Source organism: Salmonella sp. NW177 (assembly GCF_051811585.1).
Taxonomy (GTDB): Bacteria; Pseudomonadota; Gammaproteobacteria; order Enterobacterales; family Enterobacteriaceae; genus Salmonella; species Salmonella enterica.
The window spans coordinates 976,532-1,034,202 of sequence record NZ_JAMMZV010000001.1 but is presented as its reverse complement, the minus strand read 5'-3'; the positions used below and the strand labels follow the sequence as shown (position 1 = coordinate 1,034,202).

Genomic DNA, 57,671 nt, shown 5'->3' with positions numbered 1-57,671 from the left:
AGGCAAACTTAGCTGATAGCAACGCCAGTTCACGCGCCGCTAATGATGCGGAGTTACTTGGTTATGGTCAAGGCACCCGTTTCCGAGAGCGAATGCGGGAACAGTTCAATATCCGCAAAGAGTTTGAAGAGAAGAATACAGCCCTGTTACGCCAACGCCAGGCTGGTGAAATTGACGAAACGTTTTATCAGGAGGGGCTGGCTCTGAATAAACGTTATCTCGATGAAAGGTTACGAGATCAGGAAGCTTACTACTCAGCCTCTGATGCCCAGCGCAGTGACTGGACAACGGGTATGCGTGAAGGTTTTGCGAACTGGGCTGACACTGCTTCTGATTACGCATCTCAGTCTGCTGACCTGGTGAATAACGCAATGTCCGGGCTGGTGGGTAACATTTCTGATGCACTGGCCGGTAATAAGGTCGACTGGGAGGACTGGGCCAGTTCTGTGCTTCAGTCTATGCAGAAAATTATCCTCAATGCGATGCTGGTGGATTCTTTACGCTCAACCAGTAACAGCGGTTTTTTCAGTTCAATCGGCGGTATGTTTGGGGCGGGCGCAGGCGCTGTATCTGGCAGTACTCCGTCCGGCGCTTACAACTCAGCAGCGTCAGGACTTCAACTTAACGCAAAAGGTGGCGCCTATGCTTCTGCAAGCCTCAGCGCATACAGTAACAGCATCGTCAGTTCGCCTACCTATTTTGCCTTCGCCAAAGGCGCAGGCTTGATGGGGGAAGCTGGGCCGGAAGCTATTATGCCGTTAACCCGCTCCGCTGACGGATCGTTAGGAGTTCGTGTGGTTGGTTCACAGTCTCCGGCAGCCGGAAATGGCATCACTCAGCACATCACCCAGCATTTCACCATATCCGGTAATGGTGATGCAGCACTGAAACAGGCAATGCTGGAAGCAGCCCGGCTGGGGGCGAACGATGGCGCTAAACAGGCGCGTCAGGATTTGCTTCAGGATTTTTCTAATCGAGGGCAGGCGCGTCGTTTGTTAGGCGTGTGATGGACTGCATCATTAATTTAATTAGCCGAAAGGAGGGAGATAATTATGACTTTAGAACAACGAGTTGAGCCACTTGAATTTACAGTAGGGTTTCCGAAAGAGAATGGAGTAAGAATTTCCTTCGGAGAAAATTTACGCATGTCATCGACACAACGCATTGGCAGTAATGTGTCGGTGAAAATTGGCAAAGAAACCTTAGCTACTATCCAGTACAGCGAAGACTTAACGCCAGAACTTACGCTTGAAGGGTACAATCAGCGGGCGAAAGAGCATGCTGAAAAAATGGTCTCGAAGATTTTTGAAGCGGCCCAAAATCAGGCCGCATTTGATTCAAATGTTAATGCTGCATTAGATAACGCAAAGCAAAATTTAATTTCCAATACCAGACAATTTCAGAGCTAAAGCTTTAGTTCTGGATATTGTATCAGCGAGTTCAGACGGAGCATTTTTTTCAGCTAACTCCCATCTCTTTTTTGTGTTGCTTTGAAAAGCAGATAGTTGTTCAGGCGTGAGCACACTTATTAGTTCTCTAACGACCGACTCAAGAGCATCAGTTCGGTCAAGGCTTCTTTTTAATACTTCAATATCCATTTTAATCCTTTCTTAGAGGTAATCAGCCATCCCTCCTTTTTTGAGTGCGCCAGTGTCCCACCACTGACGGGCTGAACCACACACTTTAACCAGGGATATTTATTAGTAACATCCTGACAAATGATCAGTACCGACGTTGCACGTATTTATCCAGGAGCATTTATGGCTGCACTTGAATGGCCGGAAGATGTCTGTCCCGCGTCGCTGACATGGCGACCAGAAAGTAATACCAAAACTTTTCGCTCACCATTCAATGGCTCATCGCAGACAGCTCGCTTCCCCGGTACCCGCTGGGTATGTTCCCTGACCTTCAATAACCTGACGGATGAAAAATCCAGGCGCATTGATGCTCTGGTGGCTTCACTCGATGGCGAGTATGGCAGGGTAAAAGTTCGCGACTGGGGGAGAAGTGGCAGAACACCAGCGGGCGTGCCTGTTGTTGATGGCGCTAACCAGACCGGAACCCAGATCCAGAGTAAGGGCTGGACGCCGGGAGCAGTGGTGCTCAGACAGGGCGATTATTTCACTGTTAATGACGAGCTGAAGATGGTTACGGCCGACGTGACGAGCGCAGCGAACGGTACCGCAATGATTGTATTTGCCCCGATGTTGCGTAGTTCGCCGCCTGCTAATGCAGCCATTGAAGTCGCGAAACCCTACGGCATTTTCAAACTGAAGGATAACCAGCAGGGTGCCGGTAACCGAGTGCCGGGTGTTTTTACCAGTTACACGCTGGAGCTTGAGGAGGCATTCTAATGCTGTATTCCCCCTTTTCTGATTCGATGGTGGACTGGTTATCCCGCGACAGGGTGACGGCCGCGATCGCCGCCAATATTCAGTTTGAATCCGGTACCGTCTATGTGCATTCCGGTACCGGGACACTGATTCTTGGTGGTTATGTCTATTACGGCATGGGCCGTATGGGTTCTGTTGATGATGCCAGTGAAACCAGCACGACCAGCCCCACGCAGGTCAAAATGACCCTCTCAGGGCTGGATATGGCTCTCTTTGCCACCATGCTGAATGAGCGATGTGTGGGCAGAAATGCCGAAATCTATCTGGTGGCCATGGATGATAACGGTGTTGTCCAGGTGGCCGATCTCCTGTTCAAAGGGCGCGTATCCAGCACAGGAGCGACCGCTGGCGGTAAGAACGCCCTGCAGTACACCATCAGTAATATTTTTGAAGACTGGCAGCGTCCTTTCCCTGATCGCTATACCGATGAATCGCAGCAGGCCGCTTATCCCGGCGACCGTATATTCCGGTATGTGGCGCAGATGGCTGAACGATCGATTTATTGGGGCAGTAAAAAAGATGCACCAGGATTTATCTATAAGTGAGGAAGCATGAAGCATCCGGACTGGCATAACAGATTAATCACCGTAATAAGGGCCGCTGAGAAGCGGCCATTTTTATGGGGCAGTCATGACTGCTGCCTGTTCGCTGCGGACTGCGTTCAGGCCATGTGCGGCGAAGATTTTGCGGAAGGCTGGCGCGGAACGTATGACAGCGAAATGGGAGCAAAAAAGGCGATTCTTCGCGGTGGCGGCTCACTTGAAAAAGTGTTTGCTCGATATCTCGATGAAGTACCGGTGAAGCTGGCGCAGCGAGGGGATATTGCCATTGTTGAAAATTCCGGGGCGCGGTGTGCCGGAGTGGTGTATTCCGGCGTTGTATGGGTTCCGGGAGAAAATGGTCTTGTCCGACTGCGGGTTAAACCGCTGAGTGTCTGGAGGGTACGTTAATGCCTGCTGCTGTTCCTATTGTTGCCACCATTGCCGCAGGTGTGGCAGCGGCAAATGAAATGTATGCCATTGCGATGGTTATCACCGTCGCCGCACAGATTGCCACTCAGGCGCTGACCAAGACCCCGTCGCTGAATTCCTACCGTGATACGTCTGAACGCAAACAGGTTCTGCGCGCTGCGGCCAGTGCCAAAACCGTTGTTTACGGTCGCTCAACGTCGGCGGGCACTTTGTTCTTTTCCGAAGAGCAGGCTGGCGAACAGGATGATGGCGAAATGCTGCATCTGGCCATTGCCCTGGCGGGACACCCGTTATCAGGTGTACAGACTGTCTGGTTGGGTGACGAACCGATCAGTAGCTATCCTGAGCATGCCTTTTTCGAGGTGCACACCAACCGACAGACGGCGGATCCTTACATGCTGGAAAACTGCCCGTCATGGAAAGAAGATATGATCGGGAAAGGGATCACCTGGCTGCGCGTATCCCTGAAATTCAATGCCGAAAAATTCCCGGCAGGTATCCCTAACATCAAGGTAGAAAAGCAGGGGCGGGCTATTTATGACCCGCGTACCGGGTTAACGGGTTACAGCAATAATGCGGCGCTGGTTATCCTGGACTATTACCGCAATTACCTGAAAGTTCCTGACACCGATATTCTCTGGGACCAGTTTAAGGAAGCGGCGAATATCTGTGATGAGGATGTGATTACTGGCGGCAATACTGTTGAGAAGCGCTATACCATCAACGGTGAGTTCGATCTCAGTGAAAACAAAGTCAGTATTCTGGAAGGGATGCTGGCAGCGTGCGCCGGGGATGTAACGTATACAGCTGGCAAACATGGCCTTCTGGTCGGGGCGTATTACGGACCAGCTACCGAAGTGATCACTGAAAGCCAGTTGGCCGGTGATATCGAAATCATGCCGGAAGTCTCTCAGGCGGAACGCGTTAACACCATCAAGGGGACGTTTGTTGATCCGCAACAGGGGTATACCGAAGCTGATTTCCCCTCTGTGTCTGTCGGTGAATGGGTGACGGAAGACGGAGTAGAAATATCGCAGGATATGAAGCTGCGATTTGTGACCTCTGAATTTCAGGCCCAGCGTCTGGCAGACGTGAAGTTAAAGCGCACTCGCATCGCCAGGACGATGAACGTAACGTTAAATCTGAGTGGGTACCGTTATCGCCCTGGAATGTATGTGAAGGTGAATTTCCCGTCTATCGGTATCGTGAATGTTGAGATGCGGGTAACTGACTGGAAGTTCGGCGTTCAGAATGGCGTCCAACTGACACTGAAGCAGGAAACAGCAGATGTCTGGGGCGATGTCATCGGTAAACCGATCGAGCGACCACCGTTTACTCAGTTGCCATCAGGCGGCGTGGCGCAGCCGCAGAACCTGAAATACACCGTGGAGGAAATTGGTCAGGTCGTACAGGGGATTTTGTCATGGCAGAACATCGGACAGGTGGTCTACAACAAAGTGATCATTCGTCGCAATGGCCAGATGGTCATGTCCGTCCAGGTCCCCGGGACGTTCACGCGTCTTAACGGATTACCAAAAGATACCTATACCGCTCATGTTATTGCTGTTAACCAGATGGGGGCAGAATCGCCGGAAGGTTATCTGGAGTTCAGCATTGAAGCGCCTCCGCCGCCATCGCACGTCGATATTGAGCAGGGGTTCTTTGCAGTCACGATGATCCCCAGACTTGCGGCCATAACCAACGTTTCCACGCAGTTTGATTTCTGGACGTCAGGGGAGGCAAAACTCCCCGATACATCCACTTCAACTGTTGAGGGAAATGCCAGCAGAGAGGGAGTTGGTACCACATGGACCAGCAATCAGTTACAGGCAGGTCACACCTATTACTGGTACATCAGGACGATTAACGCTTTCGGTGCATCAGCATTCGTTGAAGTGCCGGCATTATGCTCGATGGATACCGGTGAATTGATGGACCTTATTGATGACGGCATCCAAAAATCAGATGCATTCCAGAATGTTAAAGATGGGGTCGATACCAACCTCGAAGGAATTATGGAAAATTCGCTGGCGAACCACGGTACTGTTGAGCACCAGTATCAGCAGTACGGTGAGGTACGTGCCGATATCCTGGTCGTGAAAACCACGGTAGCGACTGCTGAGCAGGGACTTGCTGACCTGTCCACATATGTTCAGGCGCAGATTGGCCCTGAAGGTAGCCTTACATCAGCCGTTAACCAGAAGATGACAGCTGAGGTAAATAGTGATGGGACTGCAAAAGCCTCTTACACACTCAATATGGGGATTGTCAGGAACGGTGTGAAATATAACACCGGATTCGGCATGTCTATCGAGCCATCGGGGAATAGCTATAAATCTACCGTTGTATTTGCCGCGGAACAGTTCGGCATTTATTCCGGTAATAACCCCGGCAACTGGCAGGCTGCATTCTTCGTCTATAACGGACAGGTATTTATTCGTAGCGCATTAATTCAGGAAGCATCCATCGATTTTGCGAAAATTACCGATTCACTTCAGTCTGCAAACTTTATCCCCGGTGGTGGTGGACGCGGATGGAATTTACCAAAATCTGGTAGCCCAGAATTCCATGGGAAACTCTATGCCGACAGCGGTGAATTTGCATTTAACGGAGTGAATAACGTTACTCGCATTGACGGCAATGGGATCACAGTAAATCTCTCAGGAGGTGGTCGTGTTGTTGTTGGACGATGGACATAAGGTGAAATATGCCGGAAGGAATACTGATAGATTATAACGATGGCCGTCCTGCGATGGCGATTACAGCGGGGCTCCGTGCCCCGTCATTCTGCACAAGTTTTGCTGGTTACGGTACGGGGGCAAACCAGTTTCAGGTTAATACTCCATTAACGTCAGGCTCCACAGTTTTTGTTTTACCGACACGTCCGGTTGACGTTCAGGAGTTCGCAGACAATCAGACATGGATAGTTTTACCGATATATATGACATCCGTTACAAGAAACGGAGACAACGGTGTGACTGTTAACGGTACAAACAGGGGAAACTACCAGCGAATACCAAACTGGGCAGGAACTGTATTTGAAATTCTCCCTGCTGCTACTTACAACGAAGGACTTCTCGTTTCCAACTCTACTGATTTCACTGCAATTTCGAATCAGGCAAGATTAATGACATGTGCTTATGTTGGCACGGTGACAGTCAACGGCTCGATGGCGCTTCCCGTATCAGGAATACCATTCGGGAAGTGGGATAACAATAATGTGTCTGTAGGATTTGACGGAGCAAATATTATTGTAAGAGACATCAATTACTCAGGACGGGATGATGTTTCCGCATCTGTAACAATGGAACTGGTAATTTTCAATAATACCGCGCCTGTAGCCGGTGATGGCATTACCATGACTAATTCGGCTGGGCAGGTGACATTTTCAACAGTGAAGCGCCCATTTGTATATGACCAGCAGCTAACGGTAACAGACAATAATCAATACATAGGTGATAAATATTGCCAGATAGTATTTACAGGTGCGCAGTCAAGACGAGTGGATGGATATTTTAATATAAGGAAAAAGGGCGTGGTAATGTCAGGTGGAAGCATCCGGTCAGCGTATAATCAGGTTGTTGGTAATTACAATGACAACAGATTTGATATGACATTTAATCAAAATATCAATATGCCAATTCTTGTCCTTCCGGATATGTATTGAGGAAATATTCATGTCAGCAGGAACCTTAACTCTTACCAATGACACAGATGCTGTTACTGGCAGCGGCACAGCGTTTACAGCAGAACTTGCTGCTGGCGATTTTATTGTCGTAACTGTCGGCGGCATCCCTTATACACTTCCGGTTAAAGCAGTAAATAACAATACATCACTGACGCTGGTTAGTGTTTACACAGGCCCGACACAATCCGGCGCTGCGTGGTCTGCCGTGCCTCGTGTTGCTTTGAACATGGTCACGGCTGCCTTGGTGGCTCAAAGCGCTGAGGCATTGCGAGGACTGAATTACGATAAGCAGAACTGGCAGCAATTTTTCACTGCGGACGGTGATGTAACCATTACGCTTCCTGATACCAGCCAGACAACGGGGCCGTCAGCGAAAAAGTTAATCAACAGCGTCAGTGACAAGGCTAAAAAAGGGAACAACTCAGATATTACCAGCCTTACAGGACTGACAACGCCGTTAAGTGTTGCTCAAGGTGGGACGGGAGGAGCAACCCCTGCGGATGCGGCAAATAATATTGGCCTTGGTCAAAACAGCAGCCCTTTTTTTTCACAGGTAAACATTTCTACAACAGGGTACGCAATTCTTGGAGTACAGAATACTTCTCGAGGCGCAGCAGATGTTGGTGCTCGTGTCTCTCTTGAAGCTTCAGTTGCTGCCAATTCGAGAGGCTCAATAATACAAAAAAATAACCAGAATACCCCCGAAAACCAGATAGAGTCACTTCTGCCGTCATCGCCGGGAGTTCTTGCCGTACAGGGGACGTCCGGAAGGGAATACAAAAAGGATATAGAGGATGCAGACACCTGCGAAGCAATGCGGCGCATTATGGGGCTGCGTATGGTTAATTTCGTGTATAAGGACGATGAACTGGCGCGTGTCCGTTTCGGGATTATTGCAGAAGAAGCTGAAGATGTGGCACCACAATATGTCAAGCACAACCAATTTCCGGTACCTGGCAGTCAGGTTTACAATGAAGAAGGCCAGCTTGTCAACCAGCAGTATGCAGACCGTCCGTCTATAGACAACAACCCAATTGTAATGGATTTGCTAGGATGCATTCAGAACCTGCAAGCGCAAATTACAGAATTGAAACTTACTATAGCTGCTTTACAAAAATAAAAATCAACTGAATTGGCAGGTTAATTGCTTCCGGGATTGTACTTAAGCGATATGACGGTTCAGGGCGTTTAATCTGAAATCAGCCACATTTCAGCCTCTTCAAACTTTTCCTGAACAGTACGGCTTATCTGTTCCTTTTCATGTTTGCTGGCGTCAGTGTTGATTACCGGCATTGTCATCATCGGTTTAACCCGAATATCATCATCGGGGAAGATCCGGTGAACCATCTTGGTCAGTTCTCCCAAGATGATATTTTTTGCACCGGGCAAACCATCAAAAATCCTGGCTGGCCGGAGAAACCAGCCAGCCAGTAGCGATAATTTATGACGCGGGACTGTCAACGCTGTACAGAAAGTTCCCAGACTCTAAACTGGCTTAAATATGCGCATATGGCAATACCGCCAGAAAATTTACAAAACCCATAATTTGAATTGAGAGAGAAACTTACAAACGAAGAGATGAATAATTAAACAGCCGTAGCGACTCCTGTATCTTGCGCGTATATTCAAATGAAACTACTGTATATAAAAACAGTATTTGGGTATGGATTATGGAATTTTTCAGACCTACAGAGTTGCGCGAAATTATTTATCTGCCATTTTTCAGTTATTTAGTGCCATGTGGCTTCCCAAGTCCCGCGGCAGACTACATTGAGCAGCGTATCGATCTTAATGAGTTGCTCGTTTCTCATCCCAGCTCAACGTATTTTGTCAAAGCAACGGGTGATTCAATGATTGATGCAGGCATCAACGACGGTGATCTGCTGGTGGTGGATAGCTCACGAACTGCTGAACACGGCGATATTGTTATTGCAGCCGTGGATGGGGAGTTTACTGTTAAACGCCTGCAGCTGCGACCTACAGTTCAGCTCAATCCGATGAACAGCGCTTATTCGCCGATCATCGTCGGCAGCGAAGACACGCTGGACGTATTCGGCGTCGTTACTTTCATCGTTAAAACAGCGAGCTGAGTATGTTCGCACTTTGCGATGTTAATTCGTTTTACGCCAGTTGTGAAACTGTATTCAGACCAGATTTGAGAGGGCGTCCGGTTGTCGTACTGTCAAACAATGATGGTTGTGTGATTGCGCGCAGCACCGAGGCGAAGCAACTCGGTATCGCAATGGGTGAGCCATACTTCAAACAGAAAGAACGCTTCCAGCAATTTGGTGTTGTTTGCTTCAGCAGTAATTATGAGCTTTACGCTGATATGTCGAACCGGGTAATGACCACACTCGAGGAGATGTCGCCGCGGGTAGAAATTTACAGCATTGATGAGGCTTTTTGTGATCTGACGGGGATACGAAGCTGCCGGGATCTGACAGATTTCGGGCGCGAGATAAGAGCGACGGTTCTGAAGCGCACGCACCTGACTGTCGGCGTAGGCATTGCCCAGACGAAAACCCTTGCCAAGCTGGCTAACCATGCTGCGAAAAAGTGGCAGCGCCAGACCGACGGGGTGGTTGACCTGTCGAACATTGACCGCCAGCGTCGGCTGCTGGCCCTGATACCCGTAGAGGATGTCTGGGGTGTCGGCAGGCGCATCAGTAAGAAGCTCAATGCCCTGGGCATCAAAACTGCTCTCGAACTCTCTGAACAAAGTACCTGGTTCATCAGGAAACACTTCAATATCGTGCTGGAGCGTACCGTGAGAGAGCTTCGCGGAGAGCCATGTCTGGAGCTTGAAGAATTTGCGCCGGTAAAGCAGGAAATCGTTTGTAGCCGCTCCTTCGGCGAGCGGGTCACAGATTATGAGGATATGCGCCAGGCCATTTGTAACTACGCTGCGAGAGCGGCACAAAAACTCCGCGGCGAACACCAGTACTGCCGTTTCATTTCAACTTTTGTCAAAACATCCCCCTTTGCTCTGAACGAGCCATACTACGGGAACAGCGCTGCTATGAAGCTTCTCACCCCCACGCAGGATTCACGCGACATTATCAATGCTGCTGTGAAGTGCCTGGATAAAATCTGGCACGACGGCCATCGCTACCAGAAAGCGGGGGTGATGCTGGGTGACTTCTTCAGCCATGGCGTAGCGCAACTCAACCTTTTTGATGATAACGTGCCGCGTGCCGGTAGTGCGAAGCTGATGGAAGTACTGGACCATCTTAACGCAAAAGACGGGAAGGGGACGCTGTACTTCGCCGGGGAGGGCATTCAGCAACAGTGGGCTATGAAGAGAGAAATGCTTTCGCCTCGGTACACTACCAGGTACTCTGATCTACTGCTTGTCAAGTAGATATACTTCTTCAGCAAGAAGTTAGATTAAAAGTATAGTTCTGAGCCATAGGTATTATGAGTAATCATCTATATCGTTAAACTATGCGCGAGCCGGTGAGGTTGTTGGGATTCAGATGATATAAAACAGAAAGGTGCAATCTCCCTTTTTTTAGTGTTACCATCATTTGACCAAATGACAGATCCAGCGTAGCGGATTATCATTTGTGTACCAGATTGTGTACCAATTTAGCAATGGTTGGTTAGATGGCTACACAACTCACTGTAAATAAATTCATTTTCTCTTTGTATGTGATCTTGCGTATGGGTCACCACTGCAAATAAGGATATTACATGCCTGTTATTACTCTTCCTGATGGCAGCCAACGCCATTATGACCACCCTGTAAGCCCGATGGATGTTGCCCTGGACATTGGTCCTGGCCTGGCGAAAGCCACCATTGCGGGCCGTGTGAATGGCGAGCTGGTTGATGCTTCCGATCTGATTGAAAATGATGCGACGCTTTCCATCATCACCGCAAAAGATGAAGAGGGTCTGGAGATCATTCGTCACTCTTGTGCGCATCTGTTAGGTCACGCAATCAAGCAACTTTGGCCGCACACGAAAATGGCGATCGGCCCGGTTGTCGACAACGGTTTTTACTATGACGTTGATCTTGACCGCACGCTAACTCAGGAAGATGTCGAAGCGCTCGAAAAGCGGATGCATGAGCTCGCCGAGAAAAATTACGACGTTATCAAGAAGAAAGTCAGCTGGCACGAAGCGCGTGAAACCTTCGTGAAGCGTGGTGAAAGCTACAAAGTTTCCATTCTTGATGAAAACATTGCTCATGATGACAAGCCAGGCTTGTACCATCATGAAGAATATGTCGACATGTGTCGTGGTCCGCACGTGCCGAATATGCGTTTCTGCCATCACTTTAAACTGATGAAAACTGCCGGCGCATACTGGCGCGGTGACAGCAATAATAAGATGTTGCAGCGTATTTACGGTACGGCATGGGCAGATAAAAAAGCCCTGAACGCTTATCTGCAGCGCCTGGAAGAGGCCGCAAAACGCGACCACCGTAAAATTGGTAAGCAGCTCGACCTGTATCATATGCAGGAAGAAGCGCCGGGCATGGTGTTCTGGCATAACGACGGCTGGACTATCTTCCGCGAGCTGGAGGTCTTTGTTCGTTCTAAACTCAAAGAGTACCAGTATCAAGAAGTTAAAGGCCCGTTCATGATGGACCGTGTGCTGTGGGAAAAAACCGGGCACTGGGACAACTATAAAGATGCGATGTTCACCACATCCTCAGAAAACCGCGAATATTGCATCAAGCCGATGAACTGCCCGGGCCATGTTCAGATCTTTAACCAGGGTCTGAAATCCTATCGTGATTTGCCGCTGCGTATGGCGGAATTCGGTAGCTGCCACCGTAACGAGCCATCAGGCGCGCTGCATGGTCTGATGCGCGTACGCGGCTTTACGCAGGATGATGCGCATATCTTCTGCACCGAAGAGCAGATCCGCGATGAAGTTAACGCTTGTATTCGTATGGTCTACGATATGTACAGCACCTTTGGCTTCGAGAAGATCGTCGTCAAGCTTTCCACTCGTCCTGACAAGCGTATCGGCAGCGATGAGATGTGGGATCGTGCTGAGGCGGATCTGGCGGTTGCGCTGGAAGAAAATAATATCCCGTTTGAGTATCAACTGGGTGAAGGCGCATTCTACGGTCCGAAAATTGAATTTACCTTATATGACTGCCTCGATCGTGCATGGCAGTGCGGTACAGTACAGCTGGACTTCTCCTTACCGTCTCGTCTGAGCGCCTCCTATGTAGGCGAAGACAACGAGCGTAAGGTGCCGGTAATGATTCACCGTGCGATTCTTGGGTCGATGGAACGCTTCATCGGTATCCTGACCGAAGAGTTCGCTGGTTTCTTCCCGACATGGCTCGCGCCTGTTCAGGTAGTCGTGATGAATATTACCGATTCGCAGTCTGAATACGTTAACGAATTGACGCAGAAACTACAAAATGCGGGCATTCGTGTAAAAGCAGACTTGAGAAATGAGAAGATTGGCTTTAAAATCCGCGAGCACACTTTACGTCGTGTCCCTTATATGTTGGTCTGTGGTGATAAAGAGGTGGAAGCAGGCAAAGTTGCCGTTCGCACCCGCCGCGGTAAAGACCTGGGCAGTCTGGACGTAAATGACGTGATTGAGAAGCTGCAACAAGAGATTCGCAGCCGCAGTCTTCAACAACTGGAGGAATAAAGTATTAAAGGCGGAAAACGAGTTCAAACGGCGCGTCCGAATCGTATTAATAGCGAAATTCGCGCGCAAGAAGTTCGCTTAACAGGTCTGGAAGGCGAGCAGCTTGGTATTGTGAGTCTGAGAGAAGCTCTGGAAAAAGCTGAAGAAGCCGGAGTAGACTTAGTCGAAATCAGCCCTAACGCCGAGCCGCCGGTTTGTCGTATAATGGATTACGGCAAATTCCTCTATGAAAAGAGTAAGTCTTCTAAGGAACAGAAGAAAAAGCAAAAAGTTATCCAGGTGAAGGAAATTAAATTCCGTCCTGGGACAGATGAAGGCGACTATCAGGTAAAACTCCGCAGCCTGATTCGCTTTCTCGAAGAGGGCGATAAGGCCAAAATCACGCTGCGTTTCCGCGGTCGTGAAATGGCCCACCAGCAAATCGGTATGGAAGTGCTTAATCGCGTGAAAGACGATTTGCAAGAACTGGCAGTGGTCGAATCCTTCCCAACGAAGATCGAAGGCCGTCAGATGATCATGGTGCTTGCTCCTAAGAAGAAACAGTAAGGCCTTCAAGTAACAATTCTGTGAAGCCTTTGGGCTTCACAGGTTTTGTTCGCCTATGTTTCGTTTATTAACAATGCGAAGTGGAAGTTATTAAAATGCCAAAAATTAAGACCGTACGCGGTGCTGCTAAGCGCTTCAAAAAAACCGGTAAAGGTGGTTTTAAGCACAAGCACGCTAACCTGCGTCACATTCTGACCAAAAAAGCGACTAAACGTAAACGTCACCTGCGTCCGAAAGCCATGGTTTCTAAAGGCGATCTGGGCCTGGTTATCGCGTGCCTGCCGTACGCATAAGCCGTTAACGTTTTTAACTTTTTAATTAGAATAGATACAGGAGAGCACATATGGCTCGCGTAAAACGTGGTGTAATTGCACGCGCACGTCACAAGAAAATTTTGAAACAAGCCAAAGGCTACTACGGTGCGCGTTCTCGCGTATACCGCGTTGCCTTCCAGGCAGTTATCAAAGCTGGTCAGTATGCTTACCGTGACCGTCGTCAACGTAAGCGTCAGTTCCGTCAACTGTGGATTGCGCGTATCAACGCAGCAGCACGTCAGAACGGTATTTCTTACAGCAAATTCATCAACGGCCTGAAAAAAGCCTCTGTTGAAATCGACCGTAAGATCCTGGCTGATATCGCCGTATTCGACAAAGTCGCGTTCACCGCGCTGGTTGAAAAAGCGAAAGCAGCTCTGGCATAAGCCAGTGAAAAGAGGGAGCCTGGCTCCCTCTCTTTTATTTACTGTTCAGTGAGTTGACAATTGACCTGTAACCCTTTTCAATAAAGGATATTCGGTTTTACCACATAAGGTAACGCAAGCATGAACGCTGCTATTTTCCGTTTCTTTTTTTACTTTAGCACCTGATCCCAGGAGGCTAGCGCGTGAAAAACGAAACGAAAAACAGCGCAAAAAAGCCTCCTGATGGAGGCTTTTTTTGTATCTGAAATCGAGAGATTACGTCCAATGAACCGGTGTCTTCACCGACACAATGAGGAAAACCATGTCACATCTCGCAGAGCTGGTTGCCAATGCAGCGGCCGCCATTAACCAGGCGTCAGATGTTGCCGCGTTAGACAATGTACGCGTCGAATATTTGGGCAAGAAAGGGCATTTAACCCTTCAGATGACGACCCTACGCGATCTGCCGCCGGAAGAGCGTCCGGCAGCCGGGGCAGTCATTAACGCCGCGAAAGAGCAGGTACAACAGGCTCTTAACGCGCGTAAAGCCGAGCTGGAAAGCGCAGCGCTTAACGCCCGTCTGGCCGCTGAAACCATCGATATCTCCCTGCCGGGGCGCCGTATTGAGAACGGCGGTCTGCATCCGGTCACGCGTACCATTGACCGTATTGAAAGTTTCTTCGGCGAGCTTGGTTTTACCGTGGCGACTGGCCCGGAAATCGAAGATGACTACCATAACTTCGATGCGTTAAACATTCCGGGTCATCATCCGGCCCGCGCCGATCATGATACCTTCTGGTTTGACGCGACCCGTCTGCTGCGGACCCAGACGTCTGGCGTCCAGATCCGGACGATGAAAGCGCAGCAACCGCCGATCCGTATTATTGCGCCGGGCCGTGTATACCGTAATGACTACGACCAGACGCATACTCCGATGTTCCATCAGATGGAAGGTCTGATTGTTGATACCAACATCAGCTTCACCAACCTCAAAGGTACGCTGCACGACTTCCTGCGTAATTTCTTTGAGGAGGATCTGCAGATTCGCTTCCGTCCTTCTTATTTTCCGTTCACCGAACCTTCTGCGGAAGTGGATGTGATGGGGAAAAACGGCAAATGGCTGGAAGTGCTGGGCTGCGGGATGGTGCATCCGAATGTGCTGCGTAATGTCGGTATCGATCCGGAAATCTATTCTGGCTTCGCTTTTGGTATGGGAATGGAACGTCTGACCATGTTGCGTTACGGCGTCACCGACCTGCGTTCATTCTTCGAAAACGATCTGCGTTTCCTTAAACAGTTTAAATAAAGGCAGGATAAAACAATGAAATTCAGCGAACTGTGGTTACGCGAGTGGGTTAACCCGGCAATTGATAGCGATGCGTTGGCTAACCAGATTACGATGGCTGGCCTGGAAGTAGACGGCGTTGAGCCGGTCGCGGGAAGCTTCAATGGCGTTGTGGTTGGGGAAGTGGTTGAGTGCGCCCAGCATCCGAACGCTGACAAATTGCGTGTAACGAAAGTCAACGTTGGCGGAGAACGCCTGTTGGATATCGTCTGCGGCGCGCCAAACTGTCGTCAGGGGCTGAAAGTAGCGGTGGCCACCATTGGCGCTATTCTGCCGGGCGATTTCAAAATTAAAGCGGCGAAACTGCGCGGCGAACCGTCTGAAGGGATGCTGTGCTCCTTCTCCGAACTGGGGATTTCCGACGATCACAGCGGCATTATCGAACTGCCGGCGGATGCGCCGCTGGGTACCGATATCCGTGAATACCTGAAGCTTGACGACAATACCATCGAAATTAGCGTCACGCCGAACCGTGCGGATTGCTTAGGTATCATCGGCGTTGCGCGTGATGTGGCGGTACTGAACAAAGCGCCGCTCCAGGAGCCTGAAATGGCGCCGGTTACGGCAACCATCAGCGATACGCTGCCGATTACAGTAGAGGCCGCTGATGCGTGTCCACGCTATCTTGGCCGGGTGGTAAAAGGCATCAATGTTAACGCGCCGACGCCGCTGTGGATGAAAGAGAAACTGCGTCGCTGCGGTATTCGCTCCATCGATGCGGTGGTTGACGTCACGAACTATGTGTTGCTCGAGCTGGGTCAGCCAATGCATGCTTTCGATAAAGATCGCATTGATGGCGGTATTGTCGTGCGGATGGCAAAAGAGGGTGAAACCGTCGTCCTGCTGGACGGTAGCGAAGCGACGTTAAATGCGGATACGCTGGTGATCGCCGATCACCATAAGGCGCTGGGGATAGCCGGTATTTTTGGTGGCGAACATTCCGGCGTGAACGGCGAAACGCAAAATGTGCTGCTGGAGTGTGCGTACTTTAATCCGCTGTCTATCACCGGTCGCGCTCGTCGCCACGGTCTGCATACCGATGCGTCTCACCGCTACGAGCGCGGGGTGGACCCGGCGCTGCAATATAAAGCGATAGAGCGCGCTACTCGTCTGCTTCTTGATATCTGTGGCGGTGATGCGGGTCCGATAATTGATGTGAGCAACGAAGCAACGTTGCCGAAACGCGCCACCATTACGCTGCGTCGCAGTAAACTGGATCGCCTGATCGGGCATCATATTGCGGATGAGCAGGTCAGTGATATTCTGCGTCGTCTGGGCTGTGAAGTGACCGAAGGGCAGGACGAGTGGAAAGCCGTGGCGCCGACCTGGCGTTTCGATATGGAGATTGAAGAAGATCTGGTGGAAGAGGTGGCCCGCGTTTACGGCTATAACAATATTCCGGACGAGCCAATCCAGGCCGGTTTAATCATGGGGACGCACCGTGAAGCCGATCTGTCGTTGAAGCGGGTTAAAACCATGCTGAACGACAAAGGCTATCAGGAAGTGATTACCTATAGCTTTGTCGATCCTAAAGTACAACAGCTCATCCATCCAGGCGCAGAAGCGCTGCTGCTGCCAAACCCTATCTCCGTTGAGATGTCGGCGATGCGTCTGTCTCTGTGGAGCGGATTGTTGGCGACGGTGGTCTATAACCAAAACCGTCAGCAGAATCGCGTGCGTATTTTTGAAACCGGTTTACGTTTCGTTCCGGATACACAAGCCAATCTGGGTATTCGACAGGATCTGATGCTGGCTGGCGTGATTTGCGGTAACCGCTATGATGAGCACTGGAACCTGGCAAAAGAGACCGTTGATTTCTATGATTTGAAAGGCGATCTGGAAGCAGTACTGGATTTAACCGGCAAACTGGGTGATATCCAGTTTAAGGCGGAGATGAATCCGGCTCTGCATCCGGGACAGTCTGCGGCGATTTATCTGAAAGATGAACGTATTGGTTTTATTGGGGTTGTTCACCCTGAACTGGAACGTAAACTGGATCTGAATGGTCGTACGCTGGTGTTTGAACTGGAATGGAATAAGCTCGCAGACCGTATCGTGCCGCAGGCGCGGGAGATTTCACGCTTCCCGGCCAACCGTCGCGATATTGCGGTTGTTGTTGCAGAAAACGTTCCCGCAGCGGATATTTTATCCGAATGTAAGAAAGTTGGCGTAAATCAGGTAGTTGGCGTAAACTTATTTGACGTGTACCGCGGTAAGGGTGTTGCGGAGGGTTATAAGAGCCTCGCTATCAGCCTGATCCTTCAGGATACCAACCGTACACTCGAAGAAGAGGAGATTGCCGCTACCGTCGCCAAATGTGTAGAGGCATTAAAAGAGCGATTCCAGGCATCATTGAGGGATTGAACCTATGGCGCTTACAAAAGCTGAAATGTCAGAATATCTGTTTGATAAGCTTGGGCTTAGCAAGCGGGATGCCAAAGAACTGGTTGAACTGTTTTTCGAAGAGATCCGTCGTGCTCTGGAAAACGGTGAGCAGGTGAAACTCTCTGGTTTTGGTAACTTCGATCTGCGTGATAAAAATCAACGTCCGGGGCGTAACCCGAAAACGGGTGAAGATATTCCTATTACAGCACGGCGCGTGGTGACCTTCAGACCCGGGCAGAAGTTAAAGAGCCGGGTCGAAAACGCTTCGCCCAAAGAAGAGTAATCAGATCCAGGCATAACATCCATCAGGGTGTATTGCGGCAGATACGCTGCCATCCCGAAAGTAGATCAGCGGGATGACAGCGTATCTGTCAGCCTGAAAGATGACCCGTATAACTAAAAAGGCCGCATTGCGGCCTTTTTTCTTTCAAGTAGAGGATACCCACCGTAAAATCACGCTACCTCTTTTCAGCTGAATGGATAACATGCTGACTTTTGCCCGCCAACAACAGCGACGAAACGTTCGCTGGCTTCTGAGCCTGTCACTGCTGGTGCTACTGGCTACACTTCTGAGCTTATGCGCAGGCGAACAGTGGATTGCCCCCGGTGACTGGTTAAGCGCCCGGGGGGAACTGTTTGTCTGGCAAATTCGCCTTCCCCGCACGCTTGCGGTATTGCTGGTTGGCGCTGCTCTGGCGCTATCTGGCGCTGTGATGCAGGCGCTGTTTGAAAACCCACTTGCTGAACCGGGTCTGCTCGGCGTTTCGAATGGGGCCGGTGTTGGGCTTATTGCCGCCGTCTTACTGGGGCAGGGGCAACTGCCAGGATGGGCGCTGGGACTGTGCGCTATAGCCGGCGCGCTCATTATTACGTTAATCCTGCTGCGTTTTGCGCGTCGCCATCTTTCTACCAGCCGCTTGTTGTTGGCGGGCGTCGCGCTAGGCATTATCTGTAGCGCGCTGATGACGTGGGCTATCTATTTTTCCACCTCTTTCGATCTGCGGCAATTAATGTACTGGATGATGGGAGGATTTGGCGGCGTTGACTGGCAGCAGAGCTGGCTAATGATTGCGCTCATCCCGGTACTGATCTGGATATGTTGCCAGTCGCAACCGCTGAATATGCTGGCACTAGGGGAAACCTCGGCGCGGCAGCTTGGCCTGCCGCTGTGGTTCTGGCGCAATTTGTTGGTCGTCGCCACCGGCTGGATGGTGGGCGTCAGCGTGGCGATGGCGGGGGCGATTGGTTTTATCGGTCTGGTTATTCCGCACATCCTGCGCTTATGTGGTTTAACCGATCACCGGGTTTTACTTCCCGGCTGCGCGCTGGCCGGGGCTATCGCCCTGCTATTGGCTGATGTGGTCGCCCGACTGGCGCTGGCGTCGGCTGAACTGCCTATCGGGGTGGTCACCGCCACATTGGGGGCGCCAGTGTTTATCTGGCTGCTACTCAAATCCGCGCGTTAGCGCATCGGTAAACAACTGCTTTCATCATTCGCAGTCTATGATTAAAGGCTAACGATGAAACCCGCTATTCTACCGACATCAGGGAGACACCATGCAAAACTCGCTTCTTAATACTCACGTTACGACGATTGATGGAGAGGTCACTACACTTGAAAAATACGCCGGAAAAGTGCTGCTCATTGTAAACGTCGCCTCCAGATGTGGCCTGACGCCGCAATATGAACAGTTGGAAAATATCCAGAAGGCGTGGGCAGATCAGGGGTTTGTCGTGTTGGGTTTTCCCTGCAACCAGTTTATGGGGCAGGAGCCAGGCAGCGAAGAGGAGATTAAAACCTATTGTGCCAGCACCTGGGGCGTCACGTTCCCGATGTTCAGTAAAATTGATGTGAATGGCGACGCGCGCCATCCGCTGTATCAAAAACTGATAGCCGCTGCGCCAACGGCAGTCGCGCCGGAGAAGAGCGGCTTTTACGAACGGATGGTAAGCAAAGGGCGTACGCCACTCTATCCGGATGATATTCTGTGGAATTTTGAAAAATTTTTGGTAGGCCGGGATGGTCAGGTGGTACAGCGTTTTTCGCCGGATATGACGCCTGAAGATCCTATTGTGATGGAAAGCATAAAAATCGCGTTGGCAAAATAATGTCTCAATTGATGCAATTAAAGGATGTCGCCGAGAGCACCCGCCTGGGGCCGCTTTCCGGCGAAGTAAGCGCAGGAGAGATCCTTCATCTTGTCGGGCCGAACGGTGCCGGGAAAAGCACGCTACTGGCGCGTATGGCGGGGTTAACCTCCGGCGAGGGGAGCATCAGGTTTGGCGGAGCGCCGCTGGAGGCATGGGCGACGGCAACGCTTGCCCAACACCGCGCTTATCTTGCGCAACAGCAAAATCCGCCGTTCGCCATGCCGGTCTGGCATTACCTGACATTGCATCAACCTGATAAAACGCGAACCGGGCAGCTTAACGAGGTGGCCGATATGCTTGGATTGGGCGACAAACTGGGGCGAAGCGTGAATCAGCTTTCCGGTGGCGAGTGGCAGCGTGTTCGCCTTGCTGCCGTTGTACTACAAATTCATCCCGACGCTAATCCGGTCGGTCAATTATTGCTGCTTGATGAGCCGATGAACAGTCTCGATGTTGCGCAACAAAACGCTCTGGATCGGGTATTACATCATTTATGTCAGGCAGGAATTGCGATTGTGATGAGTAGCCACGATCTGAACCACACGCTGCGCCATGCGCATAAAGCCTGGTTACTAAAGCGCGGTAAACTCATTGCCTGCGGCCGCCGGGAAGAGGTGCTCACCCCCTCTTATCTGGCGCAAGCCTACGGTCTGCGCTTTCGACGACTCGACGTCGAGGGGCATCCAATGCTCATTTCGGCCACTTAAGTAAAATCGTTTCTTGAAAAGCAGGTAATTTCGACGCTAAATTAATACCAAAATAAAAACAGAGGATTGTTGCGGCATGCGTTTTTGGCTTCTTGTTATCACAGCATTGTTCCTGGCAGGATGCAGTACTCATCGGGCACCGGCGCCAAATGCCAGATTATCAGACTCCATTACCGTCATTGCGGGTCTGAACGATCAGTTGCAGTCCTGGCGCGGTACGCCATACCGTTACGGCGGCATGAGTCGCAGAGGCGTGGACTGTTCCGGCTTTGTGGTAGTCACTATGCGCGACAAGTTTGATTTGCAGTTGCCTCGTGATACGCGTGAACAATCAAAAATCGGCACCAGAATCGATAAAGATGAATTGCTGCCCGGAGATTTGGTTTTCTTTAAAACCGGTTCGGGCGAAAGTGGTTTACATGTTGGTATTTACGATACAAATAATGAGTTTATTCATGCCTCTACCAGTCGTGGCGTGATGCGTTCATCGCTGGATAATGTGTACTGGCGAAAAAACTTCTGGCAGGCACGGCGAATTTAACCTCGCAGACGATATAAATTTTATAGTCTATTTTTAACATATCGCCGGTTGAACTTATGACATCTGTTGTCATCATATATAATGATATAACCGTAGCATTTACAAACGTACTTTTATTAAAAACGGGCGTGTTCACGCCCTGTTAAAAGTACAAGATTGAATATTGGTTTATAATCAGAGTAAGTTAAAAAAAGGAACCGGTTCACCGGTAAACAAGAAAAATGATGACGCTTCAATTAGTATCTGAAGTTACGTCTGTTTCCGTCCGTAGTGACTGGATGGCGAATAGCGCCCTAACCATGGGACTGGCGTAATGATTGCTTCACTTGATGAGCTTTACCATTCCGAACTCTTTTTCCTTCCCGTCATGGATGAAAACGCTCGGCTTGTTGGTTTAGAGATTATTGCAACGTTTGCCGCTGAAGACGGCGCCGTGCGGATGCCGACTGAGTTGGTAGCGCCTCGCCTTTCGGTGGAGGAACAATACTGTCTGTTTGTTGAAAAACTGGCGTTGTTAGAAACCTGTCAGCACTTTTTTATTCAGCATAAACTTATTGCATGGCTTAATTTACCGCCTGCAATTAGTGACTTATTATTATTAGATAGCGAACTTTTTTCCCGGGCAGCGCGCTTTCCGTTTCTTGAATTAGCTATAAATGAGAATTATCCTGGGTTAAACCAGGGCAAAAACAATGAAACGTTAGCTAATCTGGCAATGCATTTCCCATTAATGCTGGCAAATTTTGGGGCAGGCGAGGCGTCGACTAAAGCTATTTTCGATGGGCTTTTCAAACGAGTCATGTTGGATAAAAATTTTATTCAGCAGCGAGCTGAAATGATCTCATTCGAACCATTCATGCACGCTATCGTTGCCCAGATCTCCTCCAGCTGCGAGTCGCTGATGATTGCCGGTATTGATACTGAGGCGATGTTTGCGCGCGCAGCGCCATTGGGGTTTAGCGCATTCCAGGGCGGACTATGGCCTCCGGTGCCGGTAAGCCAGCTCATTAAACTCGTTCAGCGATAACCTTTCTGTTTGCCGGTGTTTAACCGGTAATTAACCGTCTACACTGAAGACAGGAGGCCCTATGACCCTGTCTTTTACTGCCCGTTGGCGCGATGAACTGCCAGCAATGTATACCGCGCTTTTACCCACACCGTTAAAAAATGCGCGACTGATTTGGTATAACGACAAACTGGCGCAGCAGTTAGCCATTCCCGCTTCGTTATTTGACGCTACCAATGGCGCTGGCGTTTGGGGCGGCGAAACCTTATTACCCGGTATGTCGCCTGTCGCGCAGGTATATAGCGGGCATCAGTTCGGCATCTGGGCGGGACAACTCGGCGACGGACGCGGTATTTTGCTGGGCGAACAGCTCCTGGCGGATGGCTCGACCCTCGACTGGCATCTGAAAGGCGCCGGATTAACACCCTATTCGCGAATGGGGGATGGACGCGCCGTCCTGCGTTCAACCATACGAGAAAGTCTTGCCAGCGAAGCCATGCATTATCTGGGTATTCCCACTACGCGCGCGTTATCTATCGTAGCCAGCGATACGCCGGTTCAGCGAGAGACGCAGGAAACGGGCGCGATGTTAATGCGTCTGGCGCAAAGTCATATGCGTTTTGGTCATTTCGAACATTTCTACTACCGCCGTGAGCCGGAAAAAGTTCAGCAACTGGCTGATTTCGCTATTCGTCATTACTGGCCGCAATGGCAGGATGTCCCGGAAAAATATGCTTTGTGGTTTGAAGAGGTGGCGGCGCGTACCGGAAGACTCATCGCCGAGTGGCAAACCGTCGGTTTTTCGCACGGCGTTATGAATACGGATAACATGTCGATTCTGGGGCTGACCATCGACTATGGTCCCTTTGGTTTTCTCGATGACTACGATCCCGGCTTCATTGGTAACCATTCCGATCATCAGGGACGTTACCGCTTCGATAATCAACCGTCGGTGGCGCTGTGGAATTTACAACGTCTGGCGCAGACGTTAACCCCTTTTATTGAGATCGACGCGTTAAACAGAGCGCTGGATCGCTACCAGGACGCGTTGTTAACGCACTATGGGCAGCGAATGCGCCAGAAGCTGGGCTTCTTTACCGAGCAAAAAGACGATAACGCTTTACTGAATGAATTGTTTAGTCTGATGGCGCGCGAAGGGAGTGACTATACCCGTACATTTCGGATGTTAAGCCATACGGAGCAACAGAGCGCTTCCTCGCCGTTGCGGGATACGTTTATCGATCGCGCGGCGTTCGATGCCTGGTTCGACCGCTACCGGGCGCGATTGCGCACAGAGGCGGTTGATGACGCGCTGCGCCAGCAGCAGATGCAACGCGTGAATCCTGCGGTTGTGTTGCGCAACTGGCTGGCGCAACGCGCGATAGATGCGGCTGAACAAGGAGACATGGCGGAACTGCATCGGTTACATGAAGTTTTACGTCAACCTTTTACCGATCGAGATGATGACTATGCCAGCCGACCGCCGGAGTGGGGAAAGCGGCTGGAGGTCAGTTGTTCAAGTTAGCCTGATGCCAGCAGCATCGTCTGCTGGCGCAGCGCTATTTGGTTAACAGTAGCTTCCCGGCCTGAGTTTTACGCAACAGATACTCCTGACCGTTGTGATCGATAATGACTTTGCCGTCCGGACCTAATAGCGCCTGACTGTTGACGCGCCGTTCAGCGGCAGGGAGAAGCGTTTCATTGTCTATTTCCTTAGGGTGAGGCAGCTCGGTGTTATCCATACGCGACATGTTATTTATTAATAATCAAACTCACAATGATTATTATTATCAATAATTAATGCGATAACAGCAAGTGCTAATTCTGTGGAGTGATATACGCGCGGGGAGAGAAAAGGGTGGGTAACGCATCGAAGAAACGCCCATCCCGGCAGGATGGGCGAGCTATTAAAAGCGGCTGTCTACCGCTGCGGCAAGTTTTTCCAACAAAACTTCCGTATCTTCCCAGTTCAGGCAGGGATCGGTAATAGACTGACCATAGATTAATGGTTGACCGCTGATAATTTTTTGCGTGCCTTCCCGTAAAAAACTCTCGGCCATAATCCCGGCAATTGCCGTGGAGCCATTACGAATCTGCTGGCAAATATCATCACATACCTCCAACTGGCGGCGATGCTGTTTTTGACAGTTGCCGTGGCTGAAGTCGACGACCAGATGCTCCGGCAGATCAAATTCATGCAACGTGTCGCAGGCGGCGGCAATATCTTCAGCGTGGTAGTTCGGTTTTTTACCGCCGCGCATGATGATGTGCCCATACGGGTTGCCACTCGTCTGGTAGATGGTCATCTGTCCGTCTTTATCCGGCGAGAGAAACATATGGCTGGCGCGGGAGGCGCGAATAGCGTCAACGGCAATGCGAGTATTGCCATCCGTACCATTTTTAAAGCCGACCGGACAAGAGAGCGCAGAAGCCATTTCCCGATGGATTTGGCTTTCGGTGGTACGCGCGCCAATCGCTCCCCAACTGATCAGATCGGCAATAAACTGGCCGGTGACCATATCAAGAAATTCTGTGGCGGTCGGTACTCCCAGTTCGTTCACCTGCAATAGCAAGCGACGCGCCAGTTCAAGCCCATAATTGACGCGGTAACTTCCATTCAAGTCGGGATCGGAAATCAGGCCTTTCCATCCCACAACGGTGCGCGGTTTTTCAAAATAGGTGCGCATGACGATTTCCAGACGCGCCTGATGCTTTTGGCGTTGTGCCTGGAGCTGCGTCGCGTATTCCATGGCAGCATTCAGATCGTGAATCGAACAGGGGCCAATGACGACCAGTAGCCGTGGATCTTCACCATTTAAAATCTTTTCTATCCGGCGTCGGGAGTCGGTAACATGACTGGCGACGGAGGACGATACAGGATACCGCTGCGCGAGTTCGGTCGGTGTTACCAGGCTGTCGATACGCGCAGTACGGAGTTCGTCGGTTCTGTTCATTACAAGTCTCAGAAATTTGTTGCTTCAACGGCAGGACTACCGGGAAGTGATGGGCATCACGATAAACCAATCCCTGCTGATTTCAAGTGCGAGGCGTGTCACACCTCGCAGGCAGAACGGCATGATAACAAAAACCAACCCATTAAACTAGTTTGCTAGTACATCCTGCGGTTAAGCCCCATAATGTCGAGAATCTTGGTGGCTATCTCTTCAACGGAATAATTGGTGCTGTTCAGGCAGGGGATCTGATTCTTACGATACAGCGCTTCAACCTCCGCCACTTCCATGCGGCACTGACGCAACGAGGCATAGCGACTGTTTTCACGGCGTTCTTCGCGAATTGCCGCCAGGCGTTCAGGGTCAATTGTCAGGCCGAACAGTTTATGTTGTAGCGGTTTTAACGATGTGGGCAGTGTCAAATTATCCATATCATCGGCGATGAAAGGGTAGTTAGCCGCACGAATACCGAATTGCATCGCCAGATAGAGGCTGGTGGGCGTTTTTCCACAGCGCGAAACGCCAAGTAAAATGACCTGGGCCTGATCGAGGTTGCGCAATGAAATGCCATCATCATGCGCCAGGGTATAATCGATAGCGGCAATACGGGCGTCATACTTGTTCAGGTTACCCGGATTAAGCCCATGAGTACGATGAGCGATCGGTGTCGGATCCAGTTTCATCTCCTGCTGAAGCGGCGCCACCAGCGCCTGGACGATATCCTGGCAGAAACCTTCGCTCTGTAAGATGATGGCGCGAATTTCAGGTAAAACAATCGAGTAAAACACCAGCGGGCGAACGCCGGTTTGCTGATAAATGGCGTCAATTTGGTCTTTGACGGCGCGGGCGCGACTTTCGTTTTCCACGAATGGCAGCGTGATGCTGCTGATCGTCACCGGAAACTGCGACATAACCGCGTGACCCAGGACCTCGGCGGTGATGGCGGTACCATCAGAAATATAGAAAACATGGCGATCAACAACATTATCCATTCTGTTCATCCTGAAGAGTAAACATAATTATCTGAAAGCATAAATTAAAAGTAACGGGAAACGTATAACTTGTCGCTTATTTTATAAAATGACAGGCGCTTTTTATAATTAATGAAAAGCATGTTTCATTTCCTGGAAACGCAGTTTATACCGGGGGTGATTAAGGGAATGCCGTGCTATGCGCGGGTTTGCGCAACTACGTAAACAATCTGAAAAAATGAAAAAATAAATTTGCTTGAACGATTCACCGTTTTTTTCGCGGGTTTAAGTATGCCAGGATAAATACGCAACTATGTGTTTCTTAAACTCGTTCATTTATCACAAAAGGATTGTTCGATGTCCAACAATGGCTCGTCACCGCTGGTGCTTTGGTATAACCAACTCGGCATGAATGATGTAGACAGAGTTGGGGGCAAAAATGCCTCCCTGGGTGAAATGATTACTAACCTTTCCGGCATGGGCGTATCCGTTCCGAATGGTTTTGCAACCACTGCCGATGCGTTTAACCAGTTTTTGGATCAAAGCGGCGTAAACCAGCGCATTTATGAGCTGCTGGATAAGACAGATATTGATGATGTCTCCCAGCTGGCGAAAGCGGGCGCGCAGATCCGCCAGTGGATTATCGACACTCCTTTCCAGCCGGCGCTGGAAAACGCCATCCGCGATGCCTATGCGCAGCTTTCGTCGGATGATGAAAATGCCTCTTTTGCCGTGCGTTCCTCCGCCACGGCGGAAGACATGCCAGATGCTTCGTTTGCGGGTCAACAGGAAACGTTTCTTAACGTTCAGGGCTTCGATGCGGTACTGGTGGCAGTGAAACACGTATTTGCTTCTCTGTTTAACGATCGCGCCATCTCTTATCGCGTTCACCAGGGATATGATCATCGCGGCGTAGCGCTTTCCGCTGGCGTGCAGCGGATGGTTCGCTCCGATCTCGCCTCGTCAGGGGTGATGTTCTCTATCGATACCGAATCCGGCTTTGACCAGGTGGTCTTTATCACCTCGGCATGGGGACTGGGTGAAATGGTGGTGCAGGGCGCGGTTAACCCGGATGAATTTTATGTCCATAAGCCAACCCTGGCGGCAGGCCGTCCGGCCATCGTACGCCGCACCATGGGGTCGAAAAAAATCCGCATGGTTTACGCCGCCACCCAGGAGCACGGTAAGCAAGTGAAGATTGAGGATGTGCCGCAGGAACAGCGCGACATTTTCTCGCTCACCAACGAAGAAGTGCAGGAACTGGCGAAACAAGCGGTGCAGATTGAGCAGCACTATGGTCGTCCGATGGATATCGAGTGGGCGAAAGACGGTCATACCGGTAAGCTCTTTATTGTGCAGGCACGTCCGGAAACCGTGCGCTCTCGTGGCCAGGTGATGGAGCGTTATACGCTACATGCGCAGGGGAAAATCATTGCCGAAGGTCGCGCCATTGGTCATCGTATCGGCGCAGGTACGGTGAAGGTAATTCACGATATCGGCGAAATGAACCGTATTGAGCCTGGCGATGTGCTTGTCACCGATATGACCGACCCGGACTGGGAACCGATCATGAAAAAAGCGGCGGCGATTGTCACTAACCGTGGCGGGCGCACCTGTCACGCGGCGATTATCGCCCGCGAATTGGGCATTCCGGCGGTAGTCGGCTGCGGCGACGCCACCGAACGCATGAAAGATGGCGAAAAAGTAACCGTCTCCTGCGCAGAAGGTGATACCGGTTATGTTTATGCCGACATGCTGGATTTCAGCGTAAAAAGCTCCAGCGTAGATACCATGCCAGAGCTACCGCTGAAGGTCATGATGAACGTCGGCAACCCGGACAGGGCATTTGACTTTGCCTGCCTGCCGAATGAAGGCGTAGGTCTGGCGCGACTGGAATTCATCATTAACCGTATGATTGGCGTTCACCCGCGCGCGCTGCTGGAGTTTGACGACCAGGATGCCGCGCTGCAAAACGACATTCGTGAGATGATGAAAGGGTTTGACTCGCCGCGTGAATTTTACGTTGGTCGACTGACGGAAGGGATCGCGACGTTAGGCGCCGCCTTCTACCCGAAACGCGTTATCGTTCGCCTGTCTGACTTTAAGTCCAACGAATACGCCAACCTGGTCGGCGGCGAACGCTATGAGCCGCATGAAGAAAACCCGATGCTGGGCTTCCGCGGCGCGGGTCGTTACGTCGCAGAAAGTTTCCGCGATTGTTTTGCGCTGGAATGCGAAGCGGTGAAACGCGTGCGCAACGATATGGGCCTTACCAACGTCGAAATCATGATCCCGTTCGTGCGGACGGTCGACCAGGCGAAAGCGGTCATCGAAGAGCTGGCGCGCCAGGGGCTTAAACGCGGCGAGAACGGGCTGAAGATCATCATGATGTGCGAGATCCCGTCCAATGCCTTGCTGGCTGAACAGTTCCTCGAGTATTTTGATGGATTCTCGATTGGTTCTAACGACATGACGCAGCTGGCGCTGGGTCTGGATCGCGATTCCGGCGTGGTGTCTGAACTGTTTGACGAGCGTAACGACGCGGTGAAAGCGCTGCTGTCTATGGCGATCCGCGCGGCGAAAAAACAGGGCAAATATGTTGGAATTTGTGGTCAGGGTCCGTCCGACCATGAAGACTTTGCCGCCTGGCTGATGGAAGAGGGGATCGACAGCCTGTCGCTGAACCCGGACACCGTGGTTCAGACCTGGCTGAGTCTGGCGGAACTGAAGAAGTAGTGTAATACCGGATGGCGGCGTTAACGTCGCCATCCGGCAATTTATACCGCAGTGTGCTCCTGGCGCAGCCGCTCAATAATATCCTGCCGCAACAGAAACTTCTGCACTTTGCCAGAGGCGGTTCTGGGCAGTTTTTCTACGATGACGATCCGTTCCGGATATTTATACTTCGCTACCCGTTTTCGACTGAAAAAAGCGATCACCTCTTCCAGCGTCAGCGAAAGGTGCGGCGGTTTTAAGACTACATACGCGCATGAACGTTCGCCTAAGCGTTCATCAGGCATAGCAACGACGCAAGCATCGTGTATGCGGGGGTGTTGCAATAAAATATCCTCCACCTCGCGACTGCTGATATTTTCACCTCCACGTATAATAATATCCTTTTTGCGCCCGGTAATTTTGATATAACCGTCTTCATCCATGCGGCAGAGGTCGCCGCTGTAATACCAGCCCTCATTATCCAGTGCGCGGGCGGTAAGTTCCGGCTCGTCCAGGTATCCCATAAAAACGTTCGGCCCGCGCGAGGCTTCTTCGCCTTCGTGGCCTGCTTGAAGCGTATTGCGATCTTCATCCACGATTTTAATTTCTACACCGGTGGCGGCATAACCATCGGTGTTCATCATGCGTGAAGTCGAATCACCCAGATTAACCATCGAGTGTGGAGAACTTTCTGTAGAACCGTAAATACTCAATAATTTGATACCGCGCTGCTGGCAGTCGCGGGCAACCTTTTTGGGAATAGTCGTGCCGCCGCATAAGAAGAATCGCAGTGAGGAGAGGTCGGCAGGCTGTTGCTCAACGGCACAAAGCAGATCGTAAATAAACGGCGTCGCGCCTGACATACAGGTACAGCGTTGCTGCGCTAATAAGGTAAGGCAGGCTTCTGGGGTAAAGATGTCCAGCAATACGCTACGCGCCCCGATTAAAAAGGGTGCGGTGACGCCGTGTAAAAATCCGGTGGCGTGGCCCAGTGGCGCAGGCATCAGGAACACATCTTGCCAGGTTAAATTCAACCGCGCGCAATACGCCCGTTCGCTGGCAAGAATATTATTGTGGGTCAACATCACCCCTTTCGGCATTCCTTCTGTGCCGGAGGTAAACAGCACTGCCGCCAGCTCATCACCGTGAATGTTAATGTCTGACTGCAACGGTTCGCTGCGGTCGATGATTTGACTAAGCGCAAGCGCTGTGGTGGCAGGCGCCAGTTTATCCACGCCGACAATATGCGTCAGATGGCGCAGTTGATTTTGTAGCGGAAGGATAAGATCGACCGGACGATTCTGTTTGAATACGGTGGGGGCGAAGAATATTTTAGCCTGACATTTGTTCAGCACCCAAACCAGCTCTGCTTCTCGCCAGGCGGGAAGTAGCGGGACAGATACCGCGCCCGTTTTCAGGCAGGCCAGATAAATGAGAGTAAACTCACACCAGCCCGGAAGCTGAAAGGCCACGCGATCGCCCGGTTGAATCCCCTGAGACAGTAACCAGTTTGCCAGGCGGCTTGCCGCGCAGTCGAGTGCGGCGTAGGTCCAGGACGCGCCATGATTATCGACCACGGCGATTTTATCGGGTACGGCGCGTGCGGTTTGCCGCCAGTAGTCGCCCAGTGAAGCATCGCCCCAGTAGCCGGACTCGCGATAGGTTTTCCGCCTTGCGGCGTCAAACGTTAATGTAACACTCATTGACTTGTTCTCTATTAATACAAATGACGTAATCTCCGGGGGCAAGCCGAATAAGACGCCGTAGCGTCGTTATCCGGTGTTTCAGAGCGTCAGCCGTAGCGAAACTCAACGCCGAACGTTCCCGCCGGGTATTCCCATTTTTCGAGAAGAGTATTGCCGCAGAGAACCCTGCAGGTCCCGCACTCCAGGCAGCCCGCGGAGTCAAAATGAATATTTCCCGCATCGTCCAGCTTATAGAGTCCGGCAGGGCAGGCTTTTATTAATTTATTAAACTCCTGCATGTCAGGCGAGGAGCGCAAAATGATATGTGGGTGTCCTTCATCTACGTAAAATTTATTTACGCCCAATTTGACGTCAACATTCACCTTATTGTCCGAACTCATAATGCCGTAGCCCCTTTTATGCCGTCTTTTAATAGATTCACCAGTCCAATTTTTTTCGCATGTGACAGGATAGTTTTACGCAACGGTGGGACTGGACCGCCATCAACGGTGAACAGATCGCCCACAATGTTTGCCGCCATTCGCGGGTACTCGGTAAAAAGCCGTGGGTTTTCCATTAATCCGGGGAGTTTGCGGAAATGCCGCATATCGCGTAACACGCCGTTTTTCTCCAGCGCGCGTTTGTAACCGGCAAGACTCGCGGCGGAAAAATCTTGCCGCGCTTTAGCGTCAATGGCGGTTTGAGCGGCCGCTTGCGCGGACGCGATGGCTAAATCCATGCCGCGGACGGTATAACCGAGATTCAGGCAAAGACCGGCGGCGTCGCCGACAATCATCACGCCGTCATTTGCCAGCTCCGGCATCATTGCTATGCCGCCTTCGGGCACCATATGAGCGGAGTATTCAAGCAGCGTTCCCCCCTGAATCAAAGGGCGTATTGCCGGATGCTGTTTAAAATCTTCCAGCATTTGCGGTACGCTTTTGGTCGCGTGAGCAATGTCGCCCAGGCCACATACCAGCCCCAGAGAAACCGAATCGCGGTTGGTATAAAGAAACCCGCCGCCCATGAGCCCGTTGGAGGGCTCGCCAGCGAATAACCAGGCGGCGCCTTCATGGGACGCCAGATTAAAGCGCTCTTCAATAAGTGCCGGAGAGAGCCCAATCAACTCTTTTACGCCGACGGCATAGTGATGCGCAGAAGAGGCAGGCACCATGTCCAGTGAACGGCCCAGCATGGAATTCACGCCGTCCGCGAGAATCACAATATTCGCATCAAGAATATCATCCCCGGCCTGAACGCCAGTGACGCGATTGCCTTCACGTACCAGAGCGTCGACCCGTACACCTGGGATAAACTGCGCGCCAGCCTGCTCCGCCTGCGCCATTAGCCACGGGTCCAGTTTGTTGCGCAGTACGGTATATGACGTAAGGGGCGGAGTAGGGGGCGCGCGGTGAAAATCAAGTGTGACGGCGCTTTCTTCGGTTAAAAAGGAGATTTTTTCACGGGTAACGACACGTTCGATGGGGGCGGACGTTGCGAATCCCGGCATAATACTTTCGATACTGTGAGCGTAGAGCCGGCCACCGGTCATATTTTTGCTGCCCGCGCTGTTTCCGCGTTCAATAACCAGTACATCCAGTCCCGCTTTTGCCATCACATACGCGGCGACCGTTCCTGCTACGCCTGCGCCCACCACAATAGCGTCAAATTTATCATCCGACATGCTTTATGCTCCTTTCCCGCCGTATCGACGACGGGAGATGTGCGTTGAAAAAGGAATTAGCGGCTTAACTGGTCGATGAGGGCAGGAACAACCTTATAGATATCGCCCACCAGACCATAATCGGCATAATTGAAAATGGGCGCGTTTTTATCTTTGTTAATTGCGACAATAATTTTTGCGCCGTTTCCACCCACCATATGTTGAATTTGGCCGGAAATGCCCAGCGTCAGATAGAGATCGGATTTCAACAGAACGCCGGATACGCCAATATAACGCTCGCGTTCCATCCAGTTTTCACCTTCCGCAATGGGGCGGGAACAGCCCACTTCTGCGCCGAGGACGGTCGCCAGTTTATGCACCATATCCAGATCGCTTTGCGCCGCCAGACCTCGTCCTACGCCGATGACCCGTTTGGCTTTGCTCAAATCGACGCTGCTTAACGATTTCACGCGCCGCTGCTGGCACAATACCTCGTGGCGTGGGGCAATATATGCCAGCGTGGTCTGCGGGCAAGTATGACCGGGGAGAGGGGCGGCGGGTTCCAGCACGCCGGGTGCCAGCGTAATAATCGCCTGCGGACTGTTTAATTTCTCTTTGCCGAAAGCAAGTCCGCCGTACATGCGATGCTCTGCGTGTAGCGTCCCGTCGAGGAGGTCAATAGACGTCGCGTCGTTCACCATCACGGCGTCAAGCTGGATGCTCAGCCGGGCGCCCAGCGCTTTACAGCGCTTGGTCGCCGCCATGAGCAGCAGCCCATTTTTGTCGCCTAATAACGAGGCCAGTGTTTCGGCATAGTTTTCCACGCGCTGCAAATCCGTATGCGATTCAAGAATGACTATCTCATCAGCGCCAAGCGCTTTCACGTAGTCGATCTCCGTGTTTCCTTGCACGATGGCGTAAACTTTTTCTCCCCACTGCCGCGCGCCGGTCATTAATTCAGCATAACGCTCTACGTTATCGCTAAATACCCATACGTTAGCTAAATGATTCATGATAATTTTTCTCCGTTGGGTTTAGTTCAGGGATTTTTTCAAATGGTCGGCCAGTGCGGTAATGGCTTCCGGCGAATCGTTATCGAGAATGATATGCTTGCGTTCTGTCTGCGGCGGTACCGAGATGGCGACCAGTTCCGCCATTGGCGTGGTTGGGGTCCAGTGGATATCGCTCGCCAGCCACGACGTAACGGCTTTTTTCCCGGCGCCGAGAATGGCTTTCATTGACGGGATGCGTGGAACGTTAATATCTGAGGTCACGCAAAGCACCGCGGGCAGGGTGAGCTCGATAATTTCAACGTCTTCTTCCAGTGTGCGTTCAACGATGATTTTGTCGCCGTCGCGTTGAATATGGCTTACTGCGTTGATGACGGGGAGTTTCAGGAGTTCGCCAGTCAGCAGGCCCACCTGTTGGGCATAAATATCGCCGGAGCCCTCTCCAAAGAGCAGCAGGTCAAAGCCGATTTTCTCCGCCGCGGATGCTAGCGCCAGCGCGGTTTCTTTGGGCAGGGCGTGCTCCAGCTGCGCATCCTGAACCATAAAAAGCGCATCTGGCCCGCGGGATAACACATCTTTGCGGACTTTTGAATTTTGTAACAGAGAGCCGCCGACGGTGAGCGCGGCGATCTCGTCGCCATCGCCAGCTAACTGCGCGGCGGCCTCAATTGCATTTAAATCAAACTGGCTGATTTTGGCCTCGGCACGATCAAAATTGAGCGAATGCTCCGGGGTCACGGTAATGTCCTGTTCTTCAGGCACCAACTTAAAGCAGGTTATTATTTTCATTGCATCTCCAGTGAGTCGCGTGCGGATAAGTAACGTAAATCTGACTAAAAATAGTCTGCGGCAGTCTGAAGAGGTTTTCGATGGGTCAATCTGTTTTCCTTGCCAACAATCTTGCACGAAAAATCTGCGAACAGAGAATCGTTAGCAACCATCTGAAAAGGGCGTCATAAAAATATAAATACGGTAGTGAGAATAATAAGTGCGAAGCATATCATCATTTTTTAACATGAAACGTGCGATGTTGTTTCTGTGAGGTTAAAAGAAAACATCAAAGATATGTCGGCTATGTATTTTTGTCTGATAATACGCTATCGACAGGTAATCTGAGCTGTCTGCAAAAGAACATAATATCTTGCATTCGGAACGAATAATCTTGTTTTGCTGGTAATCTCCACGGTTGTACAACACTGACGCTCGCTTTATTTTATCCTGGTTATCTTTTTAAACCTGACAGAGGTTATTATGTATCAGCGCTGTTTTGACTCCGCCGCGGAGACGATTTTTGAACAGGACAAGACCCCTCGATTTTCACGTTTTGTCATTAGCGATGATCCAAACTGGGAGTCTGGCCATCATATGCATGATAATGAAACAGAGCTTATTTACGTCAAAAAAGGGATAGCCAGGTTAATTATTGACTCTTCACTCTACGTCGCGCATGCGGACGATATTGTCGTCGTTGAGCGGGGGCGGCTACACGCTGTAGCATCCGACAGCAATTCGCCGGCTACCACCTATACCTGTGCGCTGTATGGGTTTTGTTTTCCAGGTTGGGAAGAAAACCAACTATTGCAGAGTCATTCCTGTCCGGTGGTTTCCGTGGTTCAGGGAAAAGAGGTCATTAAAAGTATCTTTAATGAATTAAGCGTGTTACTTCCGCAGGGGAAAAACGTATTGGCTTCCTCTGTATACGATGCATTTGCTTACACTCTGACCGCACTTTACTATGAAAATTTTAAAAATGCCTATCGTTCTGAACAAGGCTACATTAAAAAAGATGTATTAATTAAGGATGTGCTTGTTTATCTCAATAATAATTATCGTGAAAAAATCACGCTTGACCAGCTATCGAAAAAATTTCGCGCCAGCGTCAGTTATATATGCCATGAATTTGCCAAAGAATATCATATATCCCCTATCAACTATGTTATTCAACGACGTATGACCGAGGCCAAGTTTGCGCTGACAAACACTGAGTCGCCACTGGCAGAAATTTCATGGCGGGTAGGATATGAAAATGTGGACCATTTTGCCAAATTGTTTATGCGGCATGTAGGATGTTCTCCCAACGATTATCGTAAGCAATTTAAAAATAGTCTGGTTGAGCAGGCGTATTTGCTGCCAAATACCTGACGGCGAAATATATCTGATTTATTCGGCCTGATGCCGTAAAGCAGTCAGGCCGAATAAGACGTTCCGGTACGATCCTTACTTGTTCTGATAGTCTTTCAGAATCTGGCGTCCTGCCACATAGATCATAATTTCATCCGTGCCGCCACCGATACGTTCGCAGCGAACATCGCGCCAGAAGCGGGAGACACGGGCTTCGTCAGTATAACCAAGCCCACCCATAATCTGAATCGCATCGTCAATCACTTCCATCGCTGTGCGTGCGCAGTACAGCTTAGCCAGTGCGGCGCTGGTACGCAGTGACTCTTCCCGATCGGCCTGCCAGGCGACTTTCAACACCATATTGCGCATGTTTTCGATTTTGATGGCCATTAACGCCAGCTTTTCCTGGATCATCTGGTTATGGCCGATGGGTTTACCAAAGGCGATACGCTGGTTGGCGTAACGGGCGGCATCTTCAAATGCGCATTCGGCGAAACCTGTACTGCGCGCCGCATTAATCAAACGCTCCATCTCAAAATTGTACATGACATTGAGGAAACCCATGCCTTCTTCACCGACCCGGTCGCTTTCGTCCACCTCGACATTATCGAGATAAACTTCGCATGTACTCAACATGTGCCAGCCAATTTTGTGCAGCGGATTAATCTTTATGCCCGGTTTATTTGAGTCCACCCACCAAAGCGTGAACGCTTTTTTAGGATCTTTTGGCTCCGTATCGCGCGCCAGAACCAGCATGTAAGGATATTCTTTTGCACCGGTGATAAATGTTTTTTGGCCGTTAAGATAAACCTTGCCGTTTTTACGCGTCCAGGTTGTTGTGGCGCTATTATTATCAGAGCCCGCGCCAGGTTCTGTTAAGGCTAGCGCATATGCTGGATCGCCGGTGGCCAGAGTACTTTCTGCTGTTTTACGCAGTTGTTCTGCGGAACCAAAACGGCGCATACTGTGAATGCATTGGCCGTTGGTAATCAAAAAGGCCGGAGCACCGCATTTTGAGATTTCCATCAGCGCCAGCATTTGCGTTACATAGTCAGCCGGAATGCCGCCGAATTCTTCCGGGACGCCCAGCATCGAAATACCGTTTTCCGCCAGCGCCTGCATAAATTCTCTGGGATAGGTGCCCGTTTGATCGCAGGTACGGAAATACTCTTCCGGAAAATTGCTGGTGATTAACTCGCGAATACTGGCCAGTAATAGTTCTTGTTCTTCAGTTAATGAAAAATCCATATTTGTACTCCTTTTAATGTGTTGCGTCAGGAAGCGTGAATCCCATAGTGCTATCGGTAAATAATCTTGTGTCCATCAGTTTTAAATCTGGTGAGATAACCGGTGAAAAATCCATCTTGTCAAGAATATCCCGCTGCAGATCGACGCCAGGCGCAATTTCAATTAAATGCAGGCCATCTTGTTTGAGAGTGAAAACCGCACGTTCAGTGATGTAACGCACGTCTAACCCGCGCTCAAGCGCAATTTTTCCACTGAACGTAATTTCCGGCAGTTCGCTGACGAATTTTTTCACGCGACCTTCTTGCAGAATATTTAATTTGCCATCGGTAATTTCAGTTTTTAAACTTCCGGCCGTCAGAGTTCCGCAGAAAATAATTTTTTGCGACGTTGCGCTAATATCGATAAACCCGCCGGTGCCCATAATTTTGCCGTTGAATTTATGTACACCGACATTACCGTGTTGATCCACTTCGGCAAAACTTAAATAGCAGACATCGAGCCCACCGCCGTGATAAAAATCAAATTGTGAGGTCATATCGAGGATCGCGCGGGTATTGACATTGGCGCCGAAGGCCACGCCCTGAGAGGTAATACCGCCCACCGGGCCGGTTTCTACGGTCAGCACGAAGTCATCGGCGCAGCCTTCCTCGCGAGCGACCAGACCAATACCGTCGGCAATGCCTACGCCCACATTGCCTACCGCGCCTTTACGCATTTCAAACAGCGCGCGTCGGGCTACCAGCTTGCGCTGATTAAGGGGCAGGGTAAGCTGGGTACTATCATCAAGAGTAAAATCCCCGGAGATAAATCGGTTCACCGGCGCGCCGCCATAGAGTTGCGTCTGGTCGGCGTCGACAACCACAATATCCACCAGATAGCCGGGAATACGCACGGATTTTGGATGCAGCGTGGCTTTTTTTACCATTTTCTGCACCTGCATCATTACAATACCGCCATTATTGTGAACGGCCTGGGCGATCACCAGCGCATCAAGATACATCACCTCATCTTCAAATGATGCATAGCCTTCGCTGTCGCAGGTGGTGGCGCGGATAAAAGCCACATTAGGCGCTATCGCTTTATAATAGAGATATTCTTTATTATCGATCTCTACCAGCTTAATGAGATCTTCTTTAGTCACGTCGTTTAATTTTCCGCCCTGTTGGCGAGGGTCGACAAAGGTACCAATACCGATATCGCTCAGAATACCCGGCTGGTGTGCGGCGCTGGCGCGCAGCGTCTGGGTTAATACGCCTTGTGGGTAGTTATAGGCGGCGATTTTATTTTGTTCAGCCAGTTCAGAAATACGGGGAGATTGCCCCCAATGTCCGCATAGCGCCCATTTTACCAATCCCTCCTGCGCCAGCGGGCTGATGCCGCGATCGGCGCGGTCACCTAATCCAGTAGGGCTAATAATAGATAAATCTCGTGGTGACTGGGTTGCTTGATATTTATCTGCCAGTGCGGTAATTAATGTTGTCGCTTCGAGAATACCGCCGCCTGCGCCCAGAATACATAAAGTGGCCTCATCTGGAATATAATTTACTGCTTCTTGTGCAGAGAGCACGGGAACGCGGCCATTAATGCGTGATGGCTTATTGATTTTCATATTTACTCCACTATTATCCCTGAAAGCAATATCGATATAACCGTGTTAAGGTAATAAAGACAGCGGCTTTCAATGAATATGGAACATATTCATATCAGATAACTATTTATTTTATTGTGGCAGAAAGAGAATATTCCGCCACACGATAAAGTATTACGCCTGGTGCAATATAGTTAATACGGTACGCAGATCGGCTACCGATATTTGTCCCGGCGCAGATGCTTTTTTCACCGCGCCAAACGTTGCTGCAGAACCGAATACTTCGCCGGCAAGACGAGATATTACCCCGGTTTTCGACATCGACATGGTAATAATCGGACGATCCGCATAGCGCTCCTGCATTTCTACAGTGGCGGTAAGTAAGGTCAGGACATCGGCTTTAGTCTGTGGCATGACGGCGATCTTCGGAATATCAGCGCCCAGTTCCTGCATTTTACGCAGACGCTGAACAATCTCTTCCGCTGCGGGCGTTTTATGAAAATCATGGTTAGACATGATCACCGCAACGTTGTGTTGATGAGCATAGTCGACGGTGGCTTTCACCTCATCGTCGCCGGTAAAAAGCTCAAGATCGATCATATCGACCAGACCGCTGTCAACCGCTGCACGATTCAGAGCGATATACTGTCCGGTGGTTAGCGCCTGTTCGCCGCCTTCTTTCGCGCTGCGGAAGGTAAATAGCAAGGGTTTATCGGTAATAATCTCCCGGATGGCACCGGCGGCCTCAAGTACGCTTTCTGCCGTCGTCACGTTGGCAAAATGGTCAACGCGCCACTCCAGAATATCGAAATCCGCTTCACGGTAGGCGAGTGCTTCCGATTTCACATCGGTAATGGTTTTTCCCATTAGCGACACAATGATCTTTGGCGCGCCTTCGCCAACCACGAGATCTCTTACAGTTACGGTTTTCATTTGGTACCCTTCATTGTCATTCGTCGCAATTATAATTTTACCGGTCAGGCTGTGAATCCCATCACCTGCTTCACATAGTCCAATGGAAATGCTTTTCCTGTCCACAGTTCAAACTGTTCGGCTCCTTGCCATAACAACATGCCGTAACCATCAATTGTTTTGCAACCAGCTTGTTGCGCCTGCTGCAATAACTTTGTCATATGCGGATTATAAACACATTCGGTGACCAGCAATTCAGGCCGGAGCAGGGAAACATCGCCGATCAGGGATTCGTTCTCCAATGGTTTCATGCCAACTTTGGTACCGTTCGTCAGAATATCTGCGCTGGCAAGCGCTTCAGTAAAAGCGTGCTGATCGGCAAGATCGGTGACGGTAACGACGCAATCGGTGTTTTCATTCACCCGCTTCGCAAAGGCAACCGCTTTTTCGAAAAAGTCATCTTTACGGTTAAACAGTTTAATTTCCTTAATGCCTTCAATGGCTGCCTGGGCGCCAATGGCGGTAGCCGCGCCTCCCGCGCCGAGCAGCACCATGGTTTTTCCCCGAATATCGAAACCGCTTTCTTTAATTGCCCGAATATGGCCCGTACCATCCGTGTTGTAGCCGCGTAGATAGCCGTCATCGTTAACAATGGTGTTGATAGCGCCAACCAGTTTTGCTGCTGGCGTTAATTCATCGACATACTCACACGCGAGCTGTTTGTTTGGCATGGAGACGCCCGTACCGCGCATTTTTAATGCTTTCAGTCCTTCAATGGCGCTGGCAAACGTCGTGTTATCCACTTCGAAAGCCATATAGGTATACGGTAGCCCCGCTTTTTCTAACGCTTTGTTTTGCATTTCGGGCGATAAGCTATGACGGATAGGATACGCCATAAGACCAATTAATTCATATTTTGCGGTAACATCCATTTTATACTCCTTAATAAGTGGACAGTGCAGAGCAGGGCGCATGCCTGTTGCGCATCGTTAACATTTTTACTGGAAATAACGCTCGCCAAATCGGACATCGTTTTGCGGGATCTTAAATACGCGATAATAGCGAATAAATACAATAATGGCGGTGATAAATGTCAGTAGTGCAAAGGCAAAATCTAACAAAATGATATATTGCAGGCCAATAGTAGAGAGATAACCGGTGATCAGTGGAATAATAAAGTTAGCTACGCCCCCCATCATCATATATATACTGGTGACTTTAGCTTTACTCTTAGGGAAAAATTCCGACATTACCGATACACCTAATTGTAAAATACCTCCAGCAGCGGAAAAACCAATCACGAAGGCGCCAGCATTACAGATCAGTGGAGAGGGATACAGGTAAATTGCCGCAGCGGTGAGTGTCGCCAGCCCGGCATTGAAAACATTGGCCCAGATAGGGCGAACCATTTTTTTCAGCAATGCGGCAAAAATAAACACGCAAACCAACGATCCCATACTGTAATAAGAGATGGTTTTCAGCGCGTCGGATTCCGCCATTCCGGCGAAGGCCATCGCATATTTAGGCATCCAGACCACAATCACATAGAAGGTTGAGAACGCGGCGACGCCAAATAAAACGGAAGCTACGCCTTCCAGCCAGACGAGGGGAGTACTGTTCATCTGGGGTAATTCTTTCGCAATACTGGCATCGACAAGTTGGCTGGGAAAACGGCTTTTCAACAGCATCAACGTGATGAGGACGAAAAGGATACCGGGGATTACCACCGCGTAGCCGTACCAGATATGGTTGACTAACAAGGCGCTGACGATAAGGGGGTAAATCATTTGCCCAAAAGAGACCATCGCTTTAACCAGAATAACTGCCGAGCCCGATGCTTTGGGAAAACACTCCATTAATGCAGGGTATCCGCCGGTATCCAGCGCGGAGTTCGCCACGCCGACACACACCGCTAATATGAAAGCGATCATCAGGTTAGGACTGGCGGGAATACCGAAGAAAAACAGCATATATAGTACGGCGCCAAGCAGTATTATTGCCCGACGGCCAAATTTATCGGACAGTACGCCAAAGAATAAAATACTGACCAGACGGCCAAGACCAATGCCAGAGATTAAATAGGCGATACCGGCACTATCCGTGGAGAATTTCTGTGCAAGGGAGGTCATGTTCTGGGCTAGTGTAATAACACTCATGCCGTGGAGAAAGTAACTAAAATAAATGCAGATAACAGCCAGCAAATATGGCATGTTGCGAGCCTTGTTCTGAGACATTTGTTCACAGCTCCTTGCTGATGGTTTGATTCAATGTCCTGCTTATTACTGCTTTACTACATGCAGCGATTGTTCAGTAACACTATAAGTCGGTACTGTCGTTATATGTACATAACATGGCGTTTAAAATGCCAGGTTTATTGCATTGATAGCATTTCATTTGTTAGCCAAGAAATATAAAAATTGCTGCGAATTTGTTGTTTAATACATATAACTCGTGATGCTCATCGCAATTTTTCTGATAAGTGTGAAGATAATGAATAATAATTAACACGAAAATTACATTTTTTGTTTCCCGGTGATAATGGCTAACGTTTTATTTTGCATAGCAAGGCAATAATATTGCAGTTGGCACGCTAACATTTATTGCGCAGTTGACGCTGCTTCAGCGTGATGTTGTGATTCAGCCCGACTTCGGTAACCGATGAACAGTGCGAGGAGAAATCCCACTGCGGCGATACCGGTATCAAACCACATAATATGTGCAATGCTCATTTCTGAAATCCGCGCTGTGATCAACGGAATAGTGAACGTCGCGATACTGCCGGCGCTGTAATAAATGCCGGTCGCTTTACCTTTCTCCTGTGGAAAACGGGCCGCCATCAGCGTCAGGCCGATTTGTACTACGCCACCGGCGGAAGAGAATCCAATGACGAATGCGAAGATCATAACAACATAGGCCTGAGGATGCAGGCAGACCGTCAGAAGCGCAATAAAAGAGATAAAGGTATAAAACATCAATAATGTGGTAGAGCGAATTGTTTTTCTGACCAGCGGGGCAGTTATAAAAACGCAGAGTAGCGAGCCGCAGGTATAAATACTTAACAGTTTGATGGATTGGGTATACGACATTCCTGCGACGAACTGTCCATACTGCGCCAGCCACTGGCTGATAAGGTAAAAGGTTGCCATCGAGATATAGCCATAAAGGGTGTAGCTGATAAGATCGATGAGGGAGCAATGATGTACGCCTGCGACAGGCGCTTGCGAGATTTTGGGTTTCAATATCCGACCTGGATAGGGTGGAAAAGGGCAGCGTAATAAAAACAGAGCATTAATAAGCATGATCGCCCCGGCAAGCAGGAAGGACCAGCCAAACCACATATTAGCCCAGACTAATAAACTGATAATAATGGGCAACAAGAATTGCCCGCCAGAGACAAATGCTTTGATCAGAATATTTGCCGTACTGGGGGAGCGAGGGAAGGCTTCCATCAAACTGGGATAGGTACCTGCATCTAAAAAACTGTTGGCCATACCCGCTAAAAAGCCACAGGCATAAGCGACAAAAATCGTCTGAGCATAAAGAATGCCAATGAAAAAAATCAGGTAACAGGCGGTCCCCAGAATGATAAAAGGACGGCGACCAAAGCGATCGGAAAGCATACCGGCGATTAACAAAACGCTTAGCCGGCCAATACCAAGCGAAGAGATCACAATAGATACGCCTGCGGAACTGGTATGCCATTGCTGTTCAAGCGATGACATGTTCAGGCTCATCAGAATAACCCCCATGCCATGTACAAAGTAATTAAAATACAACCCTACAGCGGTAGGGAAATAACGATTTTTCATATTATCTGACTCAGAGATGCCGCCTGAACGTTACAGTGGTATACACAGGCAGGAAGCATATTGGATAGGGTGACAAGTCAATGTCGTGATTGTGTGGTTTTCTATCCGGTATCAATACGATGCGGCGATAAAGTTTACGTCTAACACAGCCGCTCCAGATCATGTGCGAAAAGTTCGGCAGCAACAGATTGATAAATTTTCCACTCGATAAAATCACCCTCTGTATAAATGGACTGAAAAGAAGATAAATCAGGGAAGTAACGCATTGTATTATTGCCGATGCGGTTATTTATTTTGTCCACAATGGCGTTAATTCGTCGCTGTCTCCTGGCTTTCATTTCCTTCAGCCTGGCAATGATTTCTGGAGAGATGGGTATGTCGCCAGCTTCCCATCGTTGCCAGGTTGTCGAATTATTATCCTGGGTGATATAGATTGTGCATTCTTCAATCGTCATATCAAAAATACGCCGTAGTGCTTGTAGTTCTAACGCGTTCATCATTTTTTAGGCTTTTATATGAAAAAAGTGATGCTATAAATAGCACCACCGACACCGTTTCGACTTGAACAGAATCACACTATTTTGTGCAATATTATTTGTTCGTTGCAGATATCGCGGTGTTGAAGGAAAACGGGAGCTGGCTTATGTAACAATGCAGCGAAAAAAGTTAAAAAAAAAGCCCATCGTAGGAGACGGGCAAAGACTACACACAGCAATTCGTTGTTTCACTCAGGGGATTTCCATGCTTATAAATCAATGTGTTGATTTATAACCGTGTGCTAATAGTAGGCATGAGCACTTTTTGCGTCGATCAGATTCGTCTCAATAGTTTAAAAACTGTAACGGATTTGCGACAGAAATGAGATGCGGCGGGGAACAGACGGGCGAATCAAAATGGGGTGTGCGTTGAATTGATAAACGTCGCTAAAGCATCGGGCGGCAATGCCGCCCGACGGGATTATGACTGCTTGTTGGCTTCCTCGATGTCATCCAGCTCTTCAAGGATCTCCTCTGGTTCATTCGTCGGCGCCGGAACTTCATGTACCCATGCGGAGAACAAACGCCAGGTCACGGCCAGAAGCACCGGTCCAATAAACAGACCAATCATACCGAATGCAATCAGGCCGCCGATTACCCCGGAAAGGATCAGAAGCAGCGGTAAATCGGCGCCCATGCGGATGAGTACCGGGCGAATCACGTTATCCAGAGTGCCGACGACGGCGCTCCAAACCAGCAGCACGGTGCCCCAGGTGGTGTCGCCTGTCCAGTAAAGCCAGATAATGGCTGGAATCAATACCGGCAACGGCCCCAACTGAACCAGACACGAAAGGATCATCACTACCGTCAACAGGGTAGCGTAAGGCACGCCGGAAATCGCCAGTCCGACGCCGCCAAGTACCGCCTGTACCAGCGCGGTGACCACCACGCCAAGCGCCACGGCGCGGATCGCCTGGGCAGCCAGCAGAACCGCCGCATCGCCGCGTTTAGCCGCGAGACGACAGGCAAAATGGCGTATCCCCATCGCCACTTGTTCGCCGCGCCAGTAAAGCAGGGCGCTAAACAACAGCATCAGGGCGCAGTGCATCATAAAGCGTCCGATATGCGCCGCCTGACCGACAAACCAGGTCGTGGTTGTGCCGATATAAGGCCGCACTTTCGCCATAATAGCGCTACCGCCCATATCCAGCAGGCTATGCCATCCGGCATACAGTTTGGCGCCAACTAACGGAATATTATTTAACCATGCCAGATCGGGTAGCGTCATATCGCCGCCGGTCACTGCATGGATGAGCGGGCCGCTACCATCGACAATGCTGTTCACCAGCAAGGCGACGGGAATAACGAAGAGCAGCACTAACAGCAGCGTCATGACCAGTACGGCAAGCGAGCGGCGGCCCCACAATATTTTTTGTAATTTCAGCAAAACGGGCCAGGTCGCGATAACAATCGTACCTGCCCATGCAAACCCCAAAATAAAAGGCTGTACTATCCACAAACAGGCCACAATCATGATGGCTAAAAACAGCACCGATAGCAGCACTTGCGCAATATCCCTGGGCTGACGAACATTTACCATAAATACTTTTCACCTTTGTCTTTGCGCCAGAACGTTGGCGCGACGTGAACATGCAAACCACACCCTATAATGATGAGCAATTTCAGCGGTTTTTAACAGGCCGATTCTGCATGTAATTCTGTTGGGCGCACAGGAAAAAAATGTGATACAACAAATAACGCAACACGCAAACGATTAAGCATCCCTTCCTGTGCGTAGACCGCTCGCGCTCGCCGGGTTGGGCGCCACCGTTCACAACATAGACCGCAGGAAAAGGTCAATATAATGATTCCACAAATTTCTCAGGCACCCGGCGTCGTTCAGCTGGTGCTCAATTTTTTGCAGGCGCTGGAGCAGCAAGGGTTTACGGGCGATACGGCAACCAGCTATGCCGACCGTCTGACAATGTCGACCGATAACAGTATCTACCAGCTTCTTCCCGATGCTGTTGTGTTTCCCCGTTCTACGGCGGATGTCGCGCTTCTTGCCCGTCTGGCGGCGGAGCCGCGCTTTACGTCGCTGATATTTACCCCGCGAGGCGGCGGTACTGGCACGAATGGCCAGGCGCTAAACCAGGGCATTATTGTTGATATGTCCCGCTATATGAACCGCATTATTGAAATTAATTCTGAAGAGGGATGGGTGCGGGTAGAGGCGGGGGTGATAAAAGATCAGCTTAATCAGGCGTTAAAGCCGTATGGCTATTTTTTTGCGCCGGAACTTTCCACCAGTAATCGCGCCACGCTTGGCGGTATGATTAATACCGATGCCTCTGGTCAGGGTTCGCTGGTCTATGGGAAAACGTCAGATCACGTCTTAGGCATACGGGCCGTATTGTTGGGGGGCGATATCCTTGACACGCAATCGATGCCCGTAGAGCTTGCCCGGACGCTGGGTGAAAACACGACGATGCCAGGCCGCATCTATCAGACCGTCTATCAGTCCTGCCTGGAAAACCGTCAACTTATCCTCGATAGCTTTCCAAAGCTCAATCGCTTCCTGACAGGCTACGATTTACGCCACGTCTTTAACGATGACATGACCCGCTTCGATCTTACCCGCATCTTAACGGGGTCGGAAGGGACGCTGGCGTTTATTACTGAAGCCCGGCTGGATATTACCCCGATACCCAAAGTCCGCCGTCTGGTGAATGTAAAATACGATTCCTTTGATTCCGCGCTGCGTAACGCCCCTTTTATGGTTGATGCGCGCGCCTTATCCGTCGAGACGGTCGATTCCAAAGTCCTTAACCTCGCGCGGGAAGATATTGTCTGGCACTCCGTTAGCGAATTGATTACCGATGTGCCGGATAAAGAGATGCTGGGCCTGAATATCGTGGAATTCGCGGGTGACGATGAAGCGCTTATTGACGGACAGGTCGAGGCGCTGTGCCACCGGCTGGATGGCCTGATGGCGCGTGCGGAAGCGGGCGTGATCGGCTGGCAACTTTGTACCGATTTGACGGGTATTGAGCGTATTTACGCGATGCGTAAAAAAGCGGTAGGGCTGCTGGGTAATGCGAAAGGCGCTGCCAAACCGATTCCTTTTGCGGAAGATACCTGCGTGCCGCCTGAACATCTGGCCGATTACATCGCCGAATTTCGCGCCCTGCTGGATGGTCATGGCTTAAGTTACGGCATGTTCGGCCACGTGGATGCCGGGGTGCTGCATGTGCGTCCGGCGCTGGATATGTGCGATCCGCAGCAGGAACTGTTGATGAAACAGATCTCCGATGAGGTCGTCGCGCTGACCGCCAGATACGGCGGGCTGTTGTGGGGCGAGCATGGAAAAGGTTTCCGTGCGGAATACAGCCCGGCCTTTTTCGGCGAAGTTCTGTATGGCGAGCTGCGCAAAATAAAAGCGGCTTTTGATCCGCATAATCGACTTAACCCGGGTAAAATCTGTCCGCCGCAAGGGATAGAGGCGCCGATGATGAAGGTGGATGCGGTAAAACGCGGCACCTGGGATCGGCAAATCCCGCTGGCGGTACGGCAGACCTGGCGCGGCGCTATGGAGTGTAATGGTAACGGCCTGTGCTTTAATTTCGATGCGAAAAGCCCGATGTGCCCGTCGATGAAAATTAGCCTTAACCGGATCCACTCGCCGAAAGGGCGGGCGACGCTGGTACGGGAATGGCTCCGTCTATTGGCCGATCGCGGCGTCGATCCGCTGAAGCTGGAAAAGGAGTTGCCGGAAAAACGTGCCAGCTTACGCACGCTGATTGCCCGCACCCGGAATAGTTGGCACAAACGCAAAGGCGAGTATGACTTTTCCCATGAAGTTAAAGAGGCCATGTCCGGCTGTCTGGCGTGTAAAGCCTGTACGACCCAGTGTCCGATTAAAATCGATGTTCCGGAGTTTCGTTCACGTTTCTTACAGCTTTACCATACGCGTTATCTGCGTCCGGTACGCGATCATCTGGTGGCGACGGTCGAGACCTACGCGCCGCTGATGGCGCGTGCGCCAAAGACCTTTAACTTTTTTATTAACCAACCGGTGGTTCGCAATCTGGCGAAAAAACATATCGGTATGGTGGATTTACCTCTGCTTTCTGCCCCTTCATTGCAACAGCAACTGGTGGGCCATCCGTCCGCTAATATGACGCTTGAGCAACTGGAGCGCATGAGCGCCGAGCAAAAAGCGAAAACGGTACTGGTAGTTCAGGATCCGTTTACCAGCTACTACGACGCTCGGGTCGTAGCGGACTTTATCCGCCTGGCGGAAAAACTGGGCAGGAGGCCGGTATTGTTACCGTTCTCGCCGAATGGTAAGGCGCAGCATATTAAAGGTTTTCTTAATCGCTTTGCGAAAACGGCGAAAAAAACCTCTGAGTTCCTTAATCGGATCGCCGCGTTGGGGATGCCGATGGTGGGCGTCGATCCGGCGCTGGTTCTGTGTTATCGCGACGAATACAAACTGGCGCTGGGCGAACAGCGCGGCGATTTTCATGTGTTGCTGGTGAATGAATGGCTGGCGCAGGAAATAAATGCAAGACTGTCCGTCGAGGTGAGCGGCGAACCGTGGTACTTTTTTGGTCATTGTACGGAAGTCACGGCTTTACCCGGCGCGCCTGCGCAGTGGGCCGCCATCTTTGCCCATTTTGGCGCGAAGCTGGAAAATGTCAGCGTAGGCTGCTGCGGTATGGCGGGCACTTATGGACATGAACTCACCAATCATAAAAATTCGCTGGGAATTTATGAGCTATCCTGGCATCAGGCGATGCAACGTCTACCGCGAAACCGTTGCCTGGCAACCGGCTATTCCTGCCGAAGCCAGGTTAAACGCATTGAAGGTACGGGCGTGCGTCACCCGTTGCAGGCATTACTGGAGATTATAGGTTGATCTGGAAACGTGAAGTGACCCTCGATGCGCTTAATGCGATGGGGGAAGGGAATATGGTTGGCCTGCTTGATATCCGCTTTGAGCGTATTGGGGACGATACGCTGGAAGCGACAATGCCCGTCGATCATCGCACCAAACAGCCGTTCGGCTTGCTGCATGGCGGAGCGTCTGTGGTGCTGGCGGAAAGTATCGGCTCGGTCGCAGGTTATCTGTGTACGCAGGGGGAGCAAAAGGTGGTGGGGCTGGAGGTGAATGCCAACCATGTACGGTCGGCGCGTCAGGGGCGCGTACGAGGCGTCTGTAAAGCGTTGCATACCGGGGCTCGCCATCAGGTCTGGCAGATAGAGATCTTTGATGAACAGGGACGTCTGTGCTGTTCTTCGCGCCTTACTACGGCGATTGTGTGACGTTGTCACCATAAAAGTGTGATGCATATTGCTTTTGGTCAAAATGTGCGCAGAAAAAGGTGATATACTGTGCACGTTTACACATAAGCGAGGATGATATGTCTACTGATTTAGACCCAACCCAACTGGCGATTGAATTTTTACGCCGTGATAAAACCGAACTTTCTCCCGCGCAGTATTTGAAGCGTTTAAAACAGCTGGAGTTAGAGTTTGCCGATCTCCTCACCCTATCTGCAACCGAACTGAAAGAAGAGATCTATTTCGCCTGGCGGTTGGGCGTGCATTAATAAAGTCTATGTAGGCCGGATAAGGCGATAGCCGCCATCCGGCTATGTTACCAGGCAATCTCACCAGACCCTATCCCCCGGTAATAGATAACCCCCTTGATTTTGTTTAAAAAAAATACAGATCGCCATTTGTGCTAAAAAGGCGCGCTCTCTTTATGAGATTATTCTTATGCCCCTTCAAGAGCTAAGCCATTAAGAGTGCCGGAGATAAGCGCCGGATGGGGCCGGAACCCTTAAGCCTGTATTGAACAGACTTAAGGGTTTTTCTTTTCCGGGCGCGTAAAAAACTAAGGTCTGTTAATAACCGCTGGCATGTCGTCAGCCGTATGATTATTCAAAATACGGTTAGCCAGCACACCTGACATCATCGATCCGTTAACGTTCAGAGCCGTGCGGGCCATATCAACGATAGGTTCGATGGCAATAAAAATACCGACCAGCGCAACGGGAAAATTCAACGTCGACAGGACAATCAGCGCCGCGAACGTACCGCCGCCGCCGACGCCGGCTACGCCAATAGACCCTAGCGCAATGGCAGGCAACATCGCGGCCAGAAAATGCAGCGAGAGCGGATCAATGCCGATGGTGGGCGCAATCATCGCTACCATAATAGCCGGATAAATCCCGGCGCAGCCATTTTGCCCCATACTGGAGCCAAACGAGGCGGAAATATTGGCAATGGTGCTTTGTACGCCAAATTTTTCCTGGGCGGAAATGGCCAGCGGGATAGAGGCTGCGCTGCTGCGGGAAACAAACGCAAAGGTTAAGACGGGCCACACCATTCTGAAATAACGCGCTGGATTATTACCGCTGAGGATCAGCAAGATGGCATGCACGATAAACATCATAAAAATCGCGATGTAACAGGCGCCGATAAAACCAAGTAAGCTGGCGAATTGTTCAAAGTGGTATGATGAAAATACGGTAGTCATTAATGCCATGACGCCATAGGGCGTTAATGCAATAACGATACGTACCATCTTCATGACCCAGATCTGAATAGCGTTAATGCCTGCGCTTAATTTCTGACCTTCTTCCGGCGCCTCTTTTTTGACCTTTAACAGAGCGATCCCCGCTATTAGCGTGAAGATAACGATGCCGATAACGGAAACACTTCTGGCTCCCGTAAGATCAAGAAAAATATTAGTCGGGATCAGCGATGTCACTAACTGGGGAATCGACACCGCGGCAGTCTTATTGACTTCTTCCGTAGTTAACATTGACGGCATGTGCACAAAAGCGCTGGCGTCAAGCCCCAGCACATGAGCGGTCAGTAATCCGATAAAACCGGCAACCATCACCAGACATAACATGCATCCGACGATCGTCAGCGACATTTTTCCGATGCCGGCACTATTTTCCAGTTTATTGATGGCGGAAAGAATAGAAATAAAAATTAGCGGTATAGCGACCAGTTTCAACAGATGGACGTAACCATTGCCGACGATGCTGTACCATTCGATAATAGTTTTAGTGTGATTTGCTGAAATAAAATGCAGGGATAAACCAATAACAGCCCCTAAAAAGATAGCGATAAAAACGCTTTTCGACAGGGAATCGCTTTTTTGATTAATTCTCAAGGTGACCCACGAGAAAACCAAAAAAAGTGCGATATACGCGAGCGTAACAACCATATTTTAAGCCTCTTGCCTCATTCAGCACCTGAAATGCCGGAAAGAGTTTACATAAACCTATAGCTCAAACTGAGTTATAGAACCGCAGCGGATTATAAAGAGCGCAACGCCAGGTATCCATACAAAAAATGGGGTTCTGACCTCGCCGCCCGGCAATGTCGACAGCCTATTAATTAAATAGTCATTTTCTATACATCTTTTCGTTTTTGACCTGTCAGAACGGTTAATATCTTATAAATCATTAATTATCAAAAAGTTAAGCGATTTTTTGTCTGTCGTATGACCTGACGGACAGGGTCTATGCTTAATAAAAGGCGCTCAATATGACCATTTGTTGGAAAGCCCCTGCGGTTAAGGGGTTGAAGTGATAATCATTATCACTAACATGCTGTTATATCCTGGTGATTTAGAACGCGAGGTAACTCTATGGAATTGCATTCAGGCACGTTTAACCCGGAGGACTTCCCCTGGCAAGGGCTGACGCTAACGCCAGCGGCGGCAGCGCACATACGTGAACTGGCAGCAAAGCAGCCGGGCATGTTGGGCGTGCGGTTAAGCGTAAAACAGACGGGATGTGCCGGATTCGGCTATGTTCTGGATACCGTTCGGGAGCCGGATAAAGACGATCTGGTTTTTGAAGCCGAAGGCGCAAAGCTTTTCGCACCGTTACAGGCGATGCCTTTTATTGACGGAACAGAAGTGGATTACGTACAGGAAGGGCTGAACCAGTTATTTAAATTTCATAACCCCAAAGCCCAGAATGAATGCGGCTGCGGCGAAAGTTTTGGGGTATAGGCGGTACTATGTCTCGTAATACTGAAGCAACGGAAGAGGTCGGCATCTGGACAGGCGGACGCCTTAATTACAAAGAAGGATTTTTCACGCAATTACCCACTGATGAACTGGCAAAAGGCATCAGCGAAGAGGTGGTGCGCGCGATTTCCGCAAAGCGTAACGAACCAGAGTGGATGCTGGAATTTCGTCTCAATGCCTATAGAGCCTGGCTGGACATGGATGAACCGCACTGGCTGAAGGCGCACTACGATAAACTGAACTATCAGGACTACAGCTATTACTCTGCGCCATCATGCGGAAACTGCGACGATAGCTGCGTTTCCCAGCCGGGAGCCGTACAGCAAACGGGCGCGAATACCTTTTTGAGTAAAGAGGTTGAAGACGCCTTCGAGCAGCTTGGCGTTCCGGTTCGCGAAGGGAAAGAGGTCGCCGTCGATGCGATTTTTGACTCGGTCTCCGTAGCGACCACATACCGTGAAAAACTGGCGGAACAGGGCATTATTTTCTGTTCTTTTGGCGAAGCGATACACGATCACCCTGACCTGGTCAGGAAATATCTTGGCACCGTCGTGCCGGGGAACGATAACTTTTTTGCCGCGCTGAATGCGGCAGTCGCTTCCGATGGGACATTTATCTATGTTCCCAAAGGCGTGCGTTGCCCAATGGAGTTATCCACCTATTTTCGCATTAACGCTGAGAAAACCGGTCAGTTTGAGCGCACGATTCTGGTGGCGGATGAAGGCAGCTATGTGAGTTATATCGAAGGCTGCTCCGCGCCCGTACGCGACAGTTATCAGCTACACGCCGCGGTAGTGGAAGTCATCATCCATAAAGATGCTGAAGTAAAATATTCCACCGTACAAAACTGGTTCCCGGGCGACAACAACACGGGCGGCATTTTGAACTTTGTGACCAAGCGGGCGTTGTGCGAAGGGGAAAACAGCAAGATGTCGTGGACCCAGTCGGAAACCGGTTCGGCGATTACCTGGAAATACCCGAGCTGCATTCTGCGCGGTGATAATTCTATCGGCGAGTTCTATTCCGTTGCGCTGACCAGTGGACATCAGCAGGCTGACACCGGCACCAAAATGATCCATATCGGTAAAAACACGCGCTCAACCATTATCTCAAAAGGCATTTCCGCCGGCCACAGCCAGAACAGCTACCGTGGGCTGGTAAAAATTATGCCGACGGCGACCAACGCCCGAAATTTCACCCAATGCGACTCCATGTTGATTGGCGCGGACTGCGGCGCGCATACGTTCCCGTATGTTGAATGCCGCAATAACAGCGCGCAGCTGGAGCACGAAGCGACAACATCACGCATCGGTGAAGATCAGCTTTTCTATTGTTTGCAACGCGGTATCAGCGAAGAAGACGCTATTTCGATGATCGTCAACGGTTTCTGTAAAGACGTTTTCTCGGAACTGCCGCTGGAGTTTGCCGTTGAAGCGCAAAAACTGCTGGCGATTAGCCTTGAGCACAGCGTCGGTTAATGATGAAGGAAAACCCATGTTAAGCATTAAAGATTTACAGGTCAGTGTGGAAGAAAAAGCGATTTTGCGTGGCCTGAATCTGGAGATTCGCCCCGGCGAAGTTCACGCCATTATGGGGCCGAACGGTTCCGGGAAAAGCACGCTCTCCGCCACCCTGGCGGGACGTGAAGATTATGAGGTCACCGGCGGCTCGGTTACGTTCAAGGGTAAAGATCTGCTTGAACTGTCGCCGGAGGAACGGGCGGGCGAAGGGATTTTTATGGCCTTCCAGTACCCGGTAGAAATCCCCGGCGTCAGTAACCAGTTTTTCCTGCAAACCGCGCTGAATGCCGTGCGCGCCTACCGCGGGCAGGCGTCGTTGGATCGCTTTGATTTTCAGGATCTGATGGAAGAAAAGATCGCATTGCTGAAAATGCCGGAAGATTTACTGACCCGTTCGGTAAACGTCGGTTTTTCCGGCGGGGAGAAAAAGCGCAATGATATTTTGCAAATGGCGGTGCTGGAGCCGGAACTGTGCATCCTTGATGAGTCTGACTCCGGACTGGATATCGATGCGTTGAAAATTGTGGCGGAAGGCGTCAACGCGTTACGCGACGATAAACGCGCTTTTATTATCGTGACCCACTATCAGCGCATACTGGACTACATCAAGCCTGATTACGTCCATGTCCTCTATCAGGGGCGAATTGTCCGATCCGGCGATTTTACTCTGGTCAAACAACTGGAGGAGCAGGGTTATGGCTGGCTTACCGAACAGCAGTAAAGCGCTACAGCAATGGCAGCATCTCTTTGAAGAAAAAGGAGAAAGTCGAACTGAGCAAGCAAGACAACATTTACAACAGATGTTACGTCTGGGATTGCCGACGCGTAAACATGAAGACTGGAAATACACGCCGCTGGAGGGCTTAACCCATAGCCAGTTTATCCAGCAGTGTGCGACTATCAGCGCCGCACAGCGTGATGCGCTGGCGCTGCAAATCGATGCCGTGCGGCTGGTGTTTGTCGATGGTCGGTTTATGCCAGAGCTCAGCGATAGCACGCAAAACAGCGGATTTGACGTTAGCGTCAGAGATGAGCGCCAGACGCTTGCCGCGCCGGTACATCCCGAGGTTTTTCTGCATCTGACGGAAAGCCTGGCGCAATGTGTCACGTATATACAGGTCCGGCGAAATCAGCGTCCGACCAGGCCCCTACTGTTAATGCATATCACGCAGGGCGTGGATGGCGACGAGCTGAATACCGCGCATTATCGCCACCATCTGGCGCTGGCGGAAGGCGCGGAAGCGACGGTTATTGAGCATTATGTCAGCCTTACAGCGGCAAAACATTTTACCGGCGCGCGTCTGACGATGAACGTTGCAGACAATGCGCAACTGCGCCATATCAAACTGGCGTTTGAAAATGCGTCCAGCTATCACTTTGCGCATAACGATCTTCTGCTGGCGACAGACGCCTCGGCGTTTAGCCACAGTTTTCTGCTGGGCGCCGCAGTACTACGTCACCACAGCAGCTCACAACTGAATGGTGAAAACGCGACGCTTCGACTGAATAGTCTGGCGATGCCGGTGAAAAATGAAGTCTGCGATACGCGGACATGGCTGGAACATAACAAAGGTTACTGTAACAGCCGCCAGTTGCACAAGACCATCGTCAGCGACAAAGGACGCGCGGTCTTTAATGGCCTGATTAACGTGGCGCAACACGCCATTAAAACCGACGGCCAGATGACCAATAATAACCTGTTGTTGGGGAAACTGGCTGAAGTCGATACCAAACCGCAATTGGAGATCTATGCCGATGACGTGAAGTGCAGCCACGGCGCGACGATCGGGCGTATTGACGATGAGCAGATGTTTTATCTGCAATCACGCGGCATCAGGCAGCAGGAGGCGCGGCACATGATTCTTTACGCGTTTGCCGCAGAGTTAACGGAAGCTATCCATGATAGCGCCCTTAAACAGCAGGTGCTGGCGCGAATCGGCCAGCGACTGCCCGGAGGCCTGGTATGACATTTCCTGTAGAAAAAGTACGGGCGGATTTTCCCATACTGCAGCGTGAAGTTAACGGCCTGCCGCTGGCTTACCTGGACAGCGCAGCCAGCGCTCAAAAACCCAATCAGGTGATTGACGCTGAATCTGCCTTCTACCGTCACGGCTATGCTGCGGTACATCGAGGTATCCATACGTTAAGCGCACAGGCGACCGAAAGCATGGAGAATGTGCGTAAGCAGGCGTCGCGGTTTATTAACGCCCGCTCCGCAGAAGAACTGGTGTTCGTGCGCGGTACGACGGAGGGCATTAACCTTGTCGCCAACAGTTGGGGAACGGAAAATATTCGCGCCGGGGATAACATTATCATCAGCGAGATGGAGCATCATGCCAACATCGTTCCCTGGCAGATGCTGTGCGAGCGCAAAGGCGCTGAACTGCGCGTGATCCCGTTGCATCCTGACGGTACGCTGCGGCTGGAGACCTTAGCTGCGCTGTTCGATGACCGGACTCGACTGCTGGCCATTACCCATGTTTCCAATGTGCTGGGGACGGAAAACCCACTGCCGGACATGATTGCGCTGGCGCGCCAGCATGGGGCGAAAGTGCTGGTGGATGGCGCCCAGGCCGTGATGCACCATGCTGTTGACGTCCAGGCGCTGGACTGCGATTTTTACGTTTTCTCCGGCCATAAACTTTACGGGCCGACCGGCATCGGCATTCTGTATGTTAAAGAGGCGTTGCTGCAAGAAATGCCGCCGTGGGAAGGGGGCGGGTCGATGATCTCGACCGTCAGCCTGACGCAGGGAACGACGTGGGCGAAAGCGCCCTGGCGTTTTGAGGCGGGAACGCCGAATACTGGCGGCATCATTGGTCTGGGCGCGGCAATTGACTATGTGACGTCGCTGGGACTGGATAAGATTGGCGATTATGAGCAGATGCTGATGCGCTATGCGCTGGAGCAACTGGCGCAGGTGCCTGATATCACGCTATATGGCCCGGCGCAGCGGTTGGGCGTCATCGCGTTTAATCTGGGTAAACACCATGCTTACGACGTCGGCAGCTTTCTTGATAATTACGGCATCGCGGTACGAACGGGACATCACTGCGCGATGCCGCTCATGGCCTGGTATGGCGTGCCGGCAATGTGCCGGGCTTCGCTGGCGATGTATAACACCCATGAAGAAGTGGACCGACTGGTGGCAGGATTAACGCGTATCCACCGCTTGTTGGGATAACAGTGAGGTTTTATGGCTGCGTTACCGGATAAAGAAAAATTGCTGCGTAACTTTACGCGTTGCGCTAATTGGGAAGAGAAATATTTATATATTATTGAGTTGGGGCAGCGCCTGGCGGAGTTAAATCCGCAGGATCGCAATCCGCAAAATACGATTCATGGCTGTCAGAGCCAGGTGTGGATCGTGATGCGGCGAAACGCCAACGGCATTATCGAATTGCAGGGCGACAGCGACGCGGCGATCGTTAAAGGCCTTATGGCGGTGGTATTTATTTTGTACCACCAAATGACGGCGCAGGATATTGTGCATTTTGATGTCCGGCCATGGTTCGAAAAAATGGCGCTTACGCAACACCTCACGCCTTCTCGTTCTCAGGGGCTGGAAGCAATGATTCGCGCAATTCGCGCTAAGGCCGCCACTCTTAGCTAAACTGTACAGACAGCGTTCTACCTGATGTCAAATCCTTTGTCGGACGGCGACGTCGCTTTATCCAGAGTGGACAGAGCGTATATTTTGTTGTTCTGATAAGCGAAGCGCTACCAGTCGTCGCAGAGGGCATCACCAGGAATACAGGAGGTTTGGTATGAAACGTGCGTCTTTCATTACGCTAACTATTATCGGCGCGTATAGCGCGTTACAGGCAGCCTGGGCGGTTGATTATCCATTACCGCCCGAAGGCAGCCGTCTTATTGGTCAGAATCAAACCTATACCGTACAGGAAGGTGATAAAAACCTGCAGGCTATCGCCCGGCGTTTTGATACGGCGGCGATGCTCATCCTTGAAGCGAACAATACGATTGCGCCGGTGCCTAAGCCCGGTACGCTAATTACCATTCCCTCGCAGATGCTATTGCCGGATGCGCCCAGGGAAGGCGTCATCGTCAACCTCGCGGAGCTACGGTTGTATTATTACCCGCCGGGAGAAAACCGCGTTCAGGTGTATCCCATCGGCATCGGTTTGCAGGGACTGGAAACTCCCGTCATGGACACCCGGATAGGGCAAAAGATCCCCAACCCGACGTGGACGCCGACGGCGGGCATACGCCAACGTTCGCTTGAGCGGGGGATCACGCTGCCGCCGGTGATCCCTGCCGGGCCAAATAACCCGCTGGGACGCTATGCGCTGCGTCTGGCGCACGGTAATGGGGAATATCTCATTCATGGCACCAGCGCGCCGGATAGCGTGGGTCTGCGCGTGAGTTCCGGTTGCATTCGCATGAACGCGCCGGACATCAAAGCGTTATTTGCGCAGGTCAGAACGGGGACGCCGGTAAAAGTGATTAACCAGCCGGTGAAATTCTCTGTCGAGCCGAATGGCATTCGTTATGTAGAGGTACACAGGCCGCTATCGCCGGAAGAAGAGCAAAACGTGCAGACGATGCCCTACGTGTTGCCTGCGGAATTTACCGCGTTCAGAAACGCACAAGGGGTGGATAGTCGCCTGGTCGATAAGGCGCTATACCGGCGAGCCGGGTATCCAGTCAGCGTGAGCGCCGGGCAGACGCCAGCGGTAAATACGACCGCAGTCGAATCCGCTCAGAACGGTTTTGTCGGAGAAGAGGGGCAAACGCGCGTCACGCAGTAGCCTTCGCCGCAAACGACGGACAAAAAAATGGCGCACGATGTGCGCCATTTTATATCGTGCGTCAAATCATTTACAGATGCGGAATACTTTGTTATCCAGACGCTGGTTCGCGCGAGCTGCGTCGTCTTTAGCAGCCT

Annotated in this window: 55 protein-coding genes, 1 other RNA gene, 1 pseudogene and 1 other annotated feature (1 of these 58 cut by a window edge); of the genes and pseudogenes, 36 read left to right on the top strand and 21 right to left on the bottom strand. The window is 50.7% G+C overall.

The window, feature by feature from the left end:
- Both NA986_RS05335 and NA986_RS05330 read left to right on the top strand, forming a co-directional pair.
- Positions 1 to 1,007, top strand: the 3' end of a protein-coding gene (locus NA986_RS05335) for a phage tail tape measure protein (protein ID WP_198910068.1). 2,335 nt of this gene lie to the left of the window's left edge; 1,007 of the gene's 3,342 nt are visible here — the last part of the coding sequence; its start codon lies beyond the left edge, outside the window; its stop codon occupies positions 1,005 to 1,007.
- A gap of 45 nt (positions 1,008 to 1,052) precedes the next feature.
- Positions 1,053 to 1,409, top strand: a complete 357-nt coding sequence (locus NA986_RS05330) for a hypothetical protein (RefSeq protein WP_001552342.1) — start codon at positions 1,053 to 1,055, stop codon at positions 1,407 to 1,409.
- Here NA986_RS05330 and NA986_RS05325 read toward each other — a convergent pair.
- Positions 1,377 to 1,598: a hypothetical protein gene (locus tag NA986_RS05325; RefSeq protein WP_088730722.1), complete on the bottom strand. Its 222-nt coding sequence runs from the start codon at positions 1,596 to 1,598 to the stop codon at positions 1,377 to 1,379. The genes NA986_RS05330 and NA986_RS05325 overlap by 33 nt on opposite strands.
- Positions 1,599 to 1,760: 162 nt before the next feature.
- Between NA986_RS05325 and NA986_RS05320 the strand changes: the two genes are divergently transcribed.
- The 6 genes from NA986_RS05320 to NA986_RS05295 are packed head-to-tail and all read left to right on the top strand — an operon-like array spanning position 1,761 to position 8,172.
- On the top strand, positions 1,761 to 2,354 hold the full coding sequence (locus tag NA986_RS05320) for a hypothetical protein (protein WP_094445183.1): 594 nt from the start codon (positions 1,761 to 1,763) through the stop codon (positions 2,352 to 2,354).
- Positions 2,354 to 2,938, top strand: coding sequence for a hypothetical protein (locus NA986_RS05315; RefSeq protein ID WP_000967282.1), 585 nt, complete (start codon positions 2,354 to 2,356; stop codon positions 2,936 to 2,938). Before NA986_RS05320 ends, NA986_RS05315 begins: the two co-directional genes overlap by 1 nt.
- Before the next feature lie 6 nt (positions 2,939 to 2,944).
- Positions 2,945 to 3,343, top strand: coding sequence for a DUF6950 family protein (locus NA986_RS05310; RefSeq protein ID WP_000682267.1), 399 nt, complete (start codon positions 2,945 to 2,947; stop codon positions 3,341 to 3,343).
- Positions 3,343 to 6,063 carry a phage tail tip protein J-related protein gene (locus tag NA986_RS05305; protein WP_001110473.1) on the top strand — a complete coding sequence of 907 codons (2,721 nt, stop codon included), beginning with the start codon at positions 3,343 to 3,345 and terminating at the stop codon, positions 6,061 to 6,063. Before NA986_RS05310 ends, NA986_RS05305 begins: the two co-directional genes overlap by 1 nt.
- Before the next feature lie 8 nt (positions 6,064 to 6,071).
- Positions 6,072 to 7,031 carry a DUF6453 family protein gene (locus NA986_RS05300; RefSeq protein WP_001113925.1) on the top strand — a complete coding sequence of 320 codons (960 nt, stop codon included), beginning with the start codon at positions 6,072 to 6,074 and terminating at the stop codon, positions 7,029 to 7,031.
- A 10-nt stretch (positions 7,032 to 7,041) separates the two neighbouring features.
- On the top strand, positions 7,042 to 8,172 hold the full coding sequence (locus NA986_RS05295; protein WP_198910069.1) for a tail fiber domain-containing protein: 1,131 nt from the start codon (positions 7,042 to 7,044) through the stop codon (positions 8,170 to 8,172).
- Positions 8,173 to 8,240: 68 nt separating this feature from the next.
- On the opposite strand, the gene NA986_RS05290 is transcribed toward NA986_RS05295, so the two are convergent.
- Positions 8,241 to 8,483 carry a DinI-like family protein gene (locus NA986_RS05290; RefSeq protein ID WP_031233000.1) on the bottom strand — a complete coding sequence of 81 codons (243 nt, stop codon included), beginning with the start codon at positions 8,481 to 8,483 and terminating at the stop codon, positions 8,241 to 8,243.
- 239 nt (positions 8,484 to 8,722) lie between these two features.
- Between NA986_RS05290 and NA986_RS05285 the strand changes: the two genes are divergently transcribed.
- From NA986_RS05285 to selO, 16 genes are all read left to right on the top strand, one after another.
- The gene (locus tag NA986_RS05285) at positions 8,723 to 9,142 is read left to right on the top strand and encodes a translesion error-prone DNA polymerase V autoproteolytic subunit (protein WP_023230753.1); all 420 of its coding nucleotides are present in this window, start codon (positions 8,723 to 8,725) and stop codon (positions 9,140 to 9,142) included.
- Between the two features lie 2 nt (positions 9,143 to 9,144).
- Positions 9,145 to 10,413 carry a Y-family DNA polymerase gene (locus tag NA986_RS05280; protein WP_023230754.1) on the top strand — a complete coding sequence of 423 codons (1,269 nt, stop codon included), beginning with the start codon at positions 9,145 to 9,147 and terminating at the stop codon, positions 10,411 to 10,413.
- Positions 10,414 to 10,745: 332 nt separating this feature from the next.
- Positions 10,746 to 12,674, top strand: a complete 1,929-nt coding sequence (thrS, locus tag NA986_RS05275; protein ID WP_001144226.1) for a threonine--tRNA ligase — start codon at positions 10,746 to 10,748, stop codon at positions 12,672 to 12,674.
- Between the two features lie 3 nt (positions 12,675 to 12,677).
- The gene (gene infC, locus NA986_RS05270; RefSeq protein ID WP_001574431.1) at positions 12,678 to 13,220 is read left to right on the top strand and encodes a translation initiation factor IF-3; all 543 of its coding nucleotides are present in this window, start codon (positions 12,678 to 12,680) and stop codon (positions 13,218 to 13,220) included.
- Positions 13,221 to 13,315: 95 nt separating this feature from the next.
- Positions 13,316 to 13,513: a 50S ribosomal protein L35 gene (gene rpmI / locus NA986_RS05265; RefSeq protein WP_001124225.1), complete on the top strand. Its 198-nt coding sequence runs from the start codon at positions 13,316 to 13,318 to the stop codon at positions 13,511 to 13,513.
- 50 nt (positions 13,514 to 13,563) lie between these two features.
- Positions 13,564 to 13,920: a 50S ribosomal protein L20 gene (rplT, locus tag NA986_RS05260; protein WP_000124850.1), complete on the top strand. Its 357-nt coding sequence runs from the start codon at positions 13,564 to 13,566 to the stop codon at positions 13,918 to 13,920.
- A 115-nt stretch (positions 13,921 to 14,035) separates the two neighbouring features.
- Positions 14,036 to 14,159: a sequence feature (Phe leader region), on the top strand.
- Positions 14,041 to 14,085, top strand: coding sequence for a pheST operon leader peptide PheM (pheM, locus tag NA986_RS05255; RefSeq protein WP_001386830.1), 45 nt, complete (start codon positions 14,041 to 14,043; stop codon positions 14,083 to 14,085). It overlaps the preceding feature by 45 nt.
- A 62-nt stretch (positions 14,160 to 14,221) precedes the next feature.
- Positions 14,222 to 15,205 carry a phenylalanine--tRNA ligase subunit alpha gene (gene pheS / locus NA986_RS05250; RefSeq protein WP_000018570.1) on the top strand — a complete coding sequence of 328 codons (984 nt, stop codon included), beginning with the start codon at positions 14,222 to 14,224 and terminating at the stop codon, positions 15,203 to 15,205.
- A 15-nt stretch (positions 15,206 to 15,220) separates the two neighbouring features.
- Positions 15,221 to 17,608 carry a phenylalanine--tRNA ligase subunit beta gene (gene pheT, locus NA986_RS05245; RefSeq protein ID WP_000672402.1) on the top strand — a complete coding sequence of 796 codons (2,388 nt, stop codon included), beginning with the start codon at positions 15,221 to 15,223 and terminating at the stop codon, positions 17,606 to 17,608.
- Positions 17,609 to 17,612: 4 nt separating this feature from the next.
- The gene (ihfA, locus tag NA986_RS05240) at positions 17,613 to 17,912 is read left to right on the top strand and encodes an integration host factor subunit alpha (RefSeq protein ID WP_001229266.1); all 300 of its coding nucleotides are present in this window, start codon (positions 17,613 to 17,615) and stop codon (positions 17,910 to 17,912) included.
- 202 nt (positions 17,913 to 18,114) lie between these two features.
- Positions 18,115 to 19,095, top strand: a complete 981-nt coding sequence (btuC, locus tag NA986_RS05235) for a vitamin B12 ABC transporter permease BtuC (protein ID WP_000954984.1) — start codon at positions 18,115 to 18,117, stop codon at positions 19,093 to 19,095.
- A gap of 91 nt (positions 19,096 to 19,186) precedes the next feature.
- Complete coding sequence (locus NA986_RS05230; protein WP_001181565.1) at positions 19,187 to 19,738, top strand: glutathione peroxidase; 552 nt, start codon at positions 19,187 to 19,189, stop codon at positions 19,736 to 19,738.
- Positions 19,738 to 20,487 carry a vitamin B12 ABC transporter ATP-binding protein BtuD gene (btuD, locus tag NA986_RS05225; protein WP_000080607.1) on the top strand — a complete coding sequence of 250 codons (750 nt, stop codon included), beginning with the start codon at positions 19,738 to 19,740 and terminating at the stop codon, positions 20,485 to 20,487. The genes NA986_RS05230 and btuD overlap by 1 nt, the downstream gene beginning before the upstream one ends.
- Positions 20,488 to 20,563: 76 nt before the next feature.
- On the top strand, positions 20,564 to 21,028 hold the full coding sequence (locus tag NA986_RS05220) for a C40 family peptidase (RefSeq protein ID WP_001213256.1): 465 nt from the start codon (positions 20,564 to 20,566) through the stop codon (positions 21,026 to 21,028).
- Between the two features lie 313 nt (positions 21,029 to 21,341).
- On the top strand, positions 21,342 to 22,055 hold the full coding sequence (gene ydiV, locus NA986_RS05215) for an anti-FlhDC factor YdiV (RefSeq protein WP_000562005.1): 714 nt from the start codon (positions 21,342 to 21,344) through the stop codon (positions 22,053 to 22,055).
- A 61-nt stretch (positions 22,056 to 22,116) separates the two neighbouring features.
- Complete coding sequence (gene selO / locus NA986_RS05210) at positions 22,117 to 23,559, top strand: protein adenylyltransferase SelO (RefSeq protein WP_023216950.1); 1,443 nt, start codon at positions 22,117 to 22,119, stop codon at positions 23,557 to 23,559.
- A gap of 34 nt (positions 23,560 to 23,593) precedes the next feature.
- Here the strand turns inward: selO and hemP are convergent, their stop codons facing one another.
- The 3 genes from hemP to ppsR form a co-directional block, all read right to left on the bottom strand.
- The gene (gene hemP, locus NA986_RS05205; RefSeq protein WP_000089115.1) at positions 23,594 to 23,785 is read right to left on the bottom strand and encodes a hemin uptake protein HemP; all 192 of its coding nucleotides are present in this window, start codon (positions 23,783 to 23,785) and stop codon (positions 23,594 to 23,596) included.
- A 156-nt stretch (positions 23,786 to 23,941) separates the two neighbouring features.
- Positions 23,942 to 24,988: a 3-deoxy-7-phosphoheptulonate synthase AroH gene (gene aroH / locus NA986_RS05200; RefSeq protein WP_001082196.1), complete on the bottom strand. Its 1,047-nt coding sequence runs from the start codon at positions 24,986 to 24,988 to the stop codon at positions 23,942 to 23,944.
- Positions 24,989 to 25,143: 155 nt separating this feature from the next.
- Positions 25,144 to 25,977 (bottom strand): posphoenolpyruvate synthetase regulatory kinase/phosphorylase PpsR, encoded by an 834-nt coding sequence (gene ppsR, locus NA986_RS05195; protein WP_000370992.1) that lies wholly within the window; start codon positions 25,975 to 25,977, stop codon positions 25,144 to 25,146.
- Between the two features lie 336 nt (positions 25,978 to 26,313).
- Here ppsR and ppsA point away from each other — a divergent pair, with 336 nt between their 5' ends.
- Positions 26,314 to 28,692 (top strand): phosphoenolpyruvate synthase, encoded by a 2,379-nt coding sequence (gene ppsA / locus NA986_RS05190; RefSeq protein WP_000069333.1) that lies wholly within the window; start codon positions 26,314 to 26,316, stop codon positions 28,690 to 28,692.
- 41 nt (positions 28,693 to 28,733) lie between these two features.
- Here the strand turns inward: ppsA and fadK are convergent, their stop codons facing one another.
- The 5 genes from fadK to NA986_RS05165 form a co-directional block, all read right to left on the bottom strand.
- Complete coding sequence (fadK, locus tag NA986_RS05185) at positions 28,734 to 30,374, bottom strand: medium-chain fatty-acid--CoA ligase (protein ID WP_070793854.1); 1,641 nt, start codon at positions 30,372 to 30,374, stop codon at positions 28,734 to 28,736.
- 89 nt (positions 30,375 to 30,463) lie between these two features.
- Complete coding sequence (locus NA986_RS05180) at positions 30,464 to 30,757, bottom strand: ferredoxin family protein (protein WP_000093362.1); 294 nt, start codon at positions 30,755 to 30,757, stop codon at positions 30,464 to 30,466.
- Complete coding sequence (locus tag NA986_RS05175) at positions 30,754 to 32,040, bottom strand: FAD-dependent oxidoreductase (RefSeq protein WP_023216949.1); 1,287 nt, start codon at positions 32,038 to 32,040, stop codon at positions 30,754 to 30,756. Before NA986_RS05175 ends, NA986_RS05180 begins: the two co-directional genes overlap by 4 nt.
- Positions 32,041 to 32,096: 56 nt before the next feature.
- On the bottom strand, positions 32,097 to 33,032 hold the full coding sequence (locus tag NA986_RS05170) for an electron transfer flavoprotein subunit alpha (protein WP_023216948.1): 936 nt from the start codon (positions 33,030 to 33,032) through the stop codon (positions 32,097 to 32,099).
- A 21-nt stretch (positions 33,033 to 33,053) separates the two neighbouring features.
- Positions 33,054 to 33,818, bottom strand: coding sequence for an electron transfer flavoprotein (locus tag NA986_RS05165; RefSeq protein ID WP_000692096.1), 765 nt, complete (start codon positions 33,816 to 33,818; stop codon positions 33,054 to 33,056).
- Positions 33,819 to 34,280: 462 nt separating this feature from the next.
- On the opposite strand from NA986_RS05165, the gene NA986_RS05160 reads away from it, so the two are divergent.
- Positions 34,281 to 35,171, top strand: a complete 891-nt coding sequence (locus NA986_RS05160; protein WP_000284832.1) for an AraC family transcriptional regulator — start codon at positions 34,281 to 34,283, stop codon at positions 35,169 to 35,171.
- A 75-nt stretch (positions 35,172 to 35,246) separates the two neighbouring features.
- Here the strand turns inward: NA986_RS05160 and NA986_RS05155 are convergent, their stop codons facing one another.
- The 9 genes from NA986_RS05155 to ydiK form a co-directional block, all read right to left on the bottom strand.
- Positions 35,247 to 36,398, bottom strand: a complete 1,152-nt coding sequence (locus tag NA986_RS05155; RefSeq protein WP_000347824.1) for an acyl-CoA dehydrogenase — start codon at positions 36,396 to 36,398, stop codon at positions 35,247 to 35,249.
- A 13-nt stretch (positions 36,399 to 36,411) separates the two neighbouring features.
- Positions 36,412 to 38,007 (bottom strand): acyl CoA:acetate/3-ketoacid CoA transferase, encoded by a 1,596-nt coding sequence (locus NA986_RS05150; protein WP_001523893.1) that lies wholly within the window; start codon positions 38,005 to 38,007, stop codon positions 36,412 to 36,414.
- 153 nt (positions 38,008 to 38,160) lie between these two features.
- On the bottom strand, positions 38,161 to 38,919 hold the full coding sequence (gene aroD, locus NA986_RS05145) for a type I 3-dehydroquinate dehydratase (protein ID WP_023215896.1): 759 nt from the start codon (positions 38,917 to 38,919) through the stop codon (positions 38,161 to 38,163).
- Between the two features lie 44 nt (positions 38,920 to 38,963).
- On the bottom strand, positions 38,964 to 39,830 hold the full coding sequence (ydiB, locus tag NA986_RS05140) for a quinate/shikimate dehydrogenase (protein WP_000383488.1): 867 nt from the start codon (positions 39,828 to 39,830) through the stop codon (positions 38,964 to 38,966).
- A 66-nt stretch (positions 39,831 to 39,896) separates the two neighbouring features.
- Complete coding sequence (locus NA986_RS05135; RefSeq protein ID WP_000081209.1) at positions 39,897 to 41,132, bottom strand: MFS transporter; 1,236 nt, start codon at positions 41,130 to 41,132, stop codon at positions 39,897 to 39,899.
- Between the two features lie 363 nt (positions 41,133 to 41,495).
- Complete coding sequence (locus NA986_RS05130; RefSeq protein ID WP_070793853.1) at positions 41,496 to 42,707, bottom strand: MFS transporter; 1,212 nt, start codon at positions 42,705 to 42,707, stop codon at positions 41,496 to 41,498.
- A 140-nt stretch (positions 42,708 to 42,847) separates the two neighbouring features.
- Positions 42,848 to 43,207, bottom strand: a complete 360-nt coding sequence (locus NA986_RS05125) for a YdiL family protein (RefSeq protein ID WP_077911757.1) — start codon at positions 43,205 to 43,207, stop codon at positions 42,848 to 42,850.
- A 167-nt stretch (positions 43,208 to 43,374) separates the two neighbouring features.
- An RNA gene (gene rprA / locus NA986_RS05120) (antisense sRNA RprA) lies at positions 43,375 to 43,482 on the bottom strand.
- A gap of 182 nt (positions 43,483 to 43,664) precedes the next feature.
- Positions 43,665 to 44,783, bottom strand: a complete 1,119-nt coding sequence (gene ydiK / locus NA986_RS05115) for an AI-2E family transporter YdiK (protein ID WP_000248615.1) — start codon at positions 44,781 to 44,783, stop codon at positions 43,665 to 43,667.
- Between the two features lie 264 nt (positions 44,784 to 45,047).
- On the opposite strand from ydiK, the gene ydiJ reads away from it, so the two are divergent.
- From ydiJ to NA986_RS05100, 3 genes are all read left to right on the top strand, one after another.
- The gene (gene ydiJ / locus NA986_RS05110; protein WP_070793852.1) at positions 45,048 to 48,104 is read left to right on the top strand and encodes a D-2-hydroxyglutarate dehydrogenase YdiJ; all 3,057 of its coding nucleotides are present in this window, start codon (positions 45,048 to 45,050) and stop codon (positions 48,102 to 48,104) included.
- The gene (gene menI / locus NA986_RS05105) at positions 48,101 to 48,511 is read left to right on the top strand and encodes a 1,4-dihydroxy-2-naphthoyl-CoA hydrolase (RefSeq protein ID WP_000637930.1); all 411 of its coding nucleotides are present in this window, start codon (positions 48,101 to 48,103) and stop codon (positions 48,509 to 48,511) included. Before ydiJ ends, menI begins: the two co-directional genes overlap by 4 nt.
- 98 nt (positions 48,512 to 48,609) lie before the next feature.
- Positions 48,610 to 48,798: a YdiH family protein gene (locus NA986_RS05100; RefSeq protein WP_001537749.1), complete on the top strand. Its 189-nt coding sequence runs from the start codon at positions 48,610 to 48,612 to the stop codon at positions 48,796 to 48,798.
- A 287-nt stretch (positions 48,799 to 49,085) separates the two neighbouring features.
- On the opposite strand, the gene NA986_RS05095 is transcribed toward NA986_RS05100, so the two are convergent.
- On the bottom strand, positions 49,086 to 50,432 hold the full coding sequence (locus NA986_RS05095; protein WP_023216620.1) for an L-cystine transporter: 1,347 nt from the start codon (positions 50,430 to 50,432) through the stop codon (positions 49,086 to 49,088).
- A 426-nt stretch (positions 50,433 to 50,858) separates the two neighbouring features.
- On the opposite strand from NA986_RS05095, the gene sufA reads away from it, so the two are divergent.
- From sufA to ldtE, 7 genes are all read left to right on the top strand, one after another.
- Complete coding sequence (gene sufA, locus NA986_RS05090) at positions 50,859 to 51,227, top strand: Fe-S cluster assembly scaffold SufA (RefSeq protein ID WP_000418973.1); 369 nt, start codon at positions 50,859 to 50,861, stop codon at positions 51,225 to 51,227.
- An 8-nt stretch (positions 51,228 to 51,235) separates the two neighbouring features.
- Entirely contained in the window at positions 51,236 to 52,723 is a 1,488-nt protein-coding gene (gene sufB, locus NA986_RS05085; RefSeq protein ID WP_000089383.1) for a Fe-S cluster assembly protein SufB, read from the top strand.
- Between the two features lie 16 nt (positions 52,724 to 52,739).
- The gene (sufC, locus tag NA986_RS05080) at positions 52,740 to 53,486 is read left to right on the top strand and encodes a Fe-S cluster assembly ATPase SufC (protein ID WP_000948902.1); all 747 of its coding nucleotides are present in this window, start codon (positions 52,740 to 52,742) and stop codon (positions 53,484 to 53,486) included.
- Entirely contained in the window at positions 53,461 to 54,732 is a 1,272-nt protein-coding gene (sufD, locus tag NA986_RS05075; protein ID WP_000907929.1) for a Fe-S cluster assembly protein SufD, read from the top strand. Before sufC ends, sufD begins: the two co-directional genes overlap by 26 nt.
- Entirely contained in the window at positions 54,729 to 55,949 is a 1,221-nt protein-coding gene (gene sufS / locus NA986_RS05070) for a cysteine desulfurase SufS (protein ID WP_000143859.1), read from the top strand. The genes sufD and sufS overlap by 4 nt, the downstream gene beginning before the upstream one ends.
- Before the next feature lie 12 nt (positions 55,950 to 55,961).
- The gene (gene sufE / locus NA986_RS05065; RefSeq protein ID WP_000729470.1) at positions 55,962 to 56,378 is read left to right on the top strand and encodes a cysteine desulfuration protein SufE; all 417 of its coding nucleotides are present in this window, start codon (positions 55,962 to 55,964) and stop codon (positions 56,376 to 56,378) included.
- A gap of 154 nt (positions 56,379 to 56,532) precedes the next feature.
- Positions 56,533 to 57,534 (top strand): L,D-transpeptidase LdtE, encoded by a 1,002-nt coding sequence (gene ldtE, locus NA986_RS05060; protein WP_000817060.1) that lies wholly within the window; start codon positions 56,533 to 56,535, stop codon positions 57,532 to 57,534.
- Between the two features lie 66 nt (positions 57,535 to 57,600).
- Here the strand turns inward: ldtE and NA986_RS05055 are convergent.
- A pseudogene (locus tag NA986_RS05055) lies at positions 57,601 to 57,671 on the bottom strand (major outer membrane lipoprotein); the annotation flags it as partial.

Coding starts and splice junctions, on each gene's coding strand:
- pheT (WP_000672402.1), top strand. CDS start 15,221: ATGAAATTCAGCGAACTGTGGTTACGCGAGTGGGTTAACCCGGCAATT.
- NA986_RS05135 (WP_000081209.1), bottom strand. CDS start 41,132: ATGTCTCAGAACAAGGCTCGCAACATGCCATATTTGCTGGCTGTTATC.
- sufB (WP_000089383.1), top strand. CDS start 51,236: ATGTCTCGTAATACTGAAGCAACGGAAGAGGTCGGCATCTGGACAGGC.
- thrS (WP_001144226.1), top strand. CDS start 10,746: ATGCCTGTTATTACTCTTCCTGATGGCAGCCAACGCCATTATGACCAC.
- btuD (WP_000080607.1), top strand. CDS start 19,738: ATGTCTCAATTGATGCAATTAAAGGATGTCGCCGAGAGCACCCGCCTG.
- selO (WP_023216950.1), top strand. CDS start 22,117: ATGACCCTGTCTTTTACTGCCCGTTGGCGCGATGAACTGCCAGCAATG.
- ydiK (WP_000248615.1), bottom strand. CDS start 44,783: ATGGTAAATGTTCGTCAGCCCAGGGATATTGCGCAAGTGCTGCTATCG.
- NA986_RS05180 (WP_000093362.1), bottom strand. CDS start 30,757: ATGAGTTCGGACAATAAGGTGAATGTTGACGTCAAATTGGGCGTAAAT.
- hemP (WP_000089115.1), bottom strand. CDS start 23,785: ATGTCGCGTATGGATAACACCGAGCTGCCTCACCCTAAGGAAATAGAC.
- ppsA (WP_000069333.1), top strand. CDS start 26,314: ATGTCCAACAATGGCTCGTCACCGCTGGTGCTTTGGTATAACCAACTC.
- NA986_RS05330 (WP_001552342.1), top strand. CDS start 1,053: ATGACTTTAGAACAACGAGTTGAGCCACTTGAATTTACAGTAGGGTTT.
- NA986_RS05325 (WP_088730722.1), bottom strand. CDS start 1,598: ATGGATATTGAAGTATTAAAAAGAAGCCTTGACCGAACTGATGCTCTT.
- NA986_RS05305 (WP_001110473.1), top strand. CDS start 3,343: ATGCCTGCTGCTGTTCCTATTGTTGCCACCATTGCCGCAGGTGTGGCA.
- sufS (WP_000143859.1), top strand. CDS start 54,729: ATGACATTTCCTGTAGAAAAAGTACGGGCGGATTTTCCCATACTGCAG.
- btuC (WP_000954984.1), top strand. CDS start 18,115: ATGCTGACTTTTGCCCGCCAACAACAGCGACGAAACGTTCGCTGGCTT.
- sufD (WP_000907929.1), top strand. CDS start 53,461: ATGGCTGGCTTACCGAACAGCAGTAAAGCGCTACAGCAATGGCAGCAT.
- NA986_RS05295 (WP_198910069.1), top strand. CDS start 7,042: ATGTCAGCAGGAACCTTAACTCTTACCAATGACACAGATGCTGTTACT.
- NA986_RS05095 (WP_023216620.1), bottom strand. CDS start 50,432: ATGGTTGTTACGCTCGCGTATATCGCACTTTTTTTGGTTTTCTCGTGG.
- NA986_RS05130 (WP_070793853.1), bottom strand. CDS start 42,707: ATGAAAAATCGTTATTTCCCTACCGCTGTAGGGTTGTATTTTAATTAC.
- NA986_RS05300 (WP_001113925.1), top strand. CDS start 6,072: ATGCCGGAAGGAATACTGATAGATTATAACGATGGCCGTCCTGCGATG.
- ydiB (WP_000383488.1), bottom strand. CDS start 39,830: ATGGATGTTACCGCAAAATATGAATTAATTGGTCTTATGGCGTATCCT.
- NA986_RS05100 (WP_001537749.1), top strand. CDS start 48,610: ATGTCTACTGATTTAGACCCAACCCAACTGGCGATTGAATTTTTACGC.
- sufE (WP_000729470.1), top strand. CDS start 55,962: ATGGCTGCGTTACCGGATAAAGAAAAATTGCTGCGTAACTTTACGCGT.
- NA986_RS05170 (WP_023216948.1), bottom strand. CDS start 33,032: ATGAATCATTTAGCTAACGTATGGGTATTTAGCGATAACGTAGAGCGT.
- ihfA (WP_001229266.1), top strand. CDS start 17,613: ATGGCGCTTACAAAAGCTGAAATGTCAGAATATCTGTTTGATAAGCTT.
- ydiV (WP_000562005.1), top strand. CDS start 21,342: ATGATTGCTTCACTTGATGAGCTTTACCATTCCGAACTCTTTTTCCTT.
- NA986_RS05285 (WP_023230753.1), top strand. CDS start 8,723: ATGGAATTTTTCAGACCTACAGAGTTGCGCGAAATTATTTATCTGCCA.
- ydiJ (WP_070793852.1), top strand. CDS start 45,048: ATGATTCCACAAATTTCTCAGGCACCCGGCGTCGTTCAGCTGGTGCTC.
- NA986_RS05165 (WP_000692096.1), bottom strand. CDS start 33,818: ATGAAAATAATAACCTGCTTTAAGTTGGTGCCTGAAGAACAGGACATT.
- NA986_RS05175 (WP_023216949.1), bottom strand. CDS start 32,040: ATGTCGGATGATAAATTTGACGCTATTGTGGTGGGCGCAGGCGTAGCA.
- aroD (WP_023215896.1), bottom strand. CDS start 38,919: ATGAAAACCGTAACTGTAAGAGATCTCGTGGTTGGCGAAGGCGCGCCA.
- NA986_RS05320 (WP_094445183.1), top strand. CDS start 1,761: ATGGCTGCACTTGAATGGCCGGAAGATGTCTGTCCCGCGTCGCTGACA.
- ppsR (WP_000370992.1), bottom strand. CDS start 25,977: ATGGATAATGTTGTTGATCGCCATGTTTTCTATATTTCTGATGGTACC.
- sufA (WP_000418973.1), top strand. CDS start 50,859: ATGGAATTGCATTCAGGCACGTTTAACCCGGAGGACTTCCCCTGGCAA.
- NA986_RS05230 (WP_001181565.1), top strand. CDS start 19,187: ATGCAAAACTCGCTTCTTAATACTCACGTTACGACGATTGATGGAGAG.
- NA986_RS05310 (WP_000682267.1), top strand. CDS start 2,945: ATGAAGCATCCGGACTGGCATAACAGATTAATCACCGTAATAAGGGCC.
- fadK (WP_070793854.1), bottom strand. CDS start 30,374: ATGAGTGTTACATTAACGTTTGACGCCGCAAGGCGGAAAACCTATCGC.
- NA986_RS05150 (WP_001523893.1), bottom strand. CDS start 38,007: ATGAAAATCAATAAGCCATCACGCATTAATGGCCGCGTTCCCGTGCTC.
- NA986_RS05160 (WP_000284832.1), top strand. CDS start 34,281: ATGTATCAGCGCTGTTTTGACTCCGCCGCGGAGACGATTTTTGAACAG.
- NA986_RS05125 (WP_077911757.1), bottom strand. CDS start 43,207: ATGATGAACGCGTTAGAACTACAAGCACTACGGCGTATTTTTGATATG.
- rplT (WP_000124850.1), top strand. CDS start 13,564: ATGGCTCGCGTAAAACGTGGTGTAATTGCACGCGCACGTCACAAGAAA.
- sufC (WP_000948902.1), top strand. CDS start 52,740: ATGTTAAGCATTAAAGATTTACAGGTCAGTGTGGAAGAAAAAGCGATT.
- NA986_RS05155 (WP_000347824.1), bottom strand. CDS start 36,398: ATGGATTTTTCATTAACTGAAGAACAAGAACTATTACTGGCCAGTATT.
- NA986_RS05315 (WP_000967282.1), top strand. CDS start 2,354: ATGCTGTATTCCCCCTTTTCTGATTCGATGGTGGACTGGTTATCCCGC.
- pheS (WP_000018570.1), top strand. CDS start 14,222: ATGTCACATCTCGCAGAGCTGGTTGCCAATGCAGCGGCCGCCATTAAC.
- ldtE (WP_000817060.1), top strand. CDS start 56,533: ATGAAACGTGCGTCTTTCATTACGCTAACTATTATCGGCGCGTATAGC.
- aroH (WP_001082196.1), bottom strand. CDS start 24,988: ATGAACAGAACCGACGAACTCCGTACTGCGCGTATCGACAGCCTGGTA.
- NA986_RS05280 (WP_023230754.1), top strand. CDS start 9,145: ATGTTCGCACTTTGCGATGTTAATTCGTTTTACGCCAGTTGTGAAACT.
- rpmI (WP_001124225.1), top strand. CDS start 13,316: ATGCCAAAAATTAAGACCGTACGCGGTGCTGCTAAGCGCTTCAAAAAA.
- NA986_RS05220 (WP_001213256.1), top strand. CDS start 20,564: ATGCGTTTTTGGCTTCTTGTTATCACAGCATTGTTCCTGGCAGGATGC.